Annotated in this window: 51 protein-coding genes (1 of these 51 cut by a window edge); 22 read left to right on the top strand and 29 right to left on the bottom strand. The window is 74.4% G+C overall.

The features are described 5' to 3' along the window. Positions 1-91: 91 nt before the first annotated feature. The 11 genes from ACWEMJ_RS12925 to ACWEMJ_RS12975 form a co-directional block, all read right to left on the bottom strand. The gene (locus tag ACWEMJ_RS12925) at positions 92-901 is read right to left on the bottom strand and encodes a hypothetical protein (protein WP_452137057.1); all 810 of its coding nucleotides are present in this window, start codon (positions 899-901) and stop codon (positions 92-94) included. Positions 902-959: 58 nt separating this feature from the next. After that, complete coding sequence (locus ACWEMJ_RS12930; protein ID WP_452137058.1) at positions 960-1763, bottom strand: TrmH family RNA methyltransferase; 804 nt, start codon at positions 1761-1763, stop codon at positions 960-962. Positions 1764-1830: 67 nt separating this feature from the next. After that, a complete protein-coding gene (gene cobA, locus ACWEMJ_RS12935) occupies positions 1831-3060 on the bottom strand; it encodes a uroporphyrinogen-III C-methyltransferase (RefSeq protein ID WP_452137059.1) in 1230 nt (409 codons plus the stop codon). Between the two features lie 127 nt (positions 3061-3187). Continuing rightward, positions 3188-6910, bottom strand: coding sequence for a nicotinate-nucleotide--dimethylbenzimidazole phosphoribosyltransferase (gene cobT / locus ACWEMJ_RS12940; RefSeq protein WP_452137060.1), 3723 nt, complete (start codon positions 6908-6910; stop codon positions 3188-3190). A 452-nt stretch (positions 6911-7362) separates the two neighbouring features. Further along, positions 7363-8601 (bottom strand): precorrin-6y C5,15-methyltransferase (decarboxylating) subunit CbiE, encoded by a 1239-nt coding sequence (gene cbiE / locus ACWEMJ_RS12945; RefSeq protein WP_452137061.1) that lies wholly within the window; start codon positions 8599-8601, stop codon positions 7363-7365. 167 nt (positions 8602-8768) lie between these two features. After that, positions 8769-9395 (bottom strand): GNAT family N-acetyltransferase, encoded by a 627-nt coding sequence (locus ACWEMJ_RS12950; RefSeq protein ID WP_452137062.1) that lies wholly within the window; start codon positions 9393-9395, stop codon positions 8769-8771. Positions 9396-9538: 143 nt separating this feature from the next. Further along, positions 9539-10381 (bottom strand): MetQ/NlpA family ABC transporter substrate-binding protein, encoded by an 843-nt coding sequence (locus tag ACWEMJ_RS12955; protein ID WP_452137063.1) that lies wholly within the window; start codon positions 10379-10381, stop codon positions 9539-9541. Between the two features lie 71 nt (positions 10382-10452). Continuing rightward, positions 10453-11202, bottom strand: a complete 750-nt coding sequence (locus ACWEMJ_RS12960; protein WP_452137064.1) for a methionine ABC transporter permease — start codon at positions 11200-11202, stop codon at positions 10453-10455. Continuing rightward, positions 11199-12224: a methionine ABC transporter ATP-binding protein gene (locus tag ACWEMJ_RS12965; RefSeq protein WP_452137065.1), complete on the bottom strand. Its 1026-nt coding sequence runs from the start codon at positions 12222-12224 to the stop codon at positions 11199-11201. The genes ACWEMJ_RS12960 and ACWEMJ_RS12965 overlap by 4 nt, the downstream gene beginning before the upstream one ends. 460 nt (positions 12225-12684) lie before the next feature. Continuing rightward, positions 12685-13176 carry a GNAT family N-acetyltransferase gene (locus tag ACWEMJ_RS12970; RefSeq protein ID WP_452137066.1) on the bottom strand — a complete coding sequence of 164 codons (492 nt, stop codon included), beginning with the start codon at positions 13174-13176 and terminating at the stop codon, positions 12685-12687. A gap of 292 nt (positions 13177-13468) precedes the next feature. Continuing rightward, positions 13469-14833, bottom strand: coding sequence for an FAD-binding oxidoreductase (locus ACWEMJ_RS12975; protein ID WP_452137067.1), 1365 nt, complete (start codon positions 14831-14833; stop codon positions 13469-13471). Positions 14834-14964: 131 nt separating this feature from the next. Here ACWEMJ_RS12975 and ACWEMJ_RS12980 point away from each other — a divergent pair, with 131 nt between their 5' ends. Then, positions 14965-16224: a VanZ family protein gene (locus tag ACWEMJ_RS12980; protein ID WP_452137068.1), complete on the top strand. Its 1260-nt coding sequence runs from the start codon at positions 14965-14967 to the stop codon at positions 16222-16224. Positions 16225-16273: 49 nt separating this feature from the next. Here the strand turns inward: ACWEMJ_RS12980 and argH are convergent, their stop codons facing one another. The 7 genes from argH to argC form a co-directional block, all read right to left on the bottom strand. Then, entirely contained in the window at positions 16274-17695 is a 1422-nt protein-coding gene (gene argH / locus ACWEMJ_RS12985; RefSeq protein ID WP_452137069.1) for an argininosuccinate lyase, read from the bottom strand. Positions 17696-17772: 77 nt separating this feature from the next. Continuing rightward, positions 17773-18966: an argininosuccinate synthase gene (locus tag ACWEMJ_RS12990; RefSeq protein WP_452137070.1), complete on the bottom strand. Its 1194-nt coding sequence runs from the start codon at positions 18964-18966 to the stop codon at positions 17773-17775. 124 nt (positions 18967-19090) lie between these two features. Continuing rightward, positions 19091-19639, bottom strand: a complete 549-nt coding sequence (locus ACWEMJ_RS12995; protein WP_452137071.1) for an arginine repressor — start codon at positions 19637-19639, stop codon at positions 19091-19093. A 25-nt stretch (positions 19640-19664) separates the two neighbouring features. Continuing rightward, complete coding sequence (locus ACWEMJ_RS13000) at positions 19665-20864, bottom strand: acetylornithine transaminase (protein ID WP_452137072.1); 1200 nt, start codon at positions 20862-20864, stop codon at positions 19665-19667. Then, entirely contained in the window at positions 20861-21793 is a 933-nt protein-coding gene (gene argB, locus ACWEMJ_RS13005) for an acetylglutamate kinase (RefSeq protein ID WP_452137073.1), read from the bottom strand. Before argB ends, ACWEMJ_RS13000 begins: the two co-directional genes overlap by 4 nt. 22 nt (positions 21794-21815) lie before the next feature. Further along, positions 21816-22988: a bifunctional glutamate N-acetyltransferase/amino-acid acetyltransferase ArgJ gene (gene argJ, locus ACWEMJ_RS13010; protein WP_452137074.1), complete on the bottom strand. Its 1173-nt coding sequence runs from the start codon at positions 22986-22988 to the stop codon at positions 21816-21818. Next, positions 22985-24013 (bottom strand): N-acetyl-gamma-glutamyl-phosphate reductase, encoded by a 1029-nt coding sequence (gene argC / locus ACWEMJ_RS13015; protein ID WP_452137075.1) that lies wholly within the window; start codon positions 24011-24013, stop codon positions 22985-22987. Before argC ends, argJ begins: the two co-directional genes overlap by 4 nt. Before the next feature lie 228 nt (positions 24014-24241). Here argC and ACWEMJ_RS13020 point away from each other — a divergent pair, with 228 nt between their 5' ends. Both ACWEMJ_RS13020 and ACWEMJ_RS13025 read left to right on the top strand, forming a co-directional pair. Continuing rightward, entirely contained in the window at positions 24242-25426 is a 1185-nt protein-coding gene (locus tag ACWEMJ_RS13020) for a hypothetical protein (RefSeq protein ID WP_452137076.1), read from the top strand. Positions 25427-25455: 29 nt separating this feature from the next. Beyond that, positions 25456-26196, top strand: coding sequence for a VOC family protein (locus tag ACWEMJ_RS13025; protein ID WP_452137077.1), 741 nt, complete (start codon positions 25456-25458; stop codon positions 26194-26196). A 60-nt stretch (positions 26197-26256) separates the two neighbouring features. On the opposite strand, the gene ACWEMJ_RS13030 is transcribed toward ACWEMJ_RS13025, so the two are convergent. Then, the gene (locus ACWEMJ_RS13030) at positions 26257-26718 is read right to left on the bottom strand and encodes a hypothetical protein (RefSeq protein ID WP_452137078.1); all 462 of its coding nucleotides are present in this window, start codon (positions 26716-26718) and stop codon (positions 26257-26259) included. A 119-nt stretch (positions 26719-26837) separates the two neighbouring features. Continuing rightward, complete coding sequence (locus ACWEMJ_RS13035; protein WP_452137079.1) at positions 26838-27830, bottom strand: LacI family DNA-binding transcriptional regulator; 993 nt, start codon at positions 27828-27830, stop codon at positions 26838-26840. Between the two features lie 248 nt (positions 27831-28078). Between ACWEMJ_RS13035 and ACWEMJ_RS13040 the strand changes: the two genes are divergently transcribed. From ACWEMJ_RS13040 to ACWEMJ_RS13060, 5 genes are all read left to right on the top strand, one after another. Further along, complete coding sequence (locus tag ACWEMJ_RS13040; protein ID WP_452137080.1) at positions 28079-28978, top strand: ribokinase; 900 nt, start codon at positions 28079-28081, stop codon at positions 28976-28978. A gap of 146 nt (positions 28979-29124) precedes the next feature. Next, positions 29125-30471: an NtaA/DmoA family FMN-dependent monooxygenase gene (locus tag ACWEMJ_RS13045; RefSeq protein WP_452137081.1), complete on the top strand. Its 1347-nt coding sequence runs from the start codon at positions 29125-29127 to the stop codon at positions 30469-30471. 36 nt (positions 30472-30507) lie between these two features. Continuing rightward, positions 30508-31038: a flavin reductase family protein gene (locus tag ACWEMJ_RS13050; RefSeq protein ID WP_452137082.1), complete on the top strand. Its 531-nt coding sequence runs from the start codon at positions 30508-30510 to the stop codon at positions 31036-31038. After that, on the top strand, positions 31031-31453 hold the full coding sequence (locus ACWEMJ_RS13055) for a riboflavin kinase (protein WP_452137083.1): 423 nt from the start codon (positions 31031-31033) through the stop codon (positions 31451-31453). The genes ACWEMJ_RS13050 and ACWEMJ_RS13055 overlap by 8 nt, the downstream gene beginning before the upstream one ends. 216 nt (positions 31454-31669) lie before the next feature. After that, entirely contained in the window at positions 31670-32347 is a 678-nt protein-coding gene (locus tag ACWEMJ_RS13060; RefSeq protein WP_452137084.1) for a nicotinamide mononucleotide transporter family protein, read from the top strand. A 61-nt stretch (positions 32348-32408) separates the two neighbouring features. Here ACWEMJ_RS13060 and ACWEMJ_RS13065 read toward each other — a convergent pair whose 3' ends face one another. Next, positions 32409-33566: a serine hydrolase domain-containing protein gene (locus tag ACWEMJ_RS13065; RefSeq protein ID WP_452137085.1), complete on the bottom strand. Its 1158-nt coding sequence runs from the start codon at positions 33564-33566 to the stop codon at positions 32409-32411. Between the two features lie 380 nt (positions 33567-33946). Here ACWEMJ_RS13065 and ACWEMJ_RS13070 point away from each other — a divergent pair, with 380 nt between their 5' ends. From ACWEMJ_RS13070 to ACWEMJ_RS13080, 3 genes are all read left to right on the top strand, one after another. After that, positions 33947-34249 carry a hypothetical protein gene (locus ACWEMJ_RS13070; protein WP_452137086.1) on the top strand — a complete coding sequence of 101 codons (303 nt, stop codon included), beginning with the start codon at positions 33947-33949 and terminating at the stop codon, positions 34247-34249. Positions 34250-34311: 62 nt separating this feature from the next. Further along, the gene (locus ACWEMJ_RS13075; protein ID WP_452137087.1) at positions 34312-34812 is read left to right on the top strand and encodes a GNAT family N-acetyltransferase; all 501 of its coding nucleotides are present in this window, start codon (positions 34312-34314) and stop codon (positions 34810-34812) included. A 125-nt stretch (positions 34813-34937) separates the two neighbouring features. Further along, entirely contained in the window at positions 34938-35876 is a 939-nt protein-coding gene (locus ACWEMJ_RS13080) for a hypothetical protein (RefSeq protein ID WP_452137088.1), read from the top strand. A gap of 43 nt (positions 35877-35919) precedes the next feature. Here the strand turns inward: ACWEMJ_RS13080 and ACWEMJ_RS13085 are convergent, their stop codons facing one another. Next, positions 35920-37416, bottom strand: coding sequence for a hypothetical protein (locus tag ACWEMJ_RS13085; RefSeq protein WP_452137089.1), 1497 nt, complete (start codon positions 37414-37416; stop codon positions 35920-35922). On the opposite strand from ACWEMJ_RS13085, the gene ACWEMJ_RS13090 reads away from it, so the two are divergent. Beyond that, complete coding sequence (locus tag ACWEMJ_RS13090; RefSeq protein ID WP_452137090.1) at positions 37405-37905, top strand: YrhB domain-containing protein; 501 nt, start codon at positions 37405-37407, stop codon at positions 37903-37905. The two genes, ACWEMJ_RS13085 and ACWEMJ_RS13090, sit on opposite strands and share 12 nt — an antisense overlap. Before the next feature lie 52 nt (positions 37906-37957). On the opposite strand, the gene ACWEMJ_RS13095 is transcribed toward ACWEMJ_RS13090, so the two are convergent. Continuing rightward, entirely contained in the window at positions 37958-38215 is a 258-nt protein-coding gene (locus ACWEMJ_RS13095; RefSeq protein WP_452137091.1) for a hypothetical protein, read from the bottom strand. 438 nt (positions 38216-38653) lie between these two features. Here ACWEMJ_RS13095 and ACWEMJ_RS13100 point away from each other — a divergent pair, with 438 nt between their 5' ends. Together ACWEMJ_RS13100 and ACWEMJ_RS13105 are read left to right on the top strand one after the other, a co-directional pair. Then, on the top strand, positions 38654-39502 hold the full coding sequence (locus tag ACWEMJ_RS13100; RefSeq protein WP_452137092.1) for an LLM class F420-dependent oxidoreductase: 849 nt from the start codon (positions 38654-38656) through the stop codon (positions 39500-39502). Between the two features lie 739 nt (positions 39503-40241). Then, entirely contained in the window at positions 40242-41453 is a 1212-nt protein-coding gene (locus tag ACWEMJ_RS13105; RefSeq protein WP_452137126.1) for a beta-ketoacyl-[acyl-carrier-protein] synthase family protein, read from the top strand. Here ACWEMJ_RS13105 and ACWEMJ_RS13110 read toward each other — a convergent pair. Next, positions 41440-42549 carry an ADP-ribosylglycohydrolase family protein gene (locus tag ACWEMJ_RS13110; RefSeq protein ID WP_452137093.1) on the bottom strand — a complete coding sequence of 370 codons (1110 nt, stop codon included), beginning with the start codon at positions 42547-42549 and terminating at the stop codon, positions 41440-41442. The genes ACWEMJ_RS13105 and ACWEMJ_RS13110 overlap by 14 nt on opposite strands. A 64-nt stretch (positions 42550-42613) precedes the next feature. On the opposite strand from ACWEMJ_RS13110, the gene ACWEMJ_RS13115 reads away from it, so the two are divergent. From ACWEMJ_RS13115 to ACWEMJ_RS13125, 3 genes are all read left to right on the top strand, one after another. Then, positions 42614-43783 carry a methyltransferase gene (locus ACWEMJ_RS13115; RefSeq protein ID WP_452137094.1) on the top strand — a complete coding sequence of 390 codons (1170 nt, stop codon included), beginning with the start codon at positions 42614-42616 and terminating at the stop codon, positions 43781-43783. 102 nt (positions 43784-43885) lie between these two features. Then, positions 43886-44464: a dihydrofolate reductase family protein gene (locus ACWEMJ_RS13120; protein ID WP_452137095.1), complete on the top strand. Its 579-nt coding sequence runs from the start codon at positions 43886-43888 to the stop codon at positions 44462-44464. 151 nt (positions 44465-44615) lie between these two features. Continuing rightward, positions 44616-45563 carry a rhomboid family intramembrane serine protease gene (locus tag ACWEMJ_RS13125; protein WP_452137096.1) on the top strand — a complete coding sequence of 316 codons (948 nt, stop codon included), beginning with the start codon at positions 44616-44618 and terminating at the stop codon, positions 45561-45563. 7 nt (positions 45564-45570) lie between these two features. Here ACWEMJ_RS13125 and pdxR read toward each other — a convergent pair whose 3' ends face one another. After that, a complete protein-coding gene (gene pdxR / locus ACWEMJ_RS13130) occupies positions 45571-46947 on the bottom strand; it encodes a MocR-like pyridoxine biosynthesis transcription factor PdxR (RefSeq protein WP_452137097.1) in 1377 nt (458 codons plus the stop codon). A 108-nt stretch (positions 46948-47055) separates the two neighbouring features. On the opposite strand from pdxR, the gene ACWEMJ_RS13135 reads away from it, so the two are divergent. The 3 genes from ACWEMJ_RS13135 to ACWEMJ_RS13145 all read left to right on the top strand — a co-directional run bounded on the left by ACWEMJ_RS13135 (position 47056) and on the right by ACWEMJ_RS13145 (position 49962). Continuing rightward, the gene (locus ACWEMJ_RS13135) at positions 47056-48009 is read left to right on the top strand and encodes an EamA family transporter (RefSeq protein ID WP_452137098.1); all 954 of its coding nucleotides are present in this window, start codon (positions 47056-47058) and stop codon (positions 48007-48009) included. A gap of 62 nt (positions 48010-48071) precedes the next feature. Beyond that, complete coding sequence (locus ACWEMJ_RS13140) at positions 48072-48920, top strand: polysaccharide deacetylase family protein (protein WP_452137099.1); 849 nt, start codon at positions 48072-48074, stop codon at positions 48918-48920. Positions 48921-48966: 46 nt separating this feature from the next. Continuing rightward, on the top strand, positions 48967-49962 hold the full coding sequence (locus tag ACWEMJ_RS13145) for a ketopantoate reductase family protein (RefSeq protein ID WP_452137100.1): 996 nt from the start codon (positions 48967-48969) through the stop codon (positions 49960-49962). 3 nt (positions 49963-49965) lie between these two features. Here ACWEMJ_RS13145 and ACWEMJ_RS13150 read toward each other — a convergent pair whose 3' ends face one another. After that, complete coding sequence (locus tag ACWEMJ_RS13150; RefSeq protein ID WP_452137101.1) at positions 49966-50784, bottom strand: SDR family NAD(P)-dependent oxidoreductase; 819 nt, start codon at positions 50782-50784, stop codon at positions 49966-49968. A 262-nt stretch (positions 50785-51046) separates the two neighbouring features. On the opposite strand from ACWEMJ_RS13150, the gene ACWEMJ_RS13155 reads away from it, so the two are divergent. After that, on the top strand, positions 51047-51910 hold the full coding sequence (locus ACWEMJ_RS13155) for a 3-hydroxybutyryl-CoA dehydrogenase (RefSeq protein WP_452137102.1): 864 nt from the start codon (positions 51047-51049) through the stop codon (positions 51908-51910). Positions 51911-51968: 58 nt separating this feature from the next. On the opposite strand, the gene ACWEMJ_RS13160 is transcribed toward ACWEMJ_RS13155, so the two are convergent. Then, entirely contained in the window at positions 51969-52355 is a 387-nt protein-coding gene (locus ACWEMJ_RS13160; protein WP_452137103.1) for an FxLYD domain-containing protein, read from the bottom strand. A 193-nt stretch (positions 52356-52548) separates the two neighbouring features. After that, complete coding sequence (locus ACWEMJ_RS13165; RefSeq protein ID WP_452137104.1) at positions 52549-53364, bottom strand: chitosanase; 816 nt, start codon at positions 53362-53364, stop codon at positions 52549-52551. Positions 53365-53554: 190 nt separating this feature from the next. On the opposite strand from ACWEMJ_RS13165, the gene ACWEMJ_RS13170 reads away from it, so the two are divergent. Then, the gene (locus ACWEMJ_RS13170; protein ID WP_452137105.1) at positions 53555-54043 is read left to right on the top strand and encodes an N-acetyltransferase family protein; all 489 of its coding nucleotides are present in this window, start codon (positions 53555-53557) and stop codon (positions 54041-54043) included. 33 nt (positions 54044-54076) lie between these two features. Here the strand turns inward: ACWEMJ_RS13170 and ACWEMJ_RS13175 are convergent, their stop codons facing one another. Beyond that, a protein-coding gene (locus ACWEMJ_RS13175; protein WP_452137106.1) for an MFS transporter crosses the window boundary here: on the bottom strand, positions 54077-55231 show its 3' portion. The gene runs 75 nt beyond the window's last position; 1155 of the gene's 1230 nt are visible here — the last part of the coding sequence; its start codon lies beyond the right edge, outside the window; the stop codon is at positions 54077-54079.

Below are 55231 nucleotides of genomic sequence, written 5' to 3' on the forward strand. Positions count from 1 at the left end.
CCACCACACCCCCAACGGTCCGGATCAACGGGCAACACCGCACATCCAACCGCGCGCAGCACCAACCCGGCGAACCATCCCGGTCAAAGCACTAGAAGTGGTCGCTGTCGTCCCAGCCGTACCAGCCGTCGCCCAGCGAGTGGTAGTACCGGGCGGCGGGCGGGGTGGTGCCGGGCGGGAAGTACACGTAGCCGTGGTCACCGAACAGGCCGCCGCCGCCGATGGCGAACTTCACACCGCCGTCGGCGAGTTCGGTCTCGGTGAGCAGGTAGCCCGCGACCCAGTCCGGGTCGGCCGTGCCGGTGGCCAGGGCGTGTTCGGCCCAGTCGGTCAGGGCCGGGCGGGCCAGCGCGAAACGGGCCTCGGCGGGGTCGGTCCGGGTGGCCGTCAGCACGGTGACGGCGACCAGCAGCGGGGCGACCGCCCAGCGCCAACGGCCGGCGGGGTTGGCGCCGTTCCGGGCGACCGGCCACTGGTGCCACAGCAGCCAGGCGAACGGCAGGCCGACCAGCGTGAATCCGCCGACACCGAGGAGGGCGTAGTCCTCGCCGGGGACGCTGAGACCCAGCACGACGGCGGCGCAGCCCAGTGCGAGGCCGAGCAGTGCGCTGGTGCCGGGGCGGTGCGGCCAGGTGAACGGCTTGGTGATCGTCGCGCCGACCACCAGCGCACCGACCAGCAGGAACGGGAGCGCCACCGGCAGGAGCACGACCGCCATCGGCGGGACCATGACGATCACCGACCCGATCATGCCGCCGATGGCACCGGCCACGGCCACCCCGCTGTGCAGCGCGCTGTCGGGCCTCATCGCCAGGACGGCCATCAGGGCGGCCAGCAGCAGTGGGCCCCGGTAGCCGGGCAAGGTGAGGCGGCGCAGCGCCACGGTGCGGTCGGTGATCATGGCGGCATGTCTACCGCAGATCCGTGCCGCCCCTCAACTCCCCTGGCGGGGGCGGGAGTCAGCCGTGGTTCACCGCGTAGAACGCGATCGCGGCGGCGGCGCCCACGTTGAGCGAGTCGATGCCGTGGGCCATCGGGATGCGCACCCGCTGGTCGGCGGCAGCGAGTGCCTTCGGGGTCAGTCCGTCGCCCTCGGCGCCCAGCATCAGGGCCGCCCTGGGCAGCAGGTGGGACTTGGCGACGGTGAAGTCCTCGGCGCCGGACGGGGTGAGGGCGAGGAGTTCGAAGCCGGCCGCGCGGACGGCGGCGAGCGAGTCCGGCCACGGGTCGAGGCGGGCGTACGGGACGGAGAACACGGCGCCCATGGACGTCTTCACGGCGCGGCGGTAGAGCGGGTCGGCGCAGTCCGGGGAGAGCAGCACGGCGTCCATGCCGAGCGCGGCCGCCGAGCGGAAGATCGCGCCGAGGTTGGTGTGGTCGACCAGGCCCTCCAGCACGGCGACGCGGCGGGCGCCGTCGAGGACGTCGGCGGCGGTCGGGAGGGGCTTGCGCTCCATCGAGGCGAGGGCGCCGCGGTGGACGTGGTAGCCGGTGACGCGCTCGGCGAGGGCGGGCTCGACGAGGTGGACGGGGGCGTCGGTGTCGGCGATCACGTCGGACATCACGCCGAGCCACTTGGCGGTGAGCAGCATCGAGCGCATGCGGAAGCCTGCGGCGAGGGCTCGGCGGATGACCTTCTCGCCCTCCGCGATGAACAGGCCCTCGGCCGGTTCGCGCCGACGGCGGAGTTCGACGTCGGTGAGGTCGGTGTAGTCGCTCAGGCGGGGGTCGGTGGCGTCGGTGACGGGGGTGGGGGCGGACATTTGACGATTTTCGCACGTGGGAGGAGTCGTGGGGGCGGGCCTCCCGGCGGAGGCCCGAAACCGGCGTTCAGCCGAGGATGTTGACCACGTCGCCGATGACGATGACCGCCGGGGGCTTGATGCCTTCGGTGCGGACGGTTTCGCCGATGGTGGCGAGGGTGGCGTCGATGCGGCGCTGGGCGGAGGTGGTGCCCTCCTGGACGACGGCCACGGGGGTGTCGGCGGGGCGGCCGTGCTTGAGCAGTTCGGCGGCGATGGCGGCGATCTTGTCGACGGCCATCAGCAGGACCAGGGTGCCGGTCATGCCGGCGACGGCCTGCCAGTTGGTGAGGGAGCGGTCGCCGGGGCCGACGTGGCCGGAGATGACGGTGAACTCGTGGGTGAGGCCGCGGTGCGTGACGGGGATGCCGGCGGCGGCGGGGACGCTGATCGAGGAGGAGATGCCGGGGACGACGGTGACGGGGACGCCGGCCTCCAGGCAGGCGAGCAGTTCCTCGCCGCCGCGGCCGAAGACGTAGGGGTCGCCGCCCTTGAGGCGGACGACGAACTTGCCGGCCTTGGCGTGGTCGATCAGGGTCTGGTTGATCGCCTCCTGGGCCATGTAGCGGCCGTAGGGGATCTTCGAGGCGTCGATCACCTCGACGTGCGGCGGGAGTTCGGCGAGCAGCTCGCGCGGAGCGAGCCGGTCGGCGACGACCACGTCGGCGTCGGCGAGCAGGCGGCGGCCGCGGACGGTGATCAGGTCGGGGTCGCCGGGCCCGCCGCCGACCAGGGCGACGCCCGCGCCGCGGGCGCGGTACTGGCGGGCGGCGAGGGAGCCGTCGCGCAGGCCCGCGACGATGGAGTCGCGCAGGGCGGCGGAGTGCCGGGGGTCGCCGGTGAGGACGGCGACGGTCGCGCCGGCGTCGTGGCCGGAGGCGGGCGTCCAGGCGGTCGCGGCGGAGGCGTCGTCGCTGCGCGAGCAGAACACCCGGCGGCGTTCGGCCTCGGCGGAGACGGCGGTGTTGACGTCGGGGTCGTCGGTGGCCACCAGGACGTACCAGGTGTCGGCCAAGTCGCCGTCCTCGTACGGGCGTTGGTGCCAGGTGAGTTCGCCGGCGTCGGCCATCGCGGAGACGGCGGGGGTGGTGGCCGGGGATATCAGGTGCAGGTCGGCGCCGGCGGCGATCAGCGCGGGCAGGCGGCGCTGGGCGACCTGGCCGCCGCCGATCACGACGACGCGGCGGCCGGCCAGCAGCAGCCCGACGGGGTACGGGGTGAGGCCCTGGGTGGACGGGTGCGGGTGCGGCGCGGTCATCGGCGGGAGCTCCTGGGTTGGGCAGCGGTGCGGGAGCCCCGTACCGGGCGCGCCCTCTGGCCGGGTACGGGCCGGCGGTGGCCGCCACCGCTCGGTGGAGCGGGGGCGGCCGGTGCCGGAGGGTGGGTCAGGCCTTCTCGGTGACTCCGGCGGAGTCGAAGGTGGCTACATCGTGCATCGCCCGGGCGGCGCTCTGCACCAGCGGCAGGGCGAGCAGGGCGCCGGTGCCCTCGCCGAGGCGAAGGTCCAGGTCGATCAGCGGGCGCAGGCCGAGGCGGGCGAGCGCGGTCTGGTGGCCGGGCTCGGCGGAGCGGTGGCCGGCGATGCAGGCGGCCAGCACCTCCGGCGCGATGGCCTTGGCGACCAGCGCGGCCGAACCGGCGATCACGCCGTCCAGGATCACCGGGACGCGGAGCGAGGCCGCGCCGAGCAGGAAGCCCGCGATGGCCGCGTGCTCCAGGCCGCCGACGGCCGCGAGCACGCCGATCGGGTCGGCCGGGTCCGGCTTGTGCAGCTCCAGCGCCTGGCGGATCACCTCGACCTTGCGGGTGTGGGTGGCGTCGTCGATGCCGGTGCCGCGGCCGGTCACCTCGGCCGGGTCGGTCTCGGTGAACACCGAGATCAGCGCGGCGGAGGCGGTGGTGTTGGCGATGCCCATGTCGCCCGTGATCAGGATCTTGTTGCCGGCCGCGACCAGGTCGCGGGCGGTCTCGATGCCGACCTCGATGGCGCGCACCGCCTCGTCCCGGCTCATCGCCGGTCCCTGCGTCATGTCGTCGGTGCCCGGCTTGACCTTGCGCGGCAGCAGGCCGGTGGTGCGGCCCTGCTGGATGGCGTCCGGGAGTTCCGAGGCGACGCCGACGTCGACCACGCAGACCTCGGTGCCGACCTGCGCGGCGAAGGCGTTGACGACCGCTCCCCCGGCCAGGAAGTTCCCGACCATCTGCGCGGTGACCTCCTGCGGCCACGGCGTCACGCCCTGGGCGTGCACCCCGTGGTCGCCGGCGAAGATCGCCACGCAGCCCGGCTCCGGGATCGGCGGCGGGCAGGTGCGGGCCAGGCCGGACAGCTGCGCCGCGATGATCTCCAGCACGCCGAGCGACCCGGCGGGCTTGGTCATCCGCTTCTGCCGGTCCCAGGCCTCGCCGAGCGCCTTGGCGTCCAGCGGTCGGATGCCCCGCAGCGTGTCGGACAGCAGGTCGTGCGGCTCCTCGCCGGGCAGCGCGCGGTTGCCGTACTGCTCCTCGTGCACCACCCAGGACAGCGGGCGCTTCTTCGCCCAGCCCTGCTGCGCCAGCTCCGGCTCGTCCGGGAACGCGTCCACGAAGCCGACGCACAGGTAGGCGACGACCTCCAGGTGGTCGGGCAGGCCGAGCTCGCGGACCAGCTCCTCCTCGTCGAAGAAGCTCACCCAGCCGACGCCCAGCCCCTCGGCGCGGGCCGCCAGCCACAGGTTCTCCACCGCCAGGGCCGCCGAGTACGGGGCCATCTGCGGCTGGGTGTGCCGGCCCAGGGTGTGCCGGCCGCCGCGGGTGCGGTCGGCGGTCACCACGATGTTGACCGGGGTTTCGAGGATCGCCTCGATCTTGATTTCCTTGAACTGCTTCGCCCGGCCCTTGGGCAGCGAGTCCGCGTACGCCTCGCGCTGGCGCTCCGCCAACTCGTGCATCTTGCGGCGGGTCTTCGCGGACCGGATCACCACGAAGTCCCACGGCTGCGAGTAGCCGACGCTGGGCGCGGTGTGCGCCGCCTCCAGCACCCGGATCAGCACCTCGTGCGGGATCGGGTCCGGGCGGAAGCCGTTGCGGACGTCGCGGCGCTCGCGGATCACCTGGTGCACGGCCTCGCGGCCCGCGTCGTCGAAGCCGGGGGCGGCCGGGCCGCGGTCCTCTTCGGCGACGGTCGGTTCGGGGGTCGCCTCGGTGGGCTCGGCCGCTTCGGCGGCGGGCTGCTCGGCGGCGGGCTGCTCGGCGGCGGGTTCCGCGGTCTCGGGGGCGGCCTCGGCCTCGGGGGTCTCCGGGGTCTCGGCGGGCTGCTCCGGCGCGGGGGCCTCGGCGGCGGGCTCCGGGGCGGTCTCCGGCTCGACGGCGGCGGGCTGCTCGGCGGCGGGTTCGGCCTCGGGGGCTGCCTCGGGCCCGGCGGCGGGCTCCGGGGTTTCGACCGCCTCGGCGGGGGTCGGCTCGGCGGCCGGTTCCGGGGTCTCGGCGACGGGGGCGGCCGGGGTCTCGGCCGGGGCCTCCTGGACGGGCTCGGCGGTCTCCGCCTCCTGGGCGGGCGCGGCCGCGTCGGTCGCGTCGGTCGCGTCGGCGGGAGCGGTGGGTTCGGCGGTGGGCTCCGGGGCGGCTGTCGGCACGGTGGGCGGCAGCACCGGGAGACCGGCGGGCTCGGCGAGGAACGCGGAGATGCGGCGGTGCGCACCCCGGCCGGCGGGCTTGGCGGCCTCGTCGGCGGCCGGCTCGGGCTCGGCGACGGCCTCGGCGGCCGGCTCGACAGCGGCCTCGGCGACGGGCGCGGCAGGCGCGGTGGGCTCGACGACGGGCTCGGCCTCGGCGGGCTGTTCCGGGGTCTGCTCGGCGGCCGGGGCCTCCGGCTGCTCGGCCGGCGCGGCGTCCGCGGTGGGGGCCTCGGGCTGCGGCTCCGACGGTGCGTCGACCGCCTCGGCGGCGGGTTCGGTGGGCGCGGCCGCGACCGGCTCGGCCTCGACGGCGGCCTCGGGCTCGGTGGCGGGCTCGGGCTCGGCAGCGACCTCGGCGGGCGTCTCCGCCGCCGGGGCGTCCGCAACCGGGGCCTCGGCGGCCGGTGCCTCCGCCACGGGCTCGGCGGCGACCGGCTCGGCGGCGACGGCGGGCGTCTCCACGGCCGCGGCCTCGGCGGCGGGCGCGGAAACGTTGGCGGGTGCGGCGGTCTCGACCGGCTCCACGAAGACCGGCGTCAGGCTCGCGGCGGGCGCGGGCACGACGACGGCCTCGGGCTGGGGCGGGACCTCGACGGCGACGGGCGCCACCGCGATCGGCTCCGCGGCGGGCACCGGCTCGACGGCGGCGGGCGCCTCCTCGACCGGAGCGACCGGGGCGGCCGGAGCAGCCTCGGCAACCGGAGCAGCCTCGGCGACCGGCGCGGCCTGCTCGGCGGGCGCGGCCGCGGCCGCCTCCGCGACGACGGCGGCAGCGGCGGCCTCCACCACGTGCGGCTGCACGGGCGCGGGCACCGTCACGGCCTGCACGGGGATCGGGGCGGGCCCGGCCTGGGCGGGGACCGGCACCGGCTGGGTCTGGGTGGCCTGCGGCTGCTGCACCGTTTCGGCGGCGACCGCCGGCACCCCGAACGCGGGCGTGCCGCCGGGGGTCGACGGGCCCCGGTCCGCCAGCGAGCGGACCGGAACGTGGCCGGTCATCAGCGACGGGTCCGGGATCGGCGGCCCGGCGTGCAGCGGGCGGCGCTGCTGCGGAGCGGTCGGCTGCGCGGCCGCGGCAGGCTGCGGCGCGGCGGCGGCCTCAGCGGCCTGCTCCGCCGCGTCGGCGGTGAGCACCGGCGGGGCGAGCGGCGGCCAGGACGGCGCGACGGGGGTGCCCGGCGGCTCCTCGGCGGCCTGCCCCGTCGCGTCGGCGGCCTCGACGGTGCCGTGCACGGCGTCGCCCCAGGCGGTCTGCGGGGCGGGCATCAGCAGCTCGTCGTCGTCCTCGTCGCCGTCGGGCTGGTCGAGGAAGGTGTACGCGGGCCGCTGTTCGCCGTGCCATCCGGGGGTGGCGGGCGGAAGGGGCGCGCCGAGGTGGTGCTCCGGGACGGGTCCGCCGGGCCCGGTTTCGGGCGCGAGGGGACCGGCGTGGGGGGCGTGGCCGCCGTCGGTCATGTCAATGCTCCTTCCAGGCCGCTTGCGCGTCCTCGGCGGGTGTCCCGGAGGGTCCCGCCCACTTCGCCGGGGCGGAGCCGCACCGACCCGTCCCTTACTTCATCGGTCGTCACCCGCAGGGGTGGCGTGCCATCAGAAACAACGACAGCCCCGGGCAACCGGCACGACGGCACGGCCGCTTTCGGACCCTCGCGGCATTCTTCCGGGCTGGTGCGCACCGCGTCGAATGCCCGCGAAGTGGGCCGTTCGGGTTGCAGCGCGTCAAATCGGTGGCAAACGTGCCGAATCGGACACATTGCTGCCTTGACGGGATGCCCCCGGGGAAAACCCTACCGGGCACGGCCGAACCGTTCTCGAAACCCTGTCCGGATGCGACGGGGATCACCGTACCGTCGGGGTCTGACGGTCAGTCGTGTGCGGTGCGGGTGCGGCCGGGCGCGGAGGGGTGGTGCTCAGTCCTGGGGTTCGGCCCAGATCAGCAGGGTGTAGTCGCCCCTGCCGAAGGACGGTCCGCCGCCGCCCGCCGGTTCGGCGCGCAGCGGGGCGGACTGCAGCAGCAGGCCGTCGGTGCGGTAGCCGGCGGCGTCGAGGATCTGCCGGGTCTCGGCGGCTTCGGCGAGGCTGCGGGCGACGGCGACGACACGTTCGGGTCTGCGGGCGACGACGGCGCGGACCATGGCGGGGCCGCCGTGTTCGACGGCGACGGCGTCGGGTTCGGGGAGGGCGCCGAGGACGTCCTCCCCGGTGCCGGTGGCGGTCTCGATCTCGACGCCGGCCTTGCGGGCGTTGGCGGTGATCCGGGCCGCGTCGGCGGGTTCGGCCTCGACGGCGACCACGGCGGCGCCGAACCGGGCGGCTTCGACGGCGAGCGCGCCGTCGCCGGCGCCGACGGTCCACAGCAGGTCGCCGGGGGTGGGCGCGAGGCGGGCGAGTGCCAGCGCGCGGACGTGCGGGGGTAGTGCGCGGGGGCGCCTGGTGTCGGCGTCCGCTCCGGCGTACGCCCGGTTGGGGAGCGCCCAGCCGCGGTGCGGCCCGGGGTGGTCGAGGGGTTTGCCGGCCAGCCAGCCGGCGGCGGCCTCGGTGGGCGGGACGTTGCCGATGACCAGGACCACGGAGGGGTCGCGCCAGTCGTGGTCGGGGACGCGTTCGGAGGTGAGGACGGTGACGTCCTCCTCGGGGGTGCCGAGGGCTTCGCAGACCACGAAGGTGCGGGGCACGCCGCGCAGCATCAGGGCGAGTTCGCTGGGGCCGGCGCCGGCGGTGGTGAGGACGGCGACCTTGGGGTGGGCGCGGCAGATGTTGGCGGCGCGGCGCAGCCGTCCGCCGTGCGCGGAGACCACCTGGGCGTCCTCCCAGGGCATGCCGGCCCGGGCGAAGGCGGCGGCGACCGAGGAGACGGCGGGCAGCACTTCGAGTTCGAGGCCGTACTCGGGGCGGCGCAGGGTGCGCACGACGCCGAAGAAGCCGGGGTCGCCCTCGGCGACGACGACGGCGGTGCCGCGGTGGTCGGCGAGGCGGCGGGCGGCGGCCCGCAGGTCGGCGAGGCCGATGCGTTCGGCGCGTTCGGGTACGGGGAGTGCGGCGAGCTGGTAACCCGCTCCGGCGACCAGGGTGGCTGCGGCGAGTGCGCCGGCGGCTGCCTGGGTCAGTGGTGTGCCGTCCCACCCGATGACCGTGATCCGGTCAGCCATCTGCGGCTGTTCTCCCTACGCCGTGTTCCGCCCCTGGTGGGAGCTGCCGATCGCGTGGGTCGGCGTTCCCTGGGCAGAGGCTACCGTCTGGCGGGGGTGGTGCGGAGCAGTGGCACGCGCCCGGGGCGCGTGCGGGGCGCGGGGCGGGGTGCCGGGGGGCGCGCGGTTCAGTGGCGCAGCGCGTGGTGCCGGTCGGCGGGGTGGGCGGGTTCGGGCGGGTCGAGGTCCTCGGGGAGCAGGCTCCACACGATCAGGTCGGTGTGCTCCTCGGGCCCGGGGCCCCATTCCCCGCCGCGGACTATCGCGGCGTTGCGCAGGACGCCTTCGCTGATCGCGCCGGTCTTCTGGGCGACCTGCTGGGCGGCGGTGTTGCCGGCGGCGGTGCGCAGTTCGAGGCGTTGGAAGCCGCGGTCCTCGAACAGCCACTGGGCGGTGCCGAGGACGGCTTCGGGGGCGTAGCCCTCGCCGCGGGCCCAGGGGGCGGTGACGTAGCGGACCTCGGTGGCGCGCAGGTGCCAGTCGGTGCGGTCGAGTTCGAGGAGTCCGACCAGGCGCTGGGTGAGGTGTTCGGTGACGGCGAAAACGATTCCGCGCCCCTGGGTGCGGCGTTCCGGGGCCTGGCGGCCGATCAGGTCGCGGGCGTCGGCGGGGGTGTAGGGGCGGGGGTGCTGGGTCCAGGTCTGGACGAGTTCGTCGGAGAGCATGGCGGTCAGGCCGGGGGCGTCCCGCTCCTCAAGGGCGCGCAGCAGCAGCCGGTCGGTGCTGATGGCCGTCTCGGGGAAGTTCGCAACCATGCCGTCTCTCCTCGCCGGGTCGTGGACACACCGTACGCCCCGCCCTTGCCGGGCGTGTCAGCGTACCTGTTCCGCACCTCACGGCTCGTCAGCACGGTGCCCCCGGCGGGGAGGCCGGGGGCACCGTGAGGGCTGGGCGGGGATCAGAACGCGGGGATGACGGCGCCCTGGAAGTTGTCGCCGATGTACTTCTTCACCGCGTCGGAGTGCAGCAGCTCGACGAGCTTCTTGACCCGCGGGTCGCTCTCGTGGCCCTTCTTGACGGCCAGGATGTTGGCGTACGGGTTGCCCTGGGCCTTCTCCAGCACCAGCGCGTCGGTGGCCGGCTTGAGGTTGGCGCCGAGCGCGTAGTTGCCGTTGATGACGGAGGCGTCGACGTCGTCGAGCGAGCGCGGCAGCTGGGCGGCCTCCAGCTCCTTGAACTTCAGGTGCTTGGGGTTGGAGGCGATGTCGTCGGCGGTGGCGGTGGTCCCGGCGCCGTCCTTCAGCGTGATGATGTTGTTGTCGGCCAGCAGCTTGAGGGCGCGGCCCTCGTTGGTGGCGTCGCTGGGGACGGAGATCTGGGCGCCGTCCTTGAGGTCGGCGAGGTTCTTGACCTTCTTGGAGTAGACGCCGAGGGGCTCCAGGTGGACGGTGCCGACGGAGACCAGGTCGGTGCCGTTCTTCTTGTTGAAGTCGTCCAGGTAGGGCTGGTGCTGGAAGAAGTTCGCGTCCGCGGATCCGTCCTGGACCGTGGTGTTGGGGGTCACGTAGTCGCTGACCTCCTTGACGTCCAGCTTGAGGCCGGCCTGGGACGCCAGGTTGTCCTGCACGAACTTGAGGATCTGCGCGTGCGGGGTGGAGCTGGCGGCGATCACCAGGGGCTTGTTCGGGTCGGCCGAGGCGCCGGAGTCGGAGCTGCCGCCGCTGGAGGAGCAGGCGGTGAGGCCGATGACGAGGCCGGCGGCGGTGGTGGCCAGGACGGTGGTCTTCAGAACGTTACGCACGAAAAGTGCCTTTCTGCGGATTTTTGCGAACAGCCCTGTCGGGCGGGGCCGCTCCGGTGGGGAGCGGTGGTTCAGTGCGAGGACGCGAGGTCCTCGTCGGTCTCCTCGGCGCGCGGCTTCGCGTTCGCGGAGCGGAAGAAGCTCAGCGGGCTGCGGTAGTTGCCGCGGTGGGAGAGTCGGCGGGCGATCAGGTCGCCGAGCAGTTGCAGCGCGGTGACGATCAGCACGATCTCGGCGACGATGACCCACATGAAGGCGGTCTCGAAGCGCTGGTAGCCGTAGCGGATGGCGAGGTCGCCGAGTCCGCCGCCGCCGACCACGCCGGCCATGGCGGAGTAGCCGATGAGCGCGATCAGCGTGGTGGTGAAGGCGGAGACGAGCGAGGGCAGGCTCTCCGGCAGCAGGGTCTTGCGGACGATGGTGCCGGTGCCGGCGCCCATCGCCTTGAGCGCCTCGACCAGTCCGCCGTCCACCTCGCGCACCGAGGTCTCCACCAGGCGGGCGAAGAACGGGATGGCGCCGATGGCGAGCGGGACGGTGGCGGCCTGCCAGCCGAGCGAGGTGCCGCCGGCGACCACCTTGGTGAACGGGATGACCGCGACGATCAGGATCACGAACGGGATGGACCGCCCGATGTTGACGACCGTGCCGAGCACCCGGCTGACGGCCAGGTTCTGCAGCAGGCCGCCCTTGTCGGTGAGCACCAGCAGCAGCCCGATCGGCAGGCCGACCACCAGGGTGGCGAGGCCGGCCAGGCCGACCATGCTCAGGGTCTCCCAGGTGGCGGGCCACATCAGTTCCTGCATCCGCTGCCAGGTCATGCCGCCGCTCCGTTCGACAGGTCGAGGACGTCCACCTGGAGTCCCTGTTGGCGCAGGTAGCCGATCGGCACCACGTTGTCGGTGTGGCTGCCGGGCAGGGCGACCCGCATCCGGCCGACCAGGCGGCCGGCGATGGTCTCCACGGCGGCGCCGAGGATGTTGATGTCGATCTGGTAGGTGCGGGCCAGCTGGGAGACGAACGGCTGGGCGGGCGCGTCGCCCTGGAAGGTGATCTCCAGGACGGTGCGGTCGGCCCGGTCGGCGCCGAAGTCGCCCAGCGGGAAGAGGTCGCGGGCGATCCGCGAGTGGCCGTCGGCGAGCAGGTCGGTGAGCTGTCCGCTCTCGACGACCCTGCCGCCGCGCATCAGCGCCGCCGAGTCGCAGACCGACTTGATGACGTCCATCTCGTGGGTGATCAGCAGCACGGTGAGGCCGAGCTGCTGGTTGAGGTCGCGCAGCAGCTTGAGGATGGAGCGGGTGGTCTCCGGGTCGAGGGCGCTGGTGGCCTCGTCGGAGAGCAGCACCTTGGGGTCGCCGGCCAGCGCGCGGGCGATGCCGACGCGCTGCTTCTGGCCGCCGGAGAGCTGCGAGGGGTAGCTGCGGGCCTTGTCGCCGAGGCCGACCAGGTCGAGCAGTTCGGCGGCCTTGCGGCGGCGGTCGTGCCGGTCCAGGCCGATGATCTCCAGCGGGAGTTCGACGTTCTGCTGGACGGTGCGCGAGGACAGCAGGTTGAAGTGCTGGAAGACCATGCCGATCCGCCGCCGGGCCTCGCGCAGCTCGCGTCCGGCGCGCTGCTCGCTGCCGGCCAGCGCGGTCAGCTCGACGCCGTCCACGGTGACGGTGCCGGAGGTGGGTCGCTCCAGCAGGTTGACGCACCGGATCAGGGTGGACTTGCCGGCGCCGCTGGTGCCGACGACCCCGAAGACCTCGCCCTCCCGCACGTGCAGGTCGACGTCGTCCAGCGCCCGGACGTCGCGTCCCCGGGAGCGGTAGACCTTGGTCAGGCCCTTGGTGGTGATCACAGCTGCTTCCGTTGTCTCGTCGGCGGATGGTCAGCGGCGGACGGATCTTGAGGCGTCCGCGCCAAGGATGGAGAGCGGCACCTGGTGCCGCGGGGAAGTCCGGTGGGCTGTCGTCCTGTCGATCATGGCTGCCGGACGGCGGGGCCGCGCGTGGGCGGACCCCAACGGGTCGGGCGGACGGACGTCAGCGGGCGCGCTGGGCGAAGGCTCTCAGCGACAACACATTCGACGGCACATGCGGCGCTCACCTGCCGGCGTCGCGCCGGTGGGGATGCATGTCGTCGTCGTGGTCATGGAACCCAGTAAATCAGACATTTGGTGAACGTCCCAACTCCCAGGACGTCCTGTCCGACATACGGACACGACCCTTGCGGGACAAGGCCGCGGCGCCCGCCCCGAAGTCCGGGACGGGCGCCGCAGAGGGTCGCTCGGGCCTGCTTCGGGCCCGACGGGGCCCGGGTCAGGCAGCCAGCGAGGCTTCGCCGGGCTTGGCCAGGGTGACGATGGACAGCCGGCGGGAGACCTCGCGCACCTCGGTCTCGCGGTAGCCCAGCCGACGGTACAGCCGCAGGCTGTTGCTGCGGTGGCCGGTGAACAGTTCGAAGCCGCCGCTGGCGCCGTCCTCGACGAGCTGCTCCTCCAGCGCGGTCAGCAGGCGGCGGCCCAGGCCGTGCCGCTGCATCCGCGGGTGCACCACCAGGCGGCCGATCTGTCCGACGCCGTTCTCGTCCACCCAGCCGCGCGCCGTGCCGACCACTTCCTCGCCCAGCCGGGCCACCAGCACGCGGTGGTCGGCGAGTTCGGCCCGCAGGCTCTCCAGGCTCTGGGTCAGCGGCTCCAGGCTCCAGTCGCTGTACAGCTCCGCCTCGCTCTGGTAGCCGAGGTACTGGAGCTTGAGGATCTGCTCCGCTTCGTCCGGTCGTGCCGCTGCGATGATCACACTCATGCCCATGTGCGGGGGCCTCCATCGTCAATCGCCCGGCGCGCACGAGTGAGGGTCTGGCACCGGCCTTGTCCGAGGTGTGCCCGGACGGGGATCGGCCCGGTCCGGGAAAAGCGCGACGCGTCCCACCGGACGGTGGTCCGAGACGCCGGGACTGACGCGCTCACGCTCAGTATCCGGGCGGTCGGGCGACCGTCAAGAGAGACGTTCGCCAGCGCTCTACCCAGCCGACCACTGTTCTCAACCTCCCGGACGCCCGACGTGGCGAGCGTCACGCCCACCCCGCCCACCGCCCGTTCGTTCACCCGCTCGGGCGAATGTTCTGGTTCACCCGGAACAGGTTGCCCGGGTCGTAGCGATCCTTCAACGCCACCAGCCGCTCGTACTTCGCCAGCCCGTACGCCTCCACCACCCGGCCCTGGCCCTCCAGGCCCATCAGGTTCACGTACGCCCCGCCCGAGGAGAACGGCCGCAGCGCCTCCCAGCACTGCCGCACCCACGCCACCTGCGGCTCCGCCGGGCCAGCCGTCCACCGGCCCACCGCGCTCAGCAGGTACGGGGCCTGCCGGTGGGTGTACGCGCTGTCCTCCGCGCCCACCCGGGCCACCGCGCCGCCCAGGAACGCCAGTTGGGCGTACGCGTCGGGCGACGGCAGGGCGGCCACCTGCTCGGCCAGGCAGTCGAGCGCCGCGGCGTCCAGCACCGACAGGAACTCCGAGCGGCCGAACACGCCCGCGCCCGGGCCGCGCCCGGTGTCCAGCATCTGCTGCCACAGCGTGTACGGGCGGGTCTGCACGGTGTCCGCGACCACCCCCGGCAGCGCGCGCAGCGGGGCCACCACCTCCCGGCCGCGGTCCGCCCGGCCCGCCCAGCACAGGCCGATCCGCACCGCAGGGCCCTCCGGCAGCTCCAGCGCCCCGCGCGGCCGGCCGAACTCGCAGGCCACCGTCAGCCCGTCCGGGGCCTGCGCCATGAAGTCCCGCACCGCCGCCACCGTCGCCGCCAGCCGCTCCCCCGGCAGGTACAGCGCCCCGCACAGCACGTGCGGGCCGACCCGGTGCAGGCGGTACGTGAACGAGGTCACCACGCCGAAGTTTCCGCCGCCGCCGCGCAGGCCCGCGAACAGCTCGGGGTGCGAGGCCGCGCTCGCCGTCAGCAGCCGGCCCTCGGCGGTCACCACGTCCGCCTCCACCAGGTTGTCGCAGGTCAGCCCGTACGCCCGGGACAGCCAGCCGATGCCGCCGCCCAGCGTGGTCCCCGCGATGCCCGCCGCCGAGTACGGCGAGCCCGGCGTGGCCAGGCCGAACGCCTGCGTCTCGTGGTCGAAGCCGCCCCAGGTCACCCCCGGCTGGGCGCGCGCGATCCGGCGCTCCGGATCCACCCGCACCCCCGTCAGCCCGGACAGGTCGACCAGCAGCACGCCCTCGCCCGTCCCCAGGCCCGCCAGGCTGTGGCCCGCCCCGCGCACCGCCACCGGCAGGCCGTGCTCGCGCGCCACCGCGACGGCCTGGAGCACGTCCGCGACGCCGGTGCACCGGGCGATCACCTCGGGCCGCCGGTCCACGGCCGCGTTCCACACTTCGCGCGCCCGGTCGTACCCGGCGTCCCCGGGCACCACGATCTCGCCCCGGAACCCCTCGGCCAGCGCCACGGCTGCGTCGGACATGGATCCAGCCTAGGCCGGGCCCGCGCCGCCCGCTCCGGCGCGGCCCGGCCGATCCGCCGGGTGACGCAGATCACCGGCGGATCCGGGCGTTCGCGACCGCCGCCGGCGGGCACGCGGCATGCTGGGGCCCGATGATTCGCGCGATCCTCCACGGGAACCCCGGCCTGCTGCCCGCGTTCCTGGTCACCGCCCTGCTGCTCGGAACGCCGGTGTTCTTCCTGGCGAAGGCCCGCAGACGGTCGGCGGTGCTCGGCGGGGTGTCGGCGGCCGGGATGCTGGCGGCGACGCTGTACCCGACCGGCGGGGCGCGCTCGGCCTCGCAAGTGTGCCTGTACAGCCGGGACTTCACGGCGGCGTTCACCACCCAGCAGGGGCTGATGAACGTCGCGATGTTCGTTCCGGTGGCGTTCTTCGCCGCGCACGCGACGCGGCGGCCCGCGCTGGTGCTCGCGGCGGGCGTCGGGTGGTCGGCCGTCACCGAGACCGTGCAGTCGCTGGCGCCGGGGATCGGCCGGGCCTGCGACTCCGGCGACTTCGTGGCCAACTCCGCCGGCGCGCTGCTGGGCGTGGCGCTGGCTGTGGCGCTGCGCCGGGCGTGGCCGTCGCGGCGGGACTGGTCGGTGGGCGCGGTGGCGCTGCTGGCACTGCTGGCGCCGGCCGCGGTGGTGCAGCGGGCGGCGGTGACGCCGACCTGGAGCGACGCCGCGCTGTCCCCGGCCCGCGACCCGGACCAGCTCGAACTCGCCCGCCGGAACGCCGAGTTGCTGTACGGGCCGGGCACGGCGGTGGTCAATGTGAAGCACTCGGCGGCGATGGGCGAGACGCCGGAGGAGCTCGTGGTCACCACGCCTGCCGGCATTTTCCGGCTGGAGTGGCCGTCGGGCCGGCTCGTCCACGGGTCGCTGATCCCGTTCGCCCCCGCGACCGGCGGCACCGACGAGGAGGCCCGGGCGGCGGCGGACGCGTTCGCCGCGACGTGGTTCCCCGGCGTCGCGGACGGCGCGCGCGTGCAGGTCCACCGGGCGAACGAGGCGACCGCCCGCCGGACGGTGCAGTACCGGCGCTACCGCGCCGACGGGCTGCTGCTGCCGGTCCGGCTGGACATCGACGTGGACCCGGGCGGCCGGGTCGCCCAGGTCGACTCGCGCATCGTCGCCGACCCCGAGCTGCCCGCGGTGACCGTCACCGAGGAGGCGGCGATCGCGGCGGTGACGTCCAAGCACCCCGGGCCGGTCAAGGGCGCGCTCCTGCTGGCGCTGAAGACGGACGGCCGCTGGCGGGCGTGCTGGTCGGTCACCCTTGTGGTCGACCCCGACCCCGCCGTGCCCGGACGGCCGTTCGTCGTCGACGCGGTCACCGGCGAGGAGCTCGCCGCCAACGCGGGCAACTAAAGAGAAAGGGGGCCGGACGAAACCGTCCGGCCCCCGCTGTCGTGCGGCCTCAGCCGATCCAGGCCTGCTGGGCGGCGAGGTCCTGCTTGATCTCGTCGAGCTGGACGGCGACCGCCGAGGGCGCGGTGCCGCCGCGGCCGTTGCGGGAGGCGATGGCGCCGTGGACGGACAGCACGCTGCGGACGTCCGGCGTCAGGTGGGAGGAGATCGCGGCGAACTGCCCGTCGGTCAGGTCGGAGAGCTCGATGCCCTCGGCCTCGCAGACCTTGACGCAGGCGCCGGCCACCTCGTGGGCGACCCGGAACGGGACGCCCTGCTTGACCAGCCACTCGGCGATGTCGGTGGCGAGCGAGAAGCCGGCGGGGGCGAGCTCTTCGAGCCGCTCGCGGTGCACGGTGAGGGTGGCGATCATGCCGGTGAAGGCGGGCAGCAGGACTTCCAGGGTGTCGCAGGAGTCGAAGACCGGCTCCTTGTCCTCCTGGAGGTCGCGGTTGTAGGCCAGCGGCAGCGCCTTGAGGGTGGCGAGCAGGCCGGTCAGGTTGCCGATCAGGCGGCCGGACTTGCCGCGGGCGAGTTCCGCGATGTCGGGGTTCTTCTTCTGCGGCATGATCGACGACCCGGTGGAGAAGGCGTCGTGCAGCGTGATGAAGCCGAACTCCTTGGTGTTCCAGAGGATGATCTCCTCCGCGATCCGCGAGAGGTTGATGCCGATCATCGCGGTGACGAAGGCGAACTCGGCGACGAAGTCGCGGGAGGCGGTGCCGTCGATGGAGTTGCCCACCGAGCCGCGCTCGAAGCCGAGTTCGGCGGCGACGGCCTCCGGGTCGAGGCCCAGCGAGGAGCCGGCCAGCGCACCGGAGCCGTACGGGGAGACGGCGGTGCGGGCGTCCCACTGGCGCAGCCGCTCGGCGTCCCGACCCAGCGACTGGACGTGGGCGAGCACGTGGTGGGCGAACAGCACCGGCTGGGCGTGCTGGAGGTGGGTGCGGCCGGGCATCGCGGTGTCCGGGTGGGCCTCGGCGAGGCCGACCAGGGCGTGCTGGAGGTCGAGGACCAGCGCGCTGATGGTCTTGGCGTGGTCGCGCAGGTACATCCGGAACAGGGTGGCGATCTGGTCGTTGCGCGAGCGGCCGGCCCGCAGCTTGCCGCCGAGGTCGGCGCCGAGGCGCTCCAGCAGGCCGCGCTCCAGGGCGGTGTGCACGTCCTCGTCGGCGACGGTGCCGACGAACGCGCCGGAGGCGACGTCGGCGAGCAGCTGGTCGAGGCCGGCCAGCATGGCGTCCAGCTCGGTGTCGCTGAGCAGGCCCGCCTTGTGCAGCACCCGGGCGTGGGCCTTGGAGCCGGCGATGTCGTAGGGGGCGAGCCGCCAGTCGAAGTGGACGGAGGCGGACAGCTTGGCGAGGGCCTCGGAGGGGCCGTCGGCGAAGCGCGCGCCCCAGAGGCGGACGTCTGCGGGCTGGGAGGCGGTCATCGCGTGGGCTCCTTCAAGTGCTGTGGCGGTGCCCCGGCCGCGCGGTGCGGCCGGGGCGGGTGGAACGGTGCTGGTGATCAGGCCAGGTCGCGGCGGGCGGCGATCTTCGAGGACATGCCGAAGATCTCGATGAAGCCCTTGGACATGGACTGGTCGAAGGTGTCGCCGGTGTCGTAGGTGGCGAGGTTGAAGTCGTACAGCGACTGGTCGGACTTGCGGCCGTTGACGACGGCGCGGCCGCCGTGCAGGACCATCCGGATCTCGCCGGAGACGGCCTGGTTGGCCTCGTTGACGAAGCCGTCCAGGGCGCGCTTGAGCGGGGAGAACCACAGGCCGTCGTAGACCAGTTCGGCCCAGCGCTGCTCGACCTGGCGCTTGTAGCGGGCGAGTTCGCGCTCGACGGTGACGTTCTCCAGGGCCTGGTGGGCGGTGATCAGGGCGATCGCGCCGGGGGCCTCGTAGATCTCGCGGGACTTGATGCCGACCAGGCGGTCCTCGACCATGTCGAGGCGGCCGATGCCCTGGGCGCCGGCCCGCTTGTTGAGCTCCTCGATGGCCTGCAGGACGGAGACCTTGCGGCCGTCGATGGCGACCGGGACGCCGGCGTCGAAGGTGATGACCACCTCGTCGGCCTCGCGCGGGGTGGCCGGGTTCTGGGTGTACTCGTAGACGTCCTCGATCGGGGCGTTCCAGATGTCTTCCAGGAAGCCGGTCTCGACGGCGCGGCCGAAGACGTTCTGGTCGATCGAGTACGGGTTCTTCTTGGTGGTGACGATCGGGAGGTTCTTGGCCTCGGCGAAGGCGATCGCCTTGTCGCGGGTCATCGCGTAGTCGCGGACCGGGGCGATGCACTTCAGGTTCGGGGCCAGCGACTGGATGCCGACCTCGAAGCGGACCTGGTCGTTGCCCTTGCCGGTGCAGCCATGGGCGACGGTGGTGGCGCCGTGCTTCTGCGCGGCGGCGACCAGGTGCTTGACGATCACCGGGCGGGACAGCGCGGAGACCAGCGGGTACTGGCCCTGGTACAGGGCGTTGGCCTTGAGGGCGGGCAGGCAGTACTCGTTCGCGAACTCGTCGCGGGCGTCGGCGACCTCGGCCTCGACGGCGCCGCAGTCGAGCGCGCGCTGGCGGATGACGTCGAGGTCCTCGCCGCCCTGGCCGACGTCGACCGCGACGGCGATGACCTCGGCGCCGGTCTCCTCGGCGATCCAGCCGATGGCGACGGACGTGTCCAGACCGCCCGAGTAGGCGAGTACGACGCGCTCAGTCACGGCTTTCTCCTTCAAGTACAGGTTTCATGCGGCGTTAGGCATAAGTATGCACGAGTGCGTATGCATTGCCAAACTGGGGGCGCATGCGGGGCTCGGAACGGGTGCGGGCGGGTACTGCGGGGGGCTACTGCGACTTGGCCTGGGCGAGCTGCATCAGGTGGTCGGCGAGCGCCTGGCCGCCGGCCGCGTCACGGCTGATCAGCAGCACGGTGTCGTCGCCGGCGATGGTGCCGATGATCTCGAACACCTCGGCGGTGTCGATCGCAGAGGCCAGGAACTGGGCGGCGCCGGGCGGGGTGCGCAGCACCACGAGGTTGCCGGAGGCGGTGGCGGAGACCATCAGCTCGCCCGCCAGCCGGGCCATCCGGGCCTCGCTGGCGGACTCGCCCATGGGGGCGCGCGGGGTGCGGTCGCCGCCCTCGGCCGGGACGGCGTAGATGAGCGCGCCGTCCCGGTTGCGGATCTTCACCGCTCCGAGTTCGTCCAGGTCCCGGGAGAGGGTGGCCTGGGTGACCACGAGTCCGTCGTCGGCGAGCAGCTTGGCCAGTTGGCTCTGGGAACGGACGGGCTGACGGGTCAGCAGGTCCACGATGCGGCGGTGGCGCGCGGTGCGGGTCTGCGGGACCTGCGGCGTGGGTGCTGCCGTGGTCGACTCGGGGCGGGGTTCGGTCATAACTGATGATTCTCCTGAAAGACGCTCAGCTGTTCGCGTCGGGGGCCGTTTCGCGGACCGTTCGGAGGATCGCGGGCAGCGCGGCGAGGAACCGGTCGGCCTGCTCCTCGGTGAGGATCAGCGGCGGAACGAGGCGGACGGCGTCGGCCACGGCGGCGTTGACCAGGAAGCCTGCGTCCTGCGCGGCGGCCTGGACCTGCGCGGCGACGGGCCGGGTGAGCACGATGCCGAGCAGCAGTCCCTTGCCGCGCACCTGCGCGACCAGCGGGTCGCCGATCGCCTCGATGCCGTGGCGCAGGCGCTCGCCGAGCTTGGCGGCGTGCTCCAGCAGCCCCTGCTCCTCGATGGTGCGCAGCACGGCGAGGCCGGCGGCGGCGACCACCGGGTTGCCGCCGAAGGTGGTGCCGTGCTGGCCGGGGCCGAGCAGTTCGCCGGTGTCGCCGAAGGCGAGCACGGCGCCGATCGGCAGGCCGCCGCCGAGGCCCTTGGCGAGGGTGACGAGGTCGGGGTCGACGCCTTCCTCGGCCTGGTGGGCGTACCAGTGGCCGGTGCGGCCGATGCCGGTCTGGATCTCGTCCAGGACCAGCAGGGTGCCGGTGGCGCGGGTGATCTCGCGGGCGGCCTTCAGGTAGCCGTCGGGCATCGGGATGGCGCCGTTCTCGCCCTGGACGGGTTCGATGAAGACGGCGGCGGTGTCGGTGGTGACGGCCTGCCGGAGCGCTTCGACGTCGCCGAGCGGGACGTGCGTGACGTCGCCGGGCAGCGGCTTGAACGGCTCCTGCTTGGCGGGCTGGGCGGTGAGCGCGAGGGCGCCCATGGTGCGGCCGTGGAAGGCGCCCTGGACGGAGACCAGGTGGGTGCGGCCGGTCAGCCGGGAGATCTTGAAGGCGGCCTCGTTGGCCTCGGCGCCGGAGTTGCAGAAGAACACCCGGGCCGGGCGGCCGGCCAACTCGACGAGCTTCTCGGCGAGTTGGACGGTCGGCTCGGCCATGAACAGGTTGGAGACGTGGCCGAGGACGGCGATCTGCCCGGTGACGGCCTCGACGATCGCGGGGTGCGCGGTGCCGAGCGCGTTGACGGCGATGCCGCCGACCAGGTCGAGGTACTCGTTGCCGTCGGCGTCCCACAGCAGGGCGCCCTCGCCGCGCACCAGCGGGATGCGCGGGGTGCCGTAGTTGTGCATCAGGGTGTGCCGGTACCGCTCGGTGATGCTCTTGTTGCTCATGCCAGGCCCCCCAGGGCGGTGGTTTCGTCGTCGGGCACGACCATGGTGCCGATGCCCTCGTCGGTGAAGATCTCCAGCAGCAGGCTGTGCTGGACCCGTCCGTCCAGCACGCGGGCGGTGCCGACGCCGGAGCGGACGGCGCGCAGGCAGCCCTCCATCTTGGGGAGCATGCCGCTGGCCAGGGTCGGCAGCATCTCCTCCAGTTCGGAGGCGCTGAGCTGGCTGATCACGTCGTCGGAGTTCGGCCAGTCCTTGTAGAGGCCTTCGACGTCGGTGAGCACGACCAGCATCTCGGCGCCGAGCGCGGCCGCCAGGGCGGAGGCGGCGGTGTCGGCGTTGATGTTGTAGACGTGGCCGTCGGCGCCGCGGGCGATCGAGGAGATCACCGGGATGCGGCCGTCGGCGATCAGCGCCTTGACCGCGCCGGCCTCGATGTTGACGATGTCGCCGACCAGGCCGATGTCGACCTGCTCGCCGTCGACCACGGCGTAGCGCTTGACGGCGGTCATGGTGTGGGCGTCCTCGCCGGTCATCCCGACGGCGAACGGGCCGTGGGTGTTGAGCAGGCCGACCAGTTCGCGCTGGACCTGCCCGGCGAGCACCATCCGGACCACGTCCATGGTCTCGGGGGTGGTGACGCGCAGGCCGGCGGTGAACGAGGACTCCAGGCCGAGCCGGTCGAGCTGGGCGCTGATCTGCGGGCCGCCGCCGTGCACCACGACGGGGTGCAGGCCGGCGTAGCGCAGGAAGACGACGTCCTGGGCGAAGGCCGCCTTGAGGTCCTCGTCGACCATGGCGTTGCCGCCGAACTTGATGACCACGGTCTTGCCGTGGAAGCGCTCCAGCCAGGGCAGCGCCTCGATCAGGGTGCGGGCCTTGGGCAGGGCGGCGTTGCTGCGGGCCTGTTCGCCCTTGGGTGCGATCTGCATGGCGTGGGTCGATTCCCCCGGGTCAGCTGGAGTAGGCGCTGTTCTCGTGGACGTAGTCGGCGGTCAGGTCGTTGGTCCAGATGCTGGCGGTGGCCTGCCCGGCCTTGAGGTCGGCGGTGATGACGACCTCGCGGCCCTTCATGGAGACCAGGTCGCGGTCGTCGCCGACGCCGCCGTTGCGGCACACCCAGACGCCGTTGATGGCGACGTCCAGCCGGTCGGGGTCGAAGGCGGCGGAGGTGGTGCCGATCGCGGACAGCACGCGGCCCCAGTTGGGGTCCTCGCCGTGGATGGCGCACTTGAGCAGGTTGCTGCGGGAGACGGTGCGGGCGACGTCGACGGCCTCGTCCTCGGTGGCGGCGTTCACGACGTCGATCCGGATGTCCTTGGACGCGCCCTCGGCGTCGCCGATCAGCTGCCGGGCCAGGTCGGCGCAGACGGTGCGCACGGCCTCGGCGAACTCGCCCTGCTCGGGGGCGACTTCGGACGCGCCGGAGGCGAGCAGCAGCACCGTGTCGTTGGTGGACATGCAGCCGTCGGAGTCGACCCGGTCGAAGGTGGTGCGGGTGGCGTCGCGCAGCGCGGCGTCCAGGCCGGCGGCGTCCACGGCGGCGTCGGTGGTGACCACGACCAGCATGGTGGCCAGGCCCGGGGCGAGCATGCCCGCGCCCTTGGCCATGCCGCCGACCGTCCAGCCGGCCGGGCTGGTGACCTGGGCGGTCTTGTGCACGGTGTCGGTGGTCTTGATGGCGATCGCGGCGGCCTCGCCGCCGGTCCCGGACAGGGCCTTGGCGGCCTGCTCGACGCCGGGCAGCAGCTTGTCCATCGGCAGCCGCTGGCCGATCAGGCCGGTGGAGCAGACGGCGACCTCGATCGCGCCGACGCCGAGTTCGGCGGCGACCTTCTCGGCGGTGGCGTGGGTGTCCTGGAAGCCCTCCGGGCCGGTGCAGGCGTTCGCGCCGCCGGAGTTGAGGACGACGGCGGCCAGTTCGCCGTCCTTCAGCACCTGCCGGGACCACTTGACCGGCGCGGCCTGCACCCGGTTGGAGGTGAACACACCGGCGGCGGCGCGCTGCGGGCCGTCGTTGACGACCAGCGCCAGGTCCGGGGTGCCGGAGGCCTTGATGCCGGCGGTGACGCCCGCCGCGCGGAAGCCCTTGGCGGCGGTGACGCCGACGTTCCGAGTGTCCGTCATGGTGCGACTCCATTCAGCGGGAGACCGAGCTCCTCGGGGAGGCCGAGGGCGATGTTCATGCTCTGCACCGCGCCGCCGGCGGTGCCCTTGACCAGGTTGTCGATGGCGCTGATCGCGATGATCCGCCCGGCGTGCTCGTCCAGCACGACCTGCAGCACGGCGGCGTTCGACCCGTACACGGACGAGGTGTGCGGCCACTGGCCCTCGGGCAGCAGGTGGACGAACTTCTCGTCGCGGTAGGCCTGTTCGTACGCGGCGCGCAGTGTCTCGGCGGTGGTGCCGGGCCGGGCCTTGGCGGAGCAGGTGGCGAGGATGCCGCGCGGCATCGGGGCCAGGGTGGGGGTGAAGGAGACGGTGACCGGCTCGCCCGCGAGCGGGGTCAGGTTCTGCGCCATCTCCGGGGTGTGGCGGTGGCCGCCGCCGACGCCGTACGGGCTCATCGAGCCCATCACCTCGCTGCCCAGCAGGTGCGTCTTGGCGGCCTTGCCCGCGCCGGAGGTGCCCGACGCGGCGGTGATCACGGCCTCCGGCTCGGCCAGGCCCGCGGCGAACATCGGGAACATCGCCAGCGTCACGGCGGTCGGGTAGCAGCCCGGCACCGCGATCCGCCTGCTGCCCTTCAACGCCTCGCGGTGGCCCGGCAGTTCGGGCAGGCCGTAGGGCCAGGTGCCGGCGTGCGGGGAGCCGTAGAACTGCTCCCAGTCGGCGGCGGACCGCAGCCGGTGGTCGGCCCCGAGGTCGACCACCAGGACATCGTCGCCGAGCTGGGCGGCGACCTCGGCGGACTGGCCGTGCGGCAGGCCGAGGAACACGATGTCGTGCCCCGCCAGCGTCTGCGCGTTCGTCGGCTCCAGCACCCGGTCGGCCAGCCCGATCAGGTGCGGCTGCAGCGCGCCGAAGCGCTGCCCCGCATTGGAGCCGCCGGTCAGCGCCCCGATCTCCACCTCCGGATGCCCTTGCAGCAGCCGCAGCACCTCGCCGCCCGCATACCCGCTCGCTCCGGCGACGGCAACTCGCAATACCATGGCATTCCCTCCTGAAGCCCAGCATGAATATACGCAGCTCGGCAAAATCATGCAAGAATGCGTACGGTCGTACCGGCGGTCGGCGGGGGCGTTCCCCGGCGCCGCGCCGCGGGTGGTGCGCCGCGCCGCGGGTGGTGCGCCGGGTGCGAGTGGTGTGCGCCGGCCGCGGCCGGCGGGGCGCCCGCGCCCGTCGGGCCGGTTGTCGGAGGCGCGGCCTAGCCTGCCGGCATGACCGAACTCGCAGTGCTGGCGCGCATATCGACCGACGGTGACTTCCCGGTGGAGCGGCTGGTCTGCCATCCGCGGCTGCCGCTGGCGGTGGGCGCGGCGGCCGACAGCCGTGCCGTCCGGGTGCTCGACTGCGGGGAGGGGCGGCTGCGCGAGCTCGCCGTGCTCGACGTCGAGCCGGGCAGCACGCACTGGGACACCTCGGCCCCGCAGGCGGCGGCGTGGCATCCGGACGAGCCGGTGCTGGTGGTCGCCGACGGGGAGTCGCTGCTGCGGTGGAGCGCCGGTGCGCCGTCCGAGCCGGTGCGCACCCCGGCCGCGGGCGAGTACCGGTCGCTGGCGTTCAGCCCGGACGGCGGGCGGCTGTGGGCCACGCCGTCCGGCGACGGCGACTGGGAGCGCTCGGACGTCGTCGACCCCGCCACCGGCGCGGTCACCGGGTCCGCCCGGGGCTGGGACACCGGCGTCGGCGCCCACCCGTCCGGCGAGCTGGTCTCCACCCTGATCAGCGACCAGGGCGCCACCTTCTGCCTGTTCGCCCGCCCCGGCGAGGGCCCGGGCGCGGCCATGCGGCCGCTGCGGGACGCGCTGATCCTGGACTGCGACGGCTACGACGCGCCGCTGTTCAGCGCCGACGGGCGGCACCTCGCGATCCGGGGCAACGCCTACGTCGACTCGCTGGACGTCTTCGCGTTCCCCGCCCTGCGGAAGGTGCTGTCGACGACGCTGTCCGAGGGCCGCGCCGAGGAGTGGCCGCACCACAACCTCGCCTGGGACGCCCGGCCCGGCGTGCTGTGGATCGGCACGCCGACCGGCTCGCTGCTCGAACTCGACGTCGAGGCCCAGGAGTTCACCGAGCACACCGCCCCGGACGGCGTCCCGGTCGCCGCCCTCGCCGGCACCGCGAACGGCGAGCTGCTGGTCGCCCGCGCCGACGGCGAACTCCTCCTGCTGGCGGTGCGGCCCGACGCCGCCGCCGTCGCGGCCCCGAACGACGACGTCGCCGCGTTCCTCGCGGGCACGCGGGAAGCGCCGCTGGACGGCGAGTTGGAGCCGCACCTGGTGTTCACCGACGGCACCGGCGTCTGGACGGACGACGACCTCGCCTCGGTGACCGAGGCCTCCCCCGCCGACCCGACCTGGCTGCAGATCCAGGCGACCGTCAACCGTCTGCGGGACGCGTAGCCGCCCGCACCGCGCGTACGCTCGCCGGCATGGCGCTGCGACCCGTACAGGTGAACTTCAAGGCCCTCGACCCGGTGGCCCTCGGCCGCTTCTGGGCGGGGGCCCTCGGCTGGACCGACCACCGTCCCGGCGTGACGACGTACGTCGCGCCGCCCGGCGAGCTGGTCTGGCCGGACCCGGCGGCCGTCGCCCTCGACCTGGTGCCGGTGCCGGAGCGCAAGGGCCCGGTCAAGAACCGCACCCACCTCGACCTGGCCACCGTCTCGCCGGCCCATCAGGCGGAGCTGGTGGACCGGCTGCTGGCGCTCGGGGCGACGCCGGTCGACCTCGGCCAGGGCGAGGTGCCGTGGACGGTGCTCGCCGATGTCGAGGGCAACGAGTTCTGCGTGCTGGAGCCCCGCGAGGTCTACCGCGACACCGGCCCGATCGCCGCGATCGTGGTGGACTGCACGGACCCCCGGGAGATGGCCCGCTTCTGGGGCGGGGCGATCGACTGGACGCTGCACGAGGTCGCGGACGACCACGCAACCCTGCGCGCTTCCAACGGAGTTGGGCCATTCCTGGAGTTCCTGCGCTCCACCGACGGCCGCACCGGCCCCGACCGCCTGCACCTCGACCTGCTGCCGTACCCGGGCGACGACCATGCGGCGGAGGCGGCCCGGCTGCGGGCCCTCGGCGCGACCGACCTGGACCTCGGCCAGGGCCGGGTGCCGTGGACGGTCCTCGCCGACCCGGACGGCCACGAGTTCTGCGTGCTGGCCCCGCACTGACGGCACGGCGAAGCCGGGCCCCGCCGAGATGGGAGCTCGGCGCGGCCCGGCGGTTCGTGATCAGGCGTCGGGCTGGGTGACCGTCAGGCCCCAGTGCACGTCGGGGGCCGAGGTCTCGACGACGACGCTGAGGGAGGTGATCTGGTCGACCGGCACGGTCGCGGAGCCGATGCCGACGGTGTCGGCCGGGCAGGCGACGGTGAACTTCACCGGGTCGGTGCCGCCGCCGAAGCTGACGTGCGCCTCACCCGCGCCGGCGCTGCCGCCCTGGCAGCCGACGGTGACGGTGACGGGCGGGCCGGACATGTTGAGGCCGCCGCTGACCGCGCCGCCGTTGCCGATCCAGTCCGGGATCCAGAGGTACCCGTCCGGGCCCGGGTGGGGCAGGATCTCGCCCGTCCCGGCAGTGCCGTGCTCGGGCTCCCCGCTCTGCCCGGCCACCGCGGGTCCGGCCGCCGCGGGTCCGGCCGCCATCAGGACGGCCGCCGCCGCTGCCGCCCAGGCGAGTCGTGTGCGCTTCATGTGGTTCTCCCCTCCGTCACCGCCGGGCCCGGAAGTCCCGACGTGCCCGAACAGTCTTGCCCGGCGGTGTCCGGCGCCGCCTGAGTACGGGTACTCAGGCGGCGGCCCGCCGCGGCCGGTCAGGCGTCGGCGTCGGTGGAGGCCCGGACCACCAGTTGCGGGGCGAACCGCTCCACGTTCTCCGCCCGGTCCCTGGCCGGGGACTGGAGCAGGGCCAGGGCGCGCTCGGCCATCGCGGCGAGCGGGTGGCGGATGGAGGTGATGGGCGGGTCGAGGAGTTCGAGTATCTCGGTGTCGTCGAAGCCGGTGACGGCGATCTCCCCGGGCACGGACACCGCCGAGCGCTGCAGGGTGGAGACCAGGCCGACGGCGAGGACGTCCGCCCCGCAGACGACGGCGTCGATCTCGTCGCGGCGTGCGGCGATCCGCCGCCCGGCGGTGCGTCCGGCGTCGGTGGTGAAGCTGGGGAGCAGGACGGTGGTGGCGTCGCCGCCGCGGGCGGCGGTGAACGCGGCGAGGCGTTCCGCGCCGGCGGAGGAGGCCTGGTCGGCGGCGACCAGGGCGATCCGGTGGCGGCCGAGGGCGTCGAGGTGGTCGAGGAGCAGGCGCATCGCGGCGGCGTTGTCGAGGGTGACGGCGACCGTGCCGGAGCCGCTCGCCCAGCGGTCGAACAGCACCACGGGGGCGCGCTTGGCGGCGGCCCGGACGGCGGGGCCGGAGGCGGCGGCGGAGACCGGGACGACGACCAGGCCGTCGACCCGTCCGCCGAGCAGGGTCTCGATCTGCTCGGCCTCGATCTCGACGGAGTTCGCGGCGTCGGAGACCACGAGCTGGCCGCCGGCCGCGCGGACCTGCTGGGCGATGGCGTCGGCGAGTTGGACGAAGTAGGGGTTGGCGAGGGACGGCACGACGACGCCGACGGTGCCGGTGGTGCCGGTGCGCAGCGCCCGCGCGGAGTGGTTGGTGCGGTAGCCGAGCTCACGGGCGGCGTCCTCGACGCGGCGGGCGAGTTCGGGGTCGACGTTGCGCGGGGTGCCCGCCAGGACGCGTGAGGCGGTCGCGCGGGAGACGCCGGCGGCGGCGGCCACGTCGAGGAGTCGGGGCGCTGTCACGTGGGGGTCCTCCCCGGTCGGGAACGGTGCCAGAAGGCGGCGCCGGTAACGGTGTTGGCAGCGGTCTCGGGCGGTGCGCCGACGCGGGTCCCGGTGTCGGAACGGTGTCGGCGCGGTCTCGGACCGGTCGGCCGCGGACCGGGACGTCCGAGCCGGCGGAATGCGCAGCACGAGGGTACTTGACGGTGGGCGAGGGCTGGGCCAGAGTGTGGGAAATCGATCTCCCAAGGAGCTCCCGAGGAGCACGGATGCCGTCCATCACCGTCGTCGGTTCGGTCAACCGCGATCTTGTGCTGACCGTTCAGGACCTGCCCCGGCCCGGCGAGACCGTGCTCGCGGAGCGCTTCGTGGAGGGCGTCGGCGGCAAGGGCGCCAACCAGGCCGTGGCGGCCGCCCGGCTCGGGGCGCGGGTGCGGCTGGTGGCCCGGGTCGGGGCGGACGCGGAGGGCGTCCTGCGGGCGCTGGCCGCCGAGGGCGTGGACGTCACGGCGGTGCTCCCGGCCGAGGACGCCGACACCGGGATCGCCTCGGTGGTGGTCGACCGGGCGGGCGAGAACACCATCGTGGTCAACCCGGGCGCGAACGCGGCCCTCGCGGTCGCCGACCTGCCGGACCGACTGGCGGGCGCGGGCGAGGTGTTGCTGGTGCAGCACGAGATCGCGTCCGAGGTGGTCGCGGCGGCGGTGCTGCGGGCCCGGGAGCAGGGCGGCACGGTCGTCCTCAACCCGGCCCCGGCCCGGCCGGTGGCCCCCGAGGTGCTGGCGGCGGTGGACGTCCTGGTCCCCAACCTGGGCGAACTCGCCACCCTGCTGGACGTCGCGCGCCCGGCCGGCCCGGCGGGCGCGCGCGAACTGCTGGAGCACGCCCAACTGCCCTGCGGGGCCGTGGTGGTGACGCTCGGCGCGGACGGGGCGCTGGTCAAGCAGCCCGGGCGGGCGGCCGTCCACCTGCCCGCGCCGGTGGTGGACGCCGTCGACACGGTCGGCGCCGGAGACACCTTCTGCGGCGCGCTCGCCGATTCGCTGGCCCGGGGCGACGACCTGCTCGCGGCAGCCGAACGCGCTGTCCGGGCCGCCTCGTTGGCCGTCACGGGGCTCGGCGCGCAGTCGTCCATGCCGACGGCGGCGCAGCTCGACCCGGCCTCCTGACCCGCCGGCCCGGCCTCCTGGCCCGCCTCGTGGCCCGCCGACCCCGCTGCCGGGGTTTCGGCGTCGAAGACCTCAACTCGCTTTCCGTCAGCGCTTTCTGACGACACATCGGTTTCCCTGCATCACCGGTTCAACGGAGAACACCCATGCGCAGCCTCAAGCTCGGACTGTTCGAGAACGCCCAGACCAACTCCAGCGGCACCGCCACCTGGCGGCACCCCGACAGCCGGCGGCACGAGTTCGACACCCTCGGCTACTGGCGCGAGGTCGCGCAGCTCTGCGAGGACGCCAAGCTGGACTTCCTGTTCCTGGCGGACGCCTGGGGCTGGTCGGAGATCAACGGGGTGCGCCCGCCGATCGCCACCGAGGAGACGCTCGACCTGCCGCGCCTGGACCCGTTCGTGATCGCCTCGGCGCTGCTGGCGTCGACCACCGACCTGGGCCTGGTGGTGACGGGCTCGGTGCTGGTGGAGCCGCCGTACGCGTTCGCCCGCCGGCTGGCCACCCTGGACCAGCTGTCCGGCGGCCGGCTGGGCTGGAACATCGTCACCACCGGCACCGCCGACACCGCCGTGAAGGCGTTCGGGATGGACATGGTGGCGCACGACGACCGGTACGCGATGGCCGAGGACTTCCTCGACCTGGTCTACAAGTACTGGGAGGGCGCCTGGGAGCCGGACGCCCTGGAGAAGGACAAGGCGGGCCGGTTCGCCGACCCGGCGAAGGTGCACCTGGTCGAGCACGAGGGCCCGTACTTCCGCTCGCACGGCTACGGCAACACCGCCCGCTCCCCGCAGGGCACGCCGGTGCTGTTCCAGGCGGGCGCGTCCCCGGCGGGCCGCCGGGTCGGCGGGCGGCACGGCGAGTGCATGTTCGTCGGCAGCGGCAGCGTCGAGCAGCTGGCGGGCCACACGAAGGCGATCCGCGCGGAGGCGGTGAAGGCCGGCCGGTCCGCCGACCAGGTCAAGATCATGTCGGCGTTCTCGTGCGTGGTCGGCGCGACCACGCAGGACGCCGAGCGCCGCTGGCAGCGGATCCTGGACGCGCAGCGCCCGGAGGTCACCGTGGCCTCGTACGCGATGTTCACCGGCCTGGACCTGTCCTCGTACGCGCCGGACACCCCGATGAGCGAGCTGTCCACCGAGATGTCGCAGACCCAGGTCGCCCGGTTCGCCGGCCGGACGGTCGGCGACGTGCTGGCCGACTGGCACACCCACGGCGTCGGCGCCCGCCCGGTGGTCGGCACCGCCGAGGAGATCGCCGACGAGATCTGCGCCCTCGCCGAGGGCGCGGACCTGGACGGCTTCCTGCTCTCGCCGCCCGTGCAGCCGGCCTCCACCGTCGAGTTCGTCGAGTCGGTGCTGCCGATCCTGCGCGCCCGCGGCGTGTTCCGCGGCGAGTACGCGGACGGCGAGTCGCTGCGCGAGCGGCTGACCGGCGCCACCGACCGGGCCCTGCCGGCCGCCCACCCGGCCGCCCGGTACCGCCACTGACCCACCCCCACCCGTGACGAGAGGACGGCGACGGCCATGGCCACTCCCTCCCCCCACCCCACTGCGACCGTCCCCGCCGACCGCACCGATCTGAGCGCGCCCGCGCTGCGCCGGGCGTTCGGGGCGTACCCCACCGGCGTGGTCGCGATAGGCGCGCTGCGCGACGGCGCTCCGGACGGGTTCGCGGCGAGCTCGTTCGTGTCGATCTCGCTGGAGCCGCCGATGATCGCGGTCAGCGTGGCCCGCACCTCGACCACCTGGCCGCGGCTCGCCGAGCTGCCGGTGCTGGGGCTGAGCGTGCTCAGCCACGGCCAGGGCGCGCTGTGCCGCCGGCTGGCGTCCCGGGCGGGCGACCGCTTCGAGGGCACCGACTGGCAGGCGACGGCGGACGGCGCGGTGCTGATCGAGGGCGCGGCGCTGTGGCTGACCGCCCGGGTCGGCGCGGTGTACGACGGCGGCGACCACGAGATCGTCCTGATGGAGCTGATCACCGCCGAGCTGTTCGCCGGGGTGGAGCCGCTGGTGTTCCACACCAGCCAGTTCCGCGAGCTGTCCCCCCATGCCTGACGACTCGTCATTCTGCCTGTCCGGCACCGTGGTTCACGGTGCCGGGCGCGGCCGGGGGCTGGGCCTCCCCACCGCCAATATCGCCCCGGACCCCGGCTCGGACGTCCCCCCGCCGGCCGTCTACAGCGGCTGGCTGGCCCGGCCGGCCGCCGGCCGGGTGCACCGCGCGACGATCAGCGTCGGCACCAACCCCACCTTCGAGGACGGGCCCCGGGTCCACACCGAGGTGTACTGCCACGACACTTCGGACGACCTGTACGGCGAACACGTCTCGCTCTGGTTCGTCGCCCGGATCCGCGACACCGTCAAGTTCGCCTCGGTGGCCGAGCTGCTGCTCGCCGCCCGGGCGGACATCCGCCACTCCGAGACGCTGCTCGAATCGGCGCGCGGACGCCGCGTCCGCACGTTGATCTGACACATCGTCAATTCCGCTGCCCCACAAGCCGGTCGGCCCCGCTCCCCGCTTCCCCCTGCGGGGTCGACCTTCCTCTTCGCACGGCACGCACCCCCTCCCCCACCCTCACGTCTGCGCCCAACGCCCGCGTGCCCGGCCGGCCCCGCCCACGCTTCCCCCGCTGCGGGGCCGGCCGCTCCTCCCCCGCCTCGCTCCGAACGAACAAAGGTGTGAGTAATGAGCGCGTTCCACTGGCTGAACGAGCGGTTCAGCTTCTTCGGACTCGACGTCCTCTGGTCCGACTTCCTGGGCAACATCCTGGCGCTCGCCACCGTCTGGCTGGCCCTGCGCCGCTCGCTGGTGGCCTGGCCGGTGCAGATCCTCGGCTCGGTGTTCCTGCTGATCGCCAGCCTGAACGTGCACCTCGGCGGCAACGCCGCCCGGCAGGTCGTGATCATCGCGTCGGCCACCTGGGGCTGGGCCACCTGGAAGCGCAGCCGCGAGAAGGAAGGCGCCATCAACGTCCGCTGGGCGACCTGGACCGAACGGGCCGTCCTGATAGCCGTGATGGTGGCCGGCACCGGCGCGTTCGGCATGCTGCTCAAGTGGCAGGACGCCTCGTTCTACCCGGGCGCCCCGTGGTGGATGGTGCTGGCGGACGCCTGGATCTTCATCGGCTCGATCCTCGCGATGTACAGCCAGGCCCGCCGCTACATCGAGTTCTGGTTCGTCTGGCTGGCCGTGGACCTGGTCGGCGTGCCGCTGGCCATCCACTCGAAGCTGTACTTCTCCGGCATCGTCTACGGCTTCTTCTTCGTCATGGTGCTGCTCGGCATCCGCGACTGGGCCTCCCGCAGCAAGGCCCAGGACGTCGCCTCGCCGCTGGAGCCGGCCGTCAAGGTCGAGGGCCGCTGACCGTACGGCGCACCGGGCCGGCCCCTCCCCACGGGCCCGGCCCGGTGCGCCGCCGGTTCGGTCAGGACGCGCGGATCGCCCGGTGGACGGCCTCGATCAGGCGGTGGTTCTCGACGGCCGCGCCGTAGCCGGTCGGGACGGCGAAGCGGCGGCGGGTGTAGGCGTACGCGAGACCGGTGGACGGGTCGGCGAGGCCCAGCGAGCCGGCCGCGCCGGAGTGGCCGAACGCGTCCGGGCCCAACGGCCGGAACCGCGCGCTGAGTTCCTCGAAGCCGAGGCCGAAGACGTCCTCGTTGCCGGTGACCAGGTCGGTGCCCCGGTAGTGCGGACGGGCGAACGCGGTGACGGTCTCCGGCTTCAACAGCGGTGCCCGGCCGTCGACTTCGCCGATCGCCGCCGCGTACATGGCCGCCACGCCGCGCGCCGTGCCGACACCGCCGGACGAGGCCGGACCGAGCGCCCTGGTGGCCGGGGAGTTGCCGAACACCACCACGTCGGTCGGCGCGGGCGCGTGCTGATTGCCGGCGACGGCCGCGATGCTGTGCGTACCGGCGGCCGCGGACTTCGGCGCCGGCCCGGGCGGCGGCAGCTGCGGCAGCACCTCGGCCCAGCGGCCCGCCAGCTCCTCGGGCAGGCCGAGGTAGAAGTCCAGGCCGTACGGGGCGCGGATCCGCTCCTCGAAGTGGGCCTGGAGGGAACGCCCGGTCGCCCGCCGCACCACCTCGCCGGTCAGCGCGCCGATCACGTACGCGTGGTAGCCGTACGCCGATCCCGGCTCCCAGAACGGCCGTTGGCCCGCCAGCCGGGCCGCGATCAGCCGGTCGTCGGCCAACTCCCCGTCGGTGAAGCCGCCGTCCACCCCGACCACGCCCGAACGGTGCGCGAGCAGCTCGCGCAGCGTCAGCCGGTCCTTGCCGTGGACGCCGAACTCCGGCCAGTACGAGGCGACTTCGCGATCCAGGTCGAGCACGCCGTCCTGCACCAGCAGCGCCGTCACCAGGTGCGCCGCGCCCTTGGCGATGGAGAACAGACTCGTCATCGTGTCCGGACCCGTCGCCTCGCCCGTCCACAGGTCGACCACCCGCCGTCCGCCGACGTGCACCGCGAGCTGCGCCTCCGGCGAGTGCTCCATCTCCCGCACCAGCGCGGCGAGTTCCTCCCGCACGCCCTCGAAGCCCGCCGCCACGGTGCCCTGCACCACGCCGCCCTGGTCCGCCATCGCCGTTCCCCCGCCTCTTCGCTCACCGGCCGCCCCTCGGCCCTGACTCCCCAACTGGCGTGTCCGGCCGAAGATTCCCGCTCCGGACGATCAGCCGCGAGCGGGGCGTCGGCCGGGCTGCGCCGCGTCGGGCGCGCGTCCACCGAACGGGTGAGCGTCCACCGGAGCGGGCGGGCGCGGGCGGGCCTGTGCCGGGTGGACGGCCACGCACGGGTGAACCTTCGACCCGCTGCTCCCGCCGGGGGCAAGGGTGGTTGACGGCGCATCAGGACCGTCCGGAGGCAGCGCCGTTTGCGGGCCGCCGCAGGTCGTGGCTGTCTGGAGCCGACGGGGCCGCCACCGCGCCCCGCCGCAGGCTCGATCCCTCGAAGGAGCTCCTCATGCGTGGTCTCAAGCGTGCACTGACCGTCGGCGCCCTCGCCGTCCCCCTGGCTCTCGGCGGCGGCCTCGCCTCCGCCCAGCAGGATCCGTCCGCCAACTTCGGTGCGGACCAGTTCGTTTCGGGCGGGGCCGGGGCCGGCGCCAACGACGACAACTCCGCTGTCGGCGGCGAAGCGGTGCAGCACGCCGACTTCGGGGTCTGGGCCGACAACAGCGGCGTCTCCAGCGGTTCCGCCGACAGCGCTGCCGACTTCGGCGGCAGCCTCGGCGGCAACTTCGGCGGGAACTTCGGCACCGACTGAGCCCTCGGCGTCTGCTGTCCGCCGGTCGCCCCGCTCGCGGTCGGCCGTGCCATGATCGGCGCATGGCCGAACCGTTGATCCGCCCGCGGCACGACGACGATCTGCCGTCCTGCGTCCGGACGTTGGAGGCCGTCCACCGGGCGGACGGGTATCCGTCGGTCTGGCCGGCCCGGCCGGAACTCTGGTTGACACCACCGGAGTTGCTCGGCGCGTGGGTGGCGGCCGACGGCCCCGCCCTGCTCGGCCATGTGGCGCTCACCCGCGCCGACCCCGCCCTGGCCGCGGCGGTCGGCCGCCCGTCCGGTCAACTCGCCGCCGTGGCCCGGCTGTTCGTCGACAGGTCGGCCCGGCGGGGCGGTCTGGCCGCCGCCCTGCTGGAGCGGGCGGCACGGGCGGCGGCCGGGGCCGGACGGCAGCCGGTGCTGGAGGTGGAGAGCGGTGCCGCCGCGGCGATCTCGCTGTACGAGCGGGCCGGTTGGCGGTTCGTCGGCTCCGGCCCCGGCGGCTGGTCGACGGCCGACGGGCAGCCGGCCGTGGTCCGCACCTACCTCGGCCCGGGCTGACCGCTGCCGCCCTCCATTCATCGGACGATGCGAAAACCAGCTCGCCTTCCGGCGCTGGTTCGGGGAAGCTTCTCGGTCACGATCGGTGTGCCGATCGCCGCCGACCCTGAGCCCCAAGGTGCCGCATGACCGAGTCCGTCCCGCCCGAGCCCTCCGCCGAGGACGCGCCGGCACCCGTCAAGAACCCGTGGGCCTTGCCGGACCCGACCGCCGCTCCCGGCCCGGCCCCGACCGGCGTCCACTGGCCGCAGTACACGCCGCCGGCCCCGGAGCCCCGGAACGGCCTGGGCGTGACGGCCCTGGTGCTCGGCATCGTCGCGGTGCTCCTCTCGCTGCCGCTGGGCCTGTTCTGGGTGACCTGGCTGCCCGCCCTGCTCGCGGTGCTCTTCGGCTGCATCGGCCTGAGCCTGGCCCGCCGCAATCTGGCCACCAACCGGGGCATCGCGCTCGCCGGCACCGTTCTCGGCGGGATCGGCCTGCTCGCCTCCCTCAGCACCGGCGCCCTCGCGATCACCACTGCAGCCTCCGACATCCGCGCGCACGACCGCACGGTGAAGCAACACCAGCAGGAGGACGCCGAGCAGCGCCGCCGCACCAACGAGGAGTGGCAGAAGTACGCCGACGAGCAGGCGGCCAAGGCCGCCGACGAGCGGGCCCGCCGCCTGTCGTTCGGCGGCTCCTACACCTACCCCGACGGCCTGAAGGTCACCATGGCCCCGCCGACCGCCGTCACCCCGGTCCGCACCCCCGGCAGCACGCTCCCCGAGGACGCGACGTTCGTCCAGATCCAGGTGACGGTGGTCAACACCGGCTCCGCCGAACTGTCCCTCTACGGCTCGGGCCTGCTCATCGTCAAGGACTCCGGGGGCACCCCGCTCCACCCCACCTTCGACGCCGGCCGGTACACCTCCCTGCCGAAGTCCCTCGCCCCCGGCGAGGAAGCCACCGGGCTGGAGACCTACGGCCTGCCGAACGCCTCGGCCGACCGGTTCACCGTCCAGTTCACCCACGGCACCCGACTCGACCGCAAGGACGTCATCTGGTCCGGCGCCCCGCCGCACTGACCGCCACGACCACCTCGGGGCCCCTGCCGCCACCCACCGAGCGTCAGGGCATCAGCCGCAGCATCTCGGCCACCGGCAGCGCCGGATTCGCGGCGGCGGCCTGCACGGTCACCGGGTCCAAGTCGTCGAGCAGCGCCAGGAGTTGGTCGAGCGGCAGAGCCGGATGCGCAGCGGCCCTGCGGCGGGCGCGGGTGTCGCGCAGGCAGGCCGTGAGGGTGGGACCGTCCGCGGCGGGGTGGGCGGCGAGGGCGCGCAGGGTGGCGACGTTGTGGTCGGCGCGGACGAGTTCGGCGAGCAGCGCGGCACTCGCCTCGGGGTTGGCGGCGACCCCGGCCCCGACGAGGCGGCCGTGCCGCCGGTGCATGGACCTCAACTGCCCGTCGTCCAGCCCGGGGTGGGGTGCGACGGCGGCGGCCACCTTGGCGACCGGGTCCTCGGCGAGCCGGTCGCGGACGGCGGCGGGCAGGTCGCGGCGCAGCGCGGTGAGGCGGCGCAGTTCGGGGTCGGCGGCGCCGGCGAGCGCGTCCAGTTCGGCGTCGGTGGCGGCGGCGATCCGCGGCAGCAGCTGCGGACCGAGCCCGACCGTGCCGCACACCCGCTCCAGGGCGTCCAGCGGGATCCCCGGGTGCTGGGCGGCGCTCCGCCGCACCTCGTCGGACGGGTCGGCCGCCAGCTGCCGGACCAGTTCCGCCCCGATCGCCTCGTTGCCCGCCACCGCCGCCCGCACCCAGATCGCCGGGTCGGCGGCGAGCGCGGCGTACGCGGGCGCGGGCAGGTCGGTGCGCGAGGCGAGTCGCTCCCGCAGGAACGGCGACGGGGCGTCGAGGTGCGGCAGGACGTCTTCGACGGACGCAGCCGGATGTCCGAGCGCGGCCTGCAGAATCGTCTGCCGCGCGAACTGGTGGCTCCCGTCGCACGCCGCCCCGCCCGGCAGGGCGCAGTCCGCGTCCGGGCAGTCCGGCGGATGCACCCACGGGACGGGATGCCGCTTGCAGACGTCACAACCGGCAAGCGGGGGACGGTTGTTGATCAGGTCGGCCAGAACGGCCGACGGCGCGTCCTCGTTGACGCCGAGCGCCGCCCGGACGTGCTCCGACGGGTGGGCGGCCAGCAGGGCGGCGATCTCCGGATCGGCCGTCGACTCGGCCAGCTCGACCACCACCGCGAGCTCGGGGTCGTCCGCCAGTCGCCGCGAGACCTCCGCCGGCAGCACCGGGCAGCGAGCCAACTCCTCTTTCAGCCCCGGGAGTTCGACAAGGACGTGGGCCCACTGCACGGGCGCCGCCCCGGCGCGCAGCAGCGCGAGCGCGGCGACGGGCCGCCGCGCCGGATCGACCTGCCCGGCCGTCAACTGCCCGCTCTCCACCAGCTCCCGGGCCTCCACCACGCCGCACTCCGCCAGCGCCGCCACCTGCCCCGCCGTCAGCCCGCTCCGCCCGGCCAACTCCATCGACAGCTCCGGCACCCCCACCAGCCGGTCCACCGCCTCCGCAGGCAGCCCCGGATTCTCGGCCAGCCCGGCCCACACGTGACGACGCATCCCCGCATCCTCCCCGAACACGCCCACCACCGCCGAGGAATTTCGCCTGCACCGACCGTCGGCTGGCTCGTCCACTGGAACTCCGCGGAGTACGCGCGCACCCGCGACATGCGCCAGAGCCTGGTCGGCGGCGGCCCGTACCTCGTGGACCGGCACGACGGAAGCATCCACTTCGTCCCCGTCACCACGTGGTTGACCGAGGACTGGGAGGAGCTCTACCTCCGGCAGGTCAAGGGCGTCAGGACACCTGACCCGCTGGTCTCCGCGGTCCGCTCACTCGTGCTCTCCGTCGGGGTCGTGGCCGCGATGAGCCACCTGCGCAAGCAGGCTCCGCGACTGAGCCTGCAGGAGGCCAAGGCCTACGTCCTGGACCTCCGAGACGGAGCCGAACCGTCGCAGGAGCTGGTGGACCTCACCCGAGAGCCGGAGCGGTGCCCGCCGCTGCCCATCCGCACGCTGGTCGGCCCGGTTCGGCGGAAGTCCGAGTGAGGGCCCGAGATCCAGGTGACGCCAACCGGCCGACGGAGCCCCGGTGGCCCGCCTACGGCTGTGGCCGCACTGCCGACGCGGGCAGATCGAGCACGCGGGCAACGGCCGCGACGACGGGGGCGGAGTGCTCGGGCAGCTGCCGACGTGCCCAATCGGTCGCCAGCGCAAGGAAGTTACCCAAGTCCCGTTCCGCACCCGCGAGCAGGCGGCGCAGCTCGGCCGGGGACAGCTCGATCACCGGGCTGTCGCGCTGCTCGGCGTTGACGGTGAGCCGAACCGTCTCCCCGTCCCGTTCCGCGACCGGCGACACGGGCTCGTGCCCGAACCAGAGCCGGCCGCCGTCGCTGTCGACGAGCGCGTGCCAGTCGCGCCAGTCCTCCAGGCCGTCACAGCACCCGGGCGCGACGAGGTCGAAAGGTCAGCAGGCCGTGCAGGAAGGCTTCGAGCGGGCCGGTCGGCCGTGGCCCGCAGCGCCCCAAGTCCGCACCCTCCAGCCGCCGCGCGAACGCCGCTCCGTCCAGCAACGCCAACGCTTCCGGGCCCGGAGCCCGTGCGATCCCCCGGCGCCTGACCCCTCGTCCGAACGTCGTGGAACTGGCGAGGTGTGTTCCGCGGTACCGGGAATGGGTGGCCGGCACGGCCGGTTGGAGCTGGCGGGTGGGCGGAGCGGCGGGCGTCCGGCGATGCGGACCTGCCGGTGGTTCGGGTCACGGTGACGCCGAGCAACGGTCGATGGGGGTGGGTGTTCGTGGAGCTGGGTGTCTACGGCCTGAGTGCCAAGGCGACGTTGGGGCCGGCCGATACGGCTCGACTAGCCCGCCGGGCAGAGGAGTTGGGCTACCGCTCCTGGTGGGTGGGGGACCACGTGGTGCTGCCCAGCCCCCGGGTGCCCGAATCGCCGATGGCGCCCACCGACCCGATTCTCGATCCCCTGGTGCACCTGTCCTATGTCGCCGCGCTGACCGAGCGGATGGAGCTGGGCACCGGAATCCTCATCCTGCCGCAACGCAATCCGGTGGTGCTGGCCAAGCAGGTCGCCAGCCTGGACGTGCTCTCCGAGGGCCGGCTGCTCCTGGGCGTCGCACCCGGCTACCTGGAGCCGGAGATGGCCGCGGTGGGCGTGCGGCTCTCCGAGCGCGGCGCCCGCACCGACGAGTACCTGGACGCGATGCGCCGGCTGTGGACGGAGCAGGAACCCGCCTTCCACGGCCGCTACGCGAACTTCGAACGCGTGGACGCGCACCCGCGCCCGGTGCGCCCGGACGGCCCGCGGATCGTGATCGGCGGGCACAGCCCGGCCGCGTACCGGCGGGCTGTCCTCAAGGGCCACGGCTGGATCGGCAACGGCAGCTCGCCGGACGACCTGGCCCGCCACCTCGAAGGACTGCGCAAGGCCGCGGCCGAGGTCTCCCGGCCGGCGCGGCTGGGCCCGTTGCAGATCAACTTCATGCAGATCGACCCGGTCGAGGTGGACGCGGACAGTGCGCTGCGCTACGCCGACCTCGGCGTCGACCGGCTGCTGCTCTACCCGCTGCCGCTGGAGGACCCGGCCGAGGTGGAGGCCTTTCTGGAGAGGCACGCCGGCCTCCCCCGCTGACTGTCCGGGCCACCGGCGCGGCCAGGTGACGTCCGGTCCGTGACGAGTCGCCTGCTCAGCCGGTGCCCTTCCACCCTCACGGCTTCTTCGGCGGCCCGCGCACCGAAGGCCGCTGCGCCGGCGACGCAGGCGGAGTTCGCCCGCACCGGCCCGATCGCCCACCGCCTCCCACTGCGCCCGGCCGCGCCGCGCGCGTGGGAGCGCGCGGGCCGGCCACGCCGCCGCAGGAGGCCGCACGGGCTGCCGGACGTGCGCACCGGGCCAGGTCCGCAAGCGGCTGATCGCCGAACAACTCCTGCGCGGCGCCCGCAGGTTGGCCCGCATCGGCGACATCCTGCACCGCCGTCCGCCCGGCGTCCGTCCGCCCACCCGGGCCGCCCGGCACGACCGCCTCACCACCTGCGGTCCTGACGAACCCCCGTGCAGTCCGGGCCACCGCAGCGCTCGTGGACATGCCCCCAGGAAGACCCGACGGGCCGCCCCACCCGCACCAGCCCCGCCGCCCCGCCGCCCGGCCCTGCCCGCTGCTCCCGCGGCGCGCCCGGACGCCCTCACGTTCCCCGTAAGCCGCCGACTCAACCTGTCGGATACCTCCAAACCCGCCGCACCCGAATCAGTACCGCCCAGCACCCGAACTCCCCTCCCCAGCTTGGCAGAGTGGCCATCAGTGACCGCTCCGGCCGACCGCCGACAGCGGACCTTGTTGTGCCATCTCCACAAAGGGAGCTCCACCGTGCACATGGAAACCGACAGCGTTCTGGTCACCGGCCTCGGCGCCACCACCCCGCTCGGCGGCACCGCCCCGGACACCTGGCGGGCGATGCTGGACGGCCGCAACGGCATTCGGGCGATCGACCGCCCGTGGGCGGCCGACCTGCCGATCCGGATCGCGGGCCGACTCGCCGTCGAGCCGTCCGAGGCGTTGGACCGCGTCGAGGCCCGACGCCTCGACCGCAGCGAGCAGTTGGCGCTGATCGCGGCCCGCGAGGCGTGGGCGGACGCGGGCCGGCCGGAGGTGGACGGCGAGCGGCTGGCGGTGGTGATCGGCACCGGCACCGGCGGGGCGGTGACCATGCTGGAGCAGGACGACGTGCTGGAGCGCTCGGGCGTACGCAAGGTCTCGCCGCACACGGTGCCGATGCTGATGGCGAACGGTCCGGCCGCCTGGGTCTCGATCGACCTGGGGGCGCGGGCGGGCGCCCACACTCCGGTCAGTGCCTGCGCGTCCGGCGCGGAGGCGGTGGCGCTCGGCCTGGACCTGATCCGCCTGGGCCGCGCCGACGTGGTGATCGCGGGCGGCACCGAGGCCTGCCTGCACCCGCTGCCGCTGGCGGGGTTCGCGCAGGCCCGCGCGCACTCGCTGCGCAACGACGCCCCGGAGCGCGCCTCCCGCCCGTTCGACCTGGACCGGGACGGTTTCGTGATCGGTGAGGGCGCGGCCGTACTGATCCTGGAACGCGCCTCGCTGCGGCCGGGCCGGCGTGCCTACGCGACCCTCGCCGGGGCCGCCGTCACCTCGGACGCCCACCACATCACCGCCGGCCACCCGGACGGGCAGAGCCGTGCGGTGCGCCGCGCGCTGGCCGAGGCCGGCCTCGCCCCGGAGCGGATCGGCATGGTGCACGCCCACGCCACGTCCACCCAGAAGGGCGACCTCACCGAGGCGGAGACCCTCGCCCGGGTGTTCGGCGCGCACCGCCCCGCCGTCACCGCGACCAAGTCGATGACCGGCCACCTGTTCGGCGCGGCGGGCGCCCTCGCCGCACTCGCCACGGCGTACTCCCTGCACGACCAACTCGTCCCGCCGATCCGCAACTTGACCGCCCCGGACCCGGCCGCCGACCTCGACCTGGTGACCGTCGCCGCCCGCACCGTCACCGCCGACGCCGCCCTCACCAACGCCTTCGGCTTCGGCGGCCACAACGCGAGCCTGGTCTTCACCCGCCGCTGACCGGACCGGCCCGACCGCCCGGGCCACCCGCCGCCCACCTCCCGGCGACCGGCCCGACCCGGCCCGCCGCGTCCAGCGCCTCCGCGAGCGCCGTCAACTCCCCTGCCCGCAACACGCGTTCGGTCGGCGGGAGCGGCACGTGCAGCGGCGAAAGCCACTCCTCGGGTATCGCCCCGACGCCGTACACGGCGCCCGCGAGGGCGCCGGTCACGGCGGCGGTGGTGTCGGTGTCGCCGCCGAGGTCGACGACGGCGCACAGCGCGGCCGGAAAGCTGTCGGTGGTGCGCAGCGCCCAGAGGGCCGACCCCAGGCAGGGCCAGACCGCGCCGTTGGACTCGGTGGCGAGGGCGGGGTGCCAGCCGTCCGCGAGCACACCGGCCCAGCGTTCGCGGTGCTCGTCGCGGACGGCGGCGAGCGTCGCCGGCACCGCGCCGAGCGGGTCCTCGCCGTCCAGGGCGCGGCGCAGCAGCTCGTGCAGGATCGCCGTGCCCTCCCATGCGGCGCCGTCGCCGTGGGTGAGTGCGGTGATCCGCCGGCCGGCGTCCATGGTGGCCTCCCGTCCGAGCGGTGCGAACCGGACGGCAGCGGTGGCGGCCCGCATCAGCGCGCCGTTCCCGGCGGCCCGGCCCTCGGTCTGGAAGTGGATCTGCGCGGCGACGTCCCACGGCAGGCCGCTGCCGAGGACGCACTCGGTGAGGATGCCGATGTCCTTCGGGTCGCCAGCCGCCCACGCCCGGAACCGGTCGAACAGCTCGGGCAGGTCGAGTCCTCCCGCGTCCAGCAGCGATTCGCCGAGGTGGACGGCCATCTGCGTGTCGTCGGTGGCCTCGCCGGGCTCCCAGCCGCCGCCTCCGCACATCGCCGAACCAACCGGAAAGCGCTTTCCCTCCCCCTCCACCACCCCAGCCCCGTCGCCACCCCGCGCGCCGCCCGCCCCACCCCCACCTGCCGCCGAACCAACCGGAAAGCGCTTTCCCCCACCAACCGGAAACCGCTTTCCGAACACCCCCGCAGCCCCGAACTCGAACGGCGCGCCCAGCGCGTCCCCCACCGCCGACCCGAGCACCGCCCCGACCACCCGGTCCCGCCGCCGCATGCCGCCTCCCCTCGCCGCCACCGTCCGGTGGGCGGTCCGGCCCCTCCGATAGCCTGGGGGCACGATGAACAACTCTTTCACCACCGCCTGGGGCACCTTCGAGCTGGCCCGCTTCCCGGAGCACCCGCGCGAGCAGCTGCGCGCCTGGGACGCCGCCGACGAGTACCTGCTGCGGCACCTGAAGGAGGGGCCGGGCGGCAGCGGACCCGTCCCGCTCGACGGCGCGGTGGTGGTGCTCGGCGACCGCTGGGGCGCGCTGTCCACGGCGCTCGCGGGGCCGGCCGGACCGCTGACGGCCATCACCGACTCGTACCTGTCCGCCCGGTCGATCGCCGCCAACCTGTCCCGCAACGGCGTGGCTCCGGCGTCGGTGGACGTCCGCACCACGCAGGACGAGCCGCCGCGACGGATCGACGTGCTGCTGGTCCGGGTGCCCAAGAGCCTGGCGCTGCTGGAGGACCAGCTGCACCGCCTGGCCCCCGCCCTGCACGAGCACTCCCTCGTGCTCGGCGCCGGCATGGTCACCGAGATCCACACCTCCACCCTCCAGCTGTTCGAGCGGATCCTCGGCCCGACCCGGACTTCGCTCGCCGTCCGCAAGGCCCGCCTGATCCACACCACCCCGGACGAGTCCCTGGTCCGCCCGGCCAACCCGTGGCCGCTGCGCTACCGGCTCCCGGACGACATCGGCGTCCTGTCGGGCCGCCAGGTCGCCAACCAGGCGGGCGTGTTCTGCGCCGACCGCCTCGACATCGGCACCCGCTTCTTCCTCCAGCACCTCCCCGACCTGCGCGACGCCCGCCGGGTGGTCGACCTCGGCTGCGGCAACGGCATCGTCGGCACCGCCGCCGCCCTGGCCGCCCCGCACGCCGAACTCCTCTTCGTGGACGAGTCGTTCCAGGCGGTGGCGTCCGCCGAGGAGACCTTCCGCAGCAGCCTCGGCCCGGACGCCCGCGCCGAGTTCCTGGTCGGCGACGCCCTCGCGGACGTCCCGGACGCCTCGGTGGACGTGGTCCTGCTGAACCCGCCGTTCCACTCCCACCAGGCCACCACGGACGCCATCGCCTGGCGGATGTTCACCGGCGCCCGCCGCGTCCTGCGCCCGGGCGGCGAGCTCCGCGTGGTCGGCAACCGCCACCTCGGCTACCACGTCAAGCTGCGCCGCCTGTTCGGCAACTGCCGCACGGTGGCTGGCAGTCCGAAGTTCACCGTCCTCAGCGCCGTCCGCCGCTGACCTCCCCCGGACCGCGAACCGCCGCCGCAGGCCGACAGAAAACCGCCCCCGGGCGCCCGCGCCAAGCTCGCGTCCGGCCGCCCCCGGGCGGAAGGTTGGACCATGCGGAGACTCATCTACGGCATGAACCTGACCCTGGACGGCTTCATCGCCGCCCCCGGCGACGACATCGGCTGGAGCGGGCCGCCGAGCCCCGAGCTGTTCCGGTGGTGGCTCGACCACGAGCGGGCGAGCAGCCTGTCGCTGTACGGGCGCAAGCTGTGGGAGACGATGAGCGCCTACTGGCCGACCGGCGACCAGCAGCCCGGCGCGACCCCGGCGGAGGTCGAGTTCGCGCGGAACTGGCGGGCCACACCGAAGCTGGTGTTCTCCTCGACGATCACCGACGTCGACTGGAACACCCGCCTGTTCGCGGGCGACGCGGTCCCCGAGATCAGGCGCCTCAAGTCCGAGGACGGCGGCCCGATGACCATCGGCGGCGCCACCCTCGCCGGGGCGGCCATGCGCGCCGGACTGATCGACGAGTACGTGATCGCCACCCACCCGGTCCTGGTGGGCGGCGGCACCCCGTTCTTCACCCCGCTGGACGGCTGGGTGAACCTGAGCCTGCTGGAGACCCGGACGTTCCCCGGCGGCGTGGTCCTGACCCGGTACGGGACGAGGCACCCGACGGGCCGCTGAGCGCCTCGCCGGCCCTGCGGCCCGAGCGTCCGCCAGGGGCCGACGTCGGACCCGTCCGGCCGGTGCCCTAGGGTGAGCGCCGTTTCGCCGTGGACGCCTGAGCTGTCGACCGACCCGCGGCCGAGCACCACCGCCCAGGGGAGGCCGACCCATGAACACCGCACCGCCCGCCCCGGGAGCCCCCGCTCCCGAGGCCCCGGCGCCGACCTGCTTCCGACACCCCGCCCGCGAGTCGTACGTGCGCTGCACCCGCTGCGACCGCAACGTCTGCCCGGACTGCCGGCGCGACGCCGCGGTCGGCTACCAGTGCGTGGAGTGCGTCAAGTCCGGCCACCAGGGCGTCCGGCAGGCCCGCACCGCGTTCGGCGGCCGGATCACCTCCCGGCCGTACGCCACCCTGGTGCTGATCGCGCTGAACATCGCCGCCTACGCGCTCGAACTGGTCCGTCCCGCGACGGTCTCCCAGTTCGACATGCTCGGCTCCGGCCTGCTCCCCGACCACCCGGGCGACGACCCGAGCGACGTGGCGACGCTGTTCCACTGGGCCGGCGTGGCGCACGGCGAGTGGTACCGGATGCTCACCGGCGCGTTCCTGCACCTCACTCCGGACGCGAACACCGCCTTCGGGCCGATCGCGATCACCCACATCGTGTTCAACATGTACTGGCTGTGGACGCTCGGCCGGGTCGTCGAGGACCGCCTGGGCGTCCTGCGCTTCCTCGGCCTCTACCTGCTGTCCGCCCTCGGCAGCTCGACCCTGGTCTACCTGCTCGCCCCGCACACCGCGGCCCTCGGCGCGTCCGGCGCGGTCTTCGGCCTGGCCGGCGGCTACTGGGTGCTCAGCCGCCGCCAGGGCTACGACCCGCTCGGCGGAAGCCAGTTGATGGTCACCATGGTGCTGTGGATGGTGGTCTCCGCCGGCTTCACCTCCTGGCAGGGCCACCTCGGCGGCCTGCTCACCGGCATCGCCTCCGGGGCCGCCCTCGCCGTCGCCCCGCGCCGGCAGCGCGGCCTGGTCCAGGCCGTCTGCCTGGCCGCCGTCCTGCTGCTGCTCGCCACCCTCGGCTACGCCGCCACCGGCCGCCTGGACGCTTTCTGACGGTCCGTCAGCCCGCGACGGTCTCCCGCACCGCCGCGCCGAGCAGCGCCGCCGCCTCCCGCAGCCGCTGCTCGGCAACTCCCGCGTATCCCAACGCAATTGCCGGGTCCCCGGGCGCGAGTCGCCCCGGCGCCACCGTCGCCACCCGCACCCCGCGGCGCAGCGCCGCGTCCGCCACCGCCTGCTCATCCGCGCCGTCCGGCAGGTCGACGTACAGGTGCAGCCCGGCGGCCACGCCCCGCGGTCGGGCCTGCGGCAGGCACCGCGACAGCGCCTCCACCAGGGCGTCGCGGCGGGCCCGGTAGCGGGGGCGGACGGCGCGCAGGTGGCGGTCGTAGCCGCCGCTCTCCAGCAGTGCGGCGAAGGCGAGTTGGTCGATCGCGCCGGTGCCCAGATCGGCGTACCGCTTGGCCTGCGCGAACTCCTCCACCAGGTGCTCCGGCAGTACCGCCCAGCCGAGCCGCAGCCCGGGCGCGAGCGTCTTGCTGAGCGACCCCAGGTACACCGTCCGCTCCGGCGCCAACCCCTGGACGGCGCCCAGCGGTTCGCGGTCGTAGCGGAACTCGGCGTCGTAGTCGTCCTCGATCACCAGGCCCCCGGCCCGCGCCCACGCGGCCAGTTCGGTCCGCCGCCGCGCCGACAGCACCACCCCCGTCGGGTACTGGTGCGCCGGCGTGACCAGCACGGCCTGCGCCCCGCTGGACACCAACTCCCGTACCACCAGCCCCTCTTCGTCCACCCGGACGCCCACCGGCCGCACCCCGTGCGCCCGCAGCAGCTCCAGCGTGCCCGGCGACCCGGGGTCCTCCACCGCGATCCGCCGCCGCCCGCCGGCCGCCAGCACCTGCACCAGCAGCGCCAGCCCCTGCCCCACTCCGCTGACGACGGCCACCCGTTCCGGCCGCGCCACCACCGCCCGCACCCGCCCCAGGTACGCGGCCAACTCCCCGCGCAGCTGCGGGAGTCCGGCCGGATCCGGGTACCCCAGCTCGCTGTTGGCGGCCCCCTGCAGGGCGCGCCGCACCGCCGCCGCCCACGCCGCCCGCGGAAACACCCCCAGGTCCGGCGTGCCCGGCTTCAGGTCGTACCGCGGCTCGGCCGGCGCCGCCCGCACCACCTGCCGCGGCCCGGCCGCCACCGCCCCCGCCGCGACCCGCGTCCCCGACCCGCGCCGCCCCACCAGGTAACCCTCCGCGGCGAGTTGCTCGTACGCCTCCACCACCACCCCGCGCGAGACCCCCAGCTCCGCCGCCAGCGCCCGGCTCCCCGGCAGCCGCTCCCCCACTCCCAACCGGCCCTCCCGCACCGCCCCCCGCAGCCCCCGCACCAGCCGCCCCACCAGGTCGCCGGACCCCGTGCCCCACTCGATCAGCAACTCCCGCATGCCTCCCATCATTTCGGACCCCGGAGCCGACCCGCCGCCAAGTGGTCCTCTCCACCGTCCCCTCAGTGGCCCTGGGAGCCGGACCACTGGGCCCCTACCGTCACAGCCATGCCCCTCACCACCCCCCGCGCCACCGGCACCGCTCACGCCGCCGCCTCCCTCCGCGCCGCCGCCGCGATGACCCTCCTCGGCTGCTCGACCGGAGTCACGGCCGCGTTCTCCAGCTACCCGGTCGCCGCCGGCCAGGCCCTCCGCTACGCGCTCGCCGCCGCCGTCCTCCTCCCGCTCGCCCGCCGCCGGCCGGGCCCCGGCGCCCGCCCCACCCGCCGCGACCTGGCGCTCCTGCTCGCCCTCTCCGCCACCGGCCTGTTCGCATTCAACCTCCTGCTGGTCACCGCCCTGCGCCACACCGACCCGGCGGTCGTCGGCAGCGTCGTCGGCTGCACGCCGCTCCTGCTGGGCGTCCTCGGCCCGCTGCTGTCGCGCCGCCGCCCGGCCGCCCGGCTGCTCCTCGCGGCGGTGCTGGTGGTGGTCGGGGCGGCGCTCACCCAGGGCTTCGGCTCCGGGGACGCCCTCGGGCTGCTGTGCGCGACCGGCACCCTGCTCTGCGAGGCCGCGTTCTCCCTGCTCGCCGTGCCCCTGCTGCCGCGGCTCGGCGCGGTGCGGGTCTCGGCGTACACCACCGCCCTCGCCGTCCCGCTGTTCGCCGTCACCGCGGCCCTGTCCGGCGTCCCGCCGCGCCTGCCGACCGCCGCCGAACTCCTCGCGCTGCTCTTCCTCGGCCTCCTGATGACCTGCGTCGCCTTCCTGCTCTGGTACTCGGCGCTGACCCGCCTGGCCCCGGAGCACGCGGGCCTGTTCGGCGGCCTGATCCCGCTCACCGCCGCCCTCTCCGGCGCCGTCCTCACCACCACCGCCCCGACCCCGCTCCAGCTCCTCGGCGCCGTCCTGGTCACCGCCGCCCTCCTCCTCGGCCGCCCCCGCCGGAGCGCCGACACCGACCCGACCACCGCCACCGACCCGACCACCGCCACCGCGCCCGCCCCCACCCCCGCCGGCTGACGCCACTCGTCCGGACGGCAGCCGCTGTCGCACCCCCGAACGCTCCCCCTAGGCTGGCCGCGATGACTCTCGACCGCCGCACCGTGCTGCGTTCCACCGCCCGCCTGGCCGCCGTCACCGCCACGGCCGGGCTCACCGCCACCTGCAGCGCCGCCACCGACGGCAGCCGCGACCACACCACCTCCGTCGCGGCCCGCCCCCAGCCCTCCCACCTGGCCGAGAGCACCCGGACCCCGAACGCCGAAGCACCCTCCGCGGCACCCGCCGAACCAACCCCCTCCGCCTTCGCCCTGCCGCCCCTCGCCCCCGACACCCCGCAGGAAGTGGTGCGCGGCCCGCACACCCGCCCCCGGCTCGCCCTGACCTTCCACGGCCAGGGCGACCCGGCGACCGCCACCGCCCTGCTCACCGCCGCCGAACAGCGCGGCGCCCGCCTGACGGTGCTGGTGGTGGGCAGCTGGCTGGACGAACAGCCGCAGATGGCGCAGCGGATCCTCGACGGCGGCCACGAACTCGGCAACCACACCCAGAACCACCTCGACATCTCCGCGCTGCGCCCGGAGCAGGCCCGCGACGAGATAGCCCAGTGCGCCGAACGCCTTGAGCGCCTGACCGGTTCGATAGGCCGCTGGTTCCGGCCGTCCGCCGCGCAGTTCGCCACCCGGATGGTCAAGGAGCAGGCGCAGCAGGTCGGTTACCAGCACATCCTGTCCTTCGACGTCGACCCGCTCGACTACACGGACCCGGGGCCGGACGCCGTCACCGGGCGAATACTGAGGTCCGCGTCCGCCGGTTCGATCGTCGCCCTGCACATGGGCCACCCGGGCACCGTCGCCGCCCTCCCGGCCGTCCTCGACGCGCTGGCCGCGAAGAACCTGCACGCGGTCACCGCCTCCGAACTCTGCTCGTAGCAGAGCCCCCTCAACTCCCCGTCCCCGCCCGTGCGATGCTCGCCCCATGCGCTATCTCTTCCTCGGCGCCGGCGCGGTCGGCGGCACCATCGGCGGACGTCTCCACCAGAGCGGCCACGACGTGGTCCTGGTCGCCCGCGGCCCGCACCTGGCGGCGCTGCGCGCGGACGGCCTGCGGCTGACCACCCCGGACGGCGCGCACCGGCTGCCCGTCCCGGCGATCGGCGGGCCGGAGGAGATCGACCTGCGGCCGGACGACGTGCTCGTGCTGGCGGTGAAGACCCAGCACTCGGCGGAACTGCTCGACCGGTGGGCGCCCCGCCCGGTCGCGGGCGGCGGCACGGCGGGTGAGCGGCTGCCGCTGGTGTGCGCGCAGAACGGGGTGGAGAACGAGCGTCTGGCGCTGCGCCGCTTCGCCCGGGTGTACGGGATGTGCGTGTGGCTGCCGTCCACGCACCTGGAGCCGGGCCGGGTCTCGGCGGCGGGCTCGCCGCGCTCGGGCATGCTGCACCTGGGCCGCTACCCGAGCGGGGCGGACGGCCTCGCGGAGCGGATCGCGGCCGACCTGGCCGACTCGTTCTTCGACGCGCCGGTGACCGACCGGGTGATGGACTGGAAGTACGCGAAGCTGCTGGGCAACCTCGGCAACGCCCTGGAGGCGGTGGCCGGTCCGATCGACGGCGAGCTGCGCAAGGGGGTCTGGGAGCGGGTGCAGGCGGAGGGCCGGGCGGTGCTGGCCGCCGCCGGCATCGCCCACCCGTCGGCGGAGCAGCAGCGCGCGGTGCGCGCCGATCGCATCACCCTGGCCCCGCTGGACGGCGCGGAGCGCGGCGGCGGTTCGTCCTGGCAGAGCCTGGTGCGCGGCACCGGCGACATCGAGGCGGACTGGCTGAACGGCGAGATCGTGCTGCTCGGCCGGCTGCACGGCGTCCCGACCCCGGTCAACGCCGCGCTCCAGCGCCTGGCCGGCGCCTTCGCCCGCGAGGGCCGCCCGGCGGGCTCGCTCCCCGACTCCGAGCTGGCCGCCCTCCTCGCGCACTGATCATCAGGCCATCGGATCGTCGTCCCCGTACGGCCGCAGCCGCAGCGTCCGCGCGTCCGCCGCCCGGATCGTCTCCGCGGCGGCGACCAGCGTCTCCAGGTTGTCGCGCCCGGCGTGCACGAAGCGCCCGTGCAGCGCGTCGAAGCGCCCGCGCGCCGCGTCGACGGTGACGGCGACCATGTACGGGATGGAGCCCCACACCGTGGTGTCCCGGAACATCGGCATGCCGGCCGTCATGTCGGTCTCGACGGCGCCGGGGCTGATGTCGAGCACCACGATGCCGTGCTGCCCGACCGAGTCGGCGATGTTGTCGGAGAGCCGCAGCAGCGCGCCCTTGGACGTCGCGTACGCGGTGTAGTTGCCGTCGGGCCGCAGCGCGAAGCCGCTGTTGAGGTTGACGACCCGGCCCCGGCGGCGCTCCACCATGCCGGGCAGCACGTGGCGCAGCAGGTTGTAGGGGCCGCGCAGGTTGGTTTCGACGACCTGCCACCACTGGGCGGGGTCGGTCTCCCAGATCGGCACCTCGGCGCGGTCGACCTGTCCGGCGTTGTTGACCAGCAGGTCGAGCGGGCCGAGGTCGCGCTCGACGGACCGGACGGCTTCGCGGACGGCGCCGGGGTTGCACACGTCGGCGGTGACGGCGACGCCGCGCGAGCCGTGGCGGACGCACTCCTTGAGGGTGTCGATCAGGGTCTGCTGGGTGCGGCCGAGCAGTCCGACGGCCATGCCCTCGGCGGCGAGGCCGACGGCGATCTCCCGTCCGATGCCGCGCCCGGCGCCGGTGACCAGTGCGACCTGCCCGGCGAGTGATCCGGTTCCCATCCGTCTGCTCCCTCCTGCGGCTGAACGTTCGCATTCTGGTCCCCGGCCGTGAGACGGGCGCGGGCGCACCGCCGACGCTCACCCGATCGGGAGCGCCCGGCCGGGGAGCCCGGCCGAGGAGCCCGGCCGGGACGGTCCGGGGTGAACGAGCGTTAAGGCAGGTAGTACCGTCGTCCGGGCGGACCGCCGGGCCCCGACCGGGGTGCGGCGGCCGTGACACCACCGGCTGGGTGACCCCCAGCTCCACGTGAAGGGCATCTGAGTGAGTGACATCGCGCGTGTCGGAGTAGTCGGCTGCGGCCTCATGGGGTCGGGCATCGCCGAGGTCTTCGCCCGTTCCGGCCTGGACGTGCTGGTCTCGGAGGCCAGTGGCGAGGCGCTGGAGCTGGGCCGGACCCGGCTGACCAACTCCCTGGAGACCGCCGTTCGGCGCGGCAAGCTGACCGAGGAGCAGCGCGACGAGGCGCTGTCCCGGCTGGCGTTCACCACCGACCTGGCGGACTTCCACGACCGGGACCTGGTGGTCGAGGCGGTCGCCGAGCGCGAGGACATCAAGGTCAAGATCTTCCAGACGCTGGACCAGGTGGTGGCCCGCCGCGACGCGATCCTGGCGTCGAACACCTCCTCGATCCCGATCGTGAAGCTGGCGGCGGCGACCGGCCGGCCGGAGCAGGTCATCGGCCTGCACTTCTTCAACCCGGCGCCGGTGCAGAAGCTGGTCGAGGTCATCCCGACGCTGACCACCTCGGCGGAGACCACCACCCGGGCCGAGCAGTTCGCCGTGGACGTGCTCGGCAAGGAGCCGATCCGGGCCCGCGACCGGGCCGGTTTCGTGGTCAACGCGCTGCTGGTGCCGTACCTGCTGTCGGCGGTGCGGATGTTCGAGTCGGGCGTGGCCACGGCCGCGGACATCGACAAGGGCATGGAGGCGGGCTGCGCCCACCCGATGGGCCCGCTGCGGCTGTGCGACCTGATCGGCCTGGACACCATCGTCTCGATCGCCGAGTCGATGTACGAGGAGTACAAGGAGCCGCTGTACGCGGCCCCGCCGCTGCTGTCGCGGATGGTGGACGCGGGCCTGCTGGGCCGCAAGTCCGGCCGCGGCTTCTACGACTACACCGCGTAGACCCGCTGTGCCCCGGCCGTCCCCCGCGCCACCGTGCAGGGGGACGGCCGGCGCCGGCTCAGGGTGTGGCGTAGCGGGCGATGTCGACCACCCGGCAGCTGACCGGGCCCTGGGGGTCGGCGGTGCCCTGGGCCTGTTCGAGGGCGTCCTGCGCGGGGGCGAGGGAGCTGGCGGCGGCGACGCCCTCGGTGATCTGGCGGCCGGCGCCGTCGAGGAAGGCCACCTGCACCACGTAGTTGCTGGTGGTGGCGGAGTGGTTGGTGATCCGGACGGTGGCCGCGGGCCAGTGCAGCTGGTCGTCGACGGCGCAGGCGGTGAGTTCGACGTCGCCGCTGCCCCGGTCGGCCTCGATCGCCAGGCCGTATCCGCCGTCGGCCGGCGCGCAGCCGGCCACCGCGAGGACGGCGGCCAGGCAGGCGGCGGTGACGGTCGCTCGGATGCGCATGGCTCCCCCTCGGAAACGGGCGCGGGTCGGTGTCGACGCTACCGATCGGCCGGGGCCCACTGTCCCAGTTGTGTCCGAGTTGTAATAACGGTGCGCACTATGTGTGTTGACGAACCATCGACAACCGTAAGCGCGCCCGGCCCCACCCGCGGTGGCCGGGCGCGCGGTCCGGGCGCGCTGTCCGGTGCTCGGATCAGCTGTTGATCTGGTACGAGTCCCCGTAGACCTTCCACTTCAGCGGCGGGTTGAGGTCGAAGTTCTTGGCGTTCAGGAACACCCGCTGCTCGGTGTCGACCCGGCTGGTGTCGGCGTGCGCCTCCTCCTGCTTCATGACCACCTTGCGGGCGTCCAGGAAGGCGTTCAGGTAGGCCGCCTCGTCGCCGCCCTGCGCGGGCGTCTTGGCCTTCTTCATGGCGGCGGCGCGGATGCCGCCGAAGGAGTCGGAGCTGTTGCCGGGACCGTGCATCACGATGGCGTCGTAGTAGACGAACTGGCCGAGCGCCCGCAGCCCGTCGGACTTGGCCTGCTTCACCGAGGGGTTGAAGTAGACCCGGTCGCGCTCGTCGTTCTGCGCGGTCTGGAAGACGCTGTCCTTGGCGGCGGTCTTCCAGTCGTTGACGAAGGCGCTGCCGAGGCCGGAGTGCGAGTCGCTGCCGTTGACCTTCTTCAGCGCGGGCAGGTACTTCGCCAGCACGTTGCCGGACTTGAGGTCGGTGTAGTGCTGCACCAGCTCCAGCATGTCGCCGGTGCCGGAACAGAAGCCGATGATCCCGGCCGTGTAGCCGCGGCCGTCGCCGATGTCCTCGATGTACCCGTACTGGGCCTTCCAGTCGAGCGAGGAGTTCTCCGCCGAGGACACCAGCTGCATGGCGATGTCCTTCTTGTGCGGGTCGTCCAGCCCCACGGACGCCGCGGCGGCGGTGCCCGTCCCGGCGGTGGCCAGGGTGAGCGGGAGGGCGGCGAACAGGACCGCGAGGGCGGCGCGGGTGGTGCGGTGCTTGGTCTGCATCTGACGCTCCGTCGGCCGGCTGCGGGCACGGGGGCGCCCGCAGGAGAGGGTTAGGAAAGTTTCCTAACCAGGATTGAAGCGCCCGCCCGGCGACCCCGCAAGACGTCCGACCGCAACTGACGGGTACTCGCCAACCGATCCGGCGGAAAACCGCTGGCCACCCGCCGCCGCACCCGCCAAGCTGTCCCGGATGATGATTCGCGACGCCACCCCCGAGGACTGGAACGCCATCTGGCCGTTCTTCCACCGCATCGTCCGCGCCGGGGAGACCTTCACCTACCCGGTCGACCTCACGGCCGACACCGCCCGCGACTGGTGGCTGCTGACGGCGCCCAACCGCACCGTCGTCGCCGTCGGCGAGGACGGCACGGTCCTCGGCACCGCCAAGATGAACAACAACCAGTGGGGCAACGGCGCGCACGTCGCCAGCGCCAGCTTCATGGTCGACCCCGACCACGCCGGCCGCGGCACCGGCCGCGCCCTGTGCGAGCACGCCCTCGACTGGGCCCGCCAACAGGGCTTCGCCGCCATGCAGTTCAACGCGGTCGTCGCCAGCAACGCACCGGCCGTGCACCTGTACGAGTCACTCGGGTTCACGGTCCTCGGCACCGTCCCGGAGGGCTTCCGCCACCCCGTCCTCGGCCCGGTCGGGCTGCACATCATGCACCGGCCGCTGTAGACCGCACCTCACGCACCGCCCGACGCCCGCACCTCACGCACCGCCCGCCGCAACACCGCCCGCCGCCCGCACCGCCCGCCGCGAGGCCGCCGTCACCAGCAGCGAAACGACGGCCAGAGCGGCGATCGCCCAGCCCGGGTCGACGGCCTGCGCGAGCGCCCCGGCGATCGCCGCGCCGATGCCCTGCCAGGTGATCCGCCCCGCCGACTCCACGCCCTGCACCTGGCCGCGCTCCGCGTCCGGCGTCAACGCCAGCAGCCGCTCCTGCAACGGCAGCGTCGCCGCGAACCCCGCCCCGGCCACGCCCACCAGCAGCGCCGCCACCGGCAGCGGGGGCCGCAGCGCCAGCAGCAGGAACGGCCCGGCCAGCAGCAGCCGCAGCAGATACGCCCACCGCGCCCGCCCGGCCCGGTCCAGCAGCCGGCCGACCACCAGGTCGCCCACCAGCATCCCGGCCGAACCCGCCGCCAGCAGCACGCCCGCCCAGGTCGGCCGGTACGGCAGGAACAGCGCCTCGCAGCCCACGACCAGCCCGTTGGGCACCCACAGGTTCAGCAGCAGCGCCCGCCGCCCGGGCCGGCCGAGCAGCGCCACGTTGCCCTGCCAGGTCTCCCGCAGGCCCGGCCGGCGCGCCGCCCGCACCGAGCGCTCCCGCACCGTCGCCGCCACCACGGCCGTCGCCAGCGCCCCCAGCACCCCCGCCAGGCCGAAGACCTGGTACGGGCTCAAGACCGCCAGCAGCGCCCCGCCGAGCGCGAAGCCGAGCACCGACGCGCCGCCCGCCGTGATGTTCATCAGCGACCGGGCGGGCGCGTAGCCGGCCGCCGGGACGATCTCCGTCAGCAGCCCCATCCGGGCGCCCGTGCCCAGCGACTGGAAGTACCCCACCACCAGCAGCAGCGCGAACCGGGCGAGCAGCGGCAGCCCGGGCACGGCCTGCGCGGCGACCGCCGCCAGCGACAGCCCGTGCAGCGCCACCAGGGTCCGCCGCGGCCGCCCGCCGTCCGCGACCGACATCAGCGTCAACGCGCCCGCCACCGCCGCGAACGAGGACCCGAACATGCTCAGCGCCGTCAGCAGCGGCGACCCGGTCCGCGCCTGCACCAGCGACCCCAGCGCGAACCCGGACAGCGTCCCCGCCGCCGCCGTCAGCGAGAAGCTCACGTACAGCCCGGCGAACTCCCGCTG

The sequence above is a fragment of the Kitasatospora sp. NPDC004531 genome, from assembly GCF_053602195.1.

Coding starts and splice junctions, on each gene's coding strand:
- ACWEMJ_RS12925 (WP_452137057.1), bottom strand. CDS start 901: ATGATCACCGACCGCACCGTGGCGCTGCGCCGCCTCACCTTGCCCGGC.
- ACWEMJ_RS12930 (WP_452137058.1), bottom strand. CDS start 1,763: ATGTCCGCCCCCACCCCCGTCACCGACGCCACCGACCCCCGCCTGAGC.
- cobA (WP_452137059.1), bottom strand. CDS start 3,060: ATGACCGCGCCGCACCCGCACCCGTCCACCCAGGGCCTCACCCCGTAC.
- cobT (WP_452137060.1), bottom strand. CDS start 6,910: ATGACCGACGGCGGCCACGCCCCCCACGCCGGTCCCCTCGCGCCCGAA.
- cbiE (WP_452137061.1), bottom strand. CDS start 8,601: ATGGCTGACCGGATCACGGTCATCGGGTGGGACGGCACACCACTGACC.
- ACWEMJ_RS12950 (WP_452137062.1), bottom strand. CDS start 9,395: ATGGTTGCGAACTTCCCCGAGACGGCCATCAGCACCGACCGGCTGCTG.
- ACWEMJ_RS12960 (WP_452137064.1), bottom strand. CDS start 11,202: ATGACCTGGCAGCGGATGCAGGAACTGATGTGGCCCGCCACCTGGGAG.
- ACWEMJ_RS12970 (WP_452137066.1), bottom strand. CDS start 13,176: ATGGGCATGAGTGTGATCATCGCAGCGGCACGACCGGACGAAGCGGAG.
- ACWEMJ_RS12975 (WP_452137067.1), bottom strand. CDS start 14,833: ATGTCCGACGCAGCCGTGGCGCTGGCCGAGGGGTTCCGGGGCGAGATC.
- ACWEMJ_RS12980 (WP_452137068.1), top strand. CDS start 14,965: ATGATTCGCGCGATCCTCCACGGGAACCCCGGCCTGCTGCCCGCGTTC.
- argH (WP_452137069.1), bottom strand. CDS start 17,695: ATGACCGCCTCCCAGCCCGCAGACGTCCGCCTCTGGGGCGCGCGCTTC.
- ACWEMJ_RS12995 (WP_452137071.1), bottom strand. CDS start 19,639: ATGACCGAACCCCGCCCCGAGTCGACCACGGCAGCACCCACGCCGCAG.
- ACWEMJ_RS13000 (WP_452137072.1), bottom strand. CDS start 20,864: ATGAGCAACAAGAGCATCACCGAGCGGTACCGGCACACCCTGATGCAC.
- argB (WP_452137073.1), bottom strand. CDS start 21,793: ATGCAGATCGCACCCAAGGGCGAACAGGCCCGCAGCAACGCCGCCCTG.
- argJ (WP_452137074.1), bottom strand. CDS start 22,988: ATGACGGACACTCGGAACGTCGGCGTCACCGCCGCCAAGGGCTTCCGC.
- argC (WP_452137075.1), bottom strand. CDS start 24,013: ATGGTATTGCGAGTTGCCGTCGCCGGAGCGAGCGGGTATGCGGGCGGC.
- ACWEMJ_RS13020 (WP_452137076.1), top strand. CDS start 24,242: ATGACCGAACTCGCAGTGCTGGCGCGCATATCGACCGACGGTGACTTC.
- ACWEMJ_RS13025 (WP_452137077.1), top strand. CDS start 25,456: ATGGCGCTGCGACCCGTACAGGTGAACTTCAAGGCCCTCGACCCGGTG.
- ACWEMJ_RS13030 (WP_452137078.1), bottom strand. CDS start 26,718: ATGAAGCGCACACGACTCGCCTGGGCGGCAGCGGCGGCGGCCGTCCTG.
- ACWEMJ_RS13040 (WP_452137080.1), top strand. CDS start 28,079: ATGCCGTCCATCACCGTCGTCGGTTCGGTCAACCGCGATCTTGTGCTG.
- ACWEMJ_RS13045 (WP_452137081.1), top strand. CDS start 29,125: ATGCGCAGCCTCAAGCTCGGACTGTTCGAGAACGCCCAGACCAACTCC.
- ACWEMJ_RS13050 (WP_452137082.1), top strand. CDS start 30,508: ATGGCCACTCCCTCCCCCCACCCCACTGCGACCGTCCCCGCCGACCGC.
- ACWEMJ_RS13055 (WP_452137083.1), top strand. CDS start 31,031: ATGCCTGACGACTCGTCATTCTGCCTGTCCGGCACCGTGGTTCACGGT.
- ACWEMJ_RS13060 (WP_452137084.1), top strand. CDS start 31,670: ATGAGCGCGTTCCACTGGCTGAACGAGCGGTTCAGCTTCTTCGGACTC.
- ACWEMJ_RS13065 (WP_452137085.1), bottom strand. CDS start 33,566: ATGGCGGACCAGGGCGGCGTGGTGCAGGGCACCGTGGCGGCGGGCTTC.
- ACWEMJ_RS13070 (WP_452137086.1), top strand. CDS start 33,947: ATGCGTGGTCTCAAGCGTGCACTGACCGTCGGCGCCCTCGCCGTCCCC.
- ACWEMJ_RS13075 (WP_452137087.1), top strand. CDS start 34,312: ATGGCCGAACCGTTGATCCGCCCGCGGCACGACGACGATCTGCCGTCC.
- ACWEMJ_RS13080 (WP_452137088.1), top strand. CDS start 34,938: ATGACCGAGTCCGTCCCGCCCGAGCCCTCCGCCGAGGACGCGCCGGCA.
- ACWEMJ_RS13085 (WP_452137089.1), bottom strand. CDS start 37,416: ATGCGTCGTCACGTGTGGGCCGGGCTGGCCGAGAATCCGGGGCTGCCT.
- ACWEMJ_RS13105 (WP_452137126.1), top strand. CDS start 40,242: ATGGAAACCGACAGCGTTCTGGTCACCGGCCTCGGCGCCACCACCCCG.
- ACWEMJ_RS13110 (WP_452137093.1), bottom strand. CDS start 42,549: ATGCGGCGGCGGGACCGGGTGGTCGGGGCGGTGCTCGGGTCGGCGGTG.
- ACWEMJ_RS13115 (WP_452137094.1), top strand. CDS start 42,614: ATGAACAACTCTTTCACCACCGCCTGGGGCACCTTCGAGCTGGCCCGC.
- ACWEMJ_RS13120 (WP_452137095.1), top strand. CDS start 43,886: ATGCGGAGACTCATCTACGGCATGAACCTGACCCTGGACGGCTTCATC.
- ACWEMJ_RS13125 (WP_452137096.1), top strand. CDS start 44,616: ATGAACACCGCACCGCCCGCCCCGGGAGCCCCCGCTCCCGAGGCCCCG.
- pdxR (WP_452137097.1), bottom strand. CDS start 46,947: ATGCGGGAGTTGCTGATCGAGTGGGGCACGGGGTCCGGCGACCTGGTG.
- ACWEMJ_RS13135 (WP_452137098.1), top strand. CDS start 47,056: ATGCCCCTCACCACCCCCCGCGCCACCGGCACCGCTCACGCCGCCGCC.
- ACWEMJ_RS13140 (WP_452137099.1), top strand. CDS start 48,072: ATGACTCTCGACCGCCGCACCGTGCTGCGTTCCACCGCCCGCCTGGCC.
- ACWEMJ_RS13145 (WP_452137100.1), top strand. CDS start 48,967: ATGCGCTATCTCTTCCTCGGCGCCGGCGCGGTCGGCGGCACCATCGGC.
- ACWEMJ_RS13150 (WP_452137101.1), bottom strand. CDS start 50,784: ATGGGAACCGGATCACTCGCCGGGCAGGTCGCACTGGTCACCGGCGCC.
- ACWEMJ_RS13160 (WP_452137103.1), bottom strand. CDS start 52,355: ATGCGCATCCGAGCGACCGTCACCGCCGCCTGCCTGGCCGCCGTCCTC.
- ACWEMJ_RS13165 (WP_452137104.1), bottom strand. CDS start 53,364: ATGCAGACCAAGCACCGCACCACCCGCGCCGCCCTCGCGGTCCTGTTC.
- ACWEMJ_RS13170 (WP_452137105.1), top strand. CDS start 53,555: ATGATGATTCGCGACGCCACCCCCGAGGACTGGAACGCCATCTGGCCG.